General features: G+C 41.0%; 44 protein-coding genes, 1 tRNA gene, 1 other RNA gene and 1 pseudogene (1 of these 47 running past the window's edge). 25 read left to right on the top strand and 22 right to left on the bottom strand.

Annotated features, from left to right (window positions below):
* Nucleotides 1-139 carry the final stretch of a hypothetical protein gene (locus AOM43_RS09920; protein WP_059360073.1) on the top strand. 449 nt of this gene lie to the left of the window's left edge, so only the last 139 of its 588 coding nucleotides appear in the window; the start codon falls outside the window, past its left edge; its stop codon occupies nucleotides 137-139.
* 2 nt (nucleotides 140-141) lie between these two features.
* Here AOM43_RS09920 and AOM43_RS09915 read toward each other — a convergent pair whose 3' ends face one another.
* Nucleotides 142-867, bottom strand: coding sequence for a hypothetical protein (locus tag AOM43_RS09915; protein WP_059360070.1), 726 nt, complete (start codon nucleotides 865-867; stop codon nucleotides 142-144).
* 241 nt (nucleotides 868-1,108) lie between these two features.
* On the opposite strand from AOM43_RS09915, the gene AOM43_RS09910 reads away from it, so the two are divergent.
* The gene (locus AOM43_RS09910; RefSeq protein WP_059360068.1) at nucleotides 1,109-1,894 is read left to right on the top strand and encodes a uridine kinase family protein; all 786 of its coding nucleotides are present in this window, start codon (nucleotides 1,109-1,111) and stop codon (nucleotides 1,892-1,894) included.
* On the top strand, nucleotides 1,863-2,324 hold the full coding sequence (locus AOM43_RS09905) for a hypothetical protein (protein ID WP_059360066.1): 462 nt from the start codon (nucleotides 1,863-1,865) through the stop codon (nucleotides 2,322-2,324). The genes AOM43_RS09910 and AOM43_RS09905 overlap by 32 nt, the downstream gene beginning before the upstream one ends.
* Before the next feature lie 4 nt (nucleotides 2,325-2,328).
* Here AOM43_RS09905 and AOM43_RS09900 read toward each other — a convergent pair whose 3' ends face one another.
* The 8 genes from AOM43_RS09900 to AOM43_RS09865 form a co-directional block, all read right to left on the bottom strand.
* Entirely contained in the window at nucleotides 2,329-2,697 is a 369-nt protein-coding gene (locus AOM43_RS09900) for a hypothetical protein (RefSeq protein ID WP_226987485.1), read from the bottom strand.
* Between the two features lie 349 nt (nucleotides 2,698-3,046).
* A complete protein-coding gene (locus AOM43_RS09895; RefSeq protein ID WP_059360064.1) occupies nucleotides 3,047-4,555 on the bottom strand; it encodes a bifunctional ADP-dependent NAD(P)H-hydrate dehydratase/NAD(P)H-hydrate epimerase in 1,509 nt (502 codons plus the stop codon).
* A 40-nt stretch (nucleotides 4,556-4,595) separates the two neighbouring features.
* Nucleotides 4,596-5,594: an NAD(P)H-dependent glycerol-3-phosphate dehydrogenase gene (locus tag AOM43_RS09890; RefSeq protein WP_006341208.1), complete on the bottom strand. Its 999-nt coding sequence runs from the start codon at nucleotides 5,592-5,594 to the stop codon at nucleotides 4,596-4,598.
* A 56-nt stretch (nucleotides 5,595-5,650) separates the two neighbouring features.
* A complete protein-coding gene (locus AOM43_RS09885; RefSeq protein ID WP_059360062.1) occupies nucleotides 5,651-7,123 on the bottom strand; it encodes a glycine hydroxymethyltransferase in 1,473 nt (490 codons plus the stop codon).
* A gap of 127 nt (nucleotides 7,124-7,250) precedes the next feature.
* Nucleotides 7,251-7,625: a CBM20 domain-containing protein gene (locus tag AOM43_RS09880; RefSeq protein WP_059360060.1), complete on the bottom strand. Its 375-nt coding sequence runs from the start codon at nucleotides 7,623-7,625 to the stop codon at nucleotides 7,251-7,253.
* A gap of 435 nt (nucleotides 7,626-8,060) precedes the next feature.
* A complete protein-coding gene (locus tag AOM43_RS09875) occupies nucleotides 8,061-8,588 on the bottom strand; it encodes a hypothetical protein (protein WP_226987484.1) in 528 nt (175 codons plus the stop codon).
* Between the two features lie 135 nt (nucleotides 8,589-8,723).
* Nucleotides 8,724-9,254 (bottom strand): hypothetical protein, encoded by a 531-nt coding sequence (locus AOM43_RS09870; protein ID WP_059360057.1) that lies wholly within the window; start codon nucleotides 9,252-9,254, stop codon nucleotides 8,724-8,726.
* Nucleotides 9,255-9,268: 14 nt separating this feature from the next.
* Nucleotides 9,269-10,519, bottom strand: coding sequence for a hypothetical protein (locus AOM43_RS09865; RefSeq protein WP_059360055.1), 1,251 nt, complete (start codon nucleotides 10,517-10,519; stop codon nucleotides 9,269-9,271).
* A gap of 1,183 nt (nucleotides 10,520-11,702) precedes the next feature.
* On the opposite strand from AOM43_RS09865, the gene cdsZ reads away from it, so the two are divergent.
* Both cdsZ and rnpB read left to right on the top strand, forming a co-directional pair.
* Nucleotides 11,703-12,470 (top strand): zinc ribbon domain regulatory protein CdsZ, encoded by a 768-nt coding sequence (cdsZ, locus tag AOM43_RS09855; RefSeq protein WP_006341914.1) that lies wholly within the window; start codon nucleotides 11,703-11,705, stop codon nucleotides 12,468-12,470.
* An 8-nt stretch (nucleotides 12,471-12,478) separates the two neighbouring features.
* Nucleotides 12,479-12,840: RNase P RNA component class A (gene rnpB, locus AOM43_RS09850), an RNA gene on the top strand.
* On the opposite strand, the gene proC is transcribed toward rnpB, so the two are convergent.
* From proC to tkt, 7 genes are all read right to left on the bottom strand, one after another.
* A complete protein-coding gene (gene proC / locus AOM43_RS09845; protein WP_006341915.1) occupies nucleotides 12,833-13,639 on the bottom strand; it encodes a pyrroline-5-carboxylate reductase in 807 nt (268 codons plus the stop codon). The genes rnpB and proC overlap by 8 nt on opposite strands.
* A gap of 1 nt (nucleotide 13,640) precedes the next feature.
* Nucleotides 13,641-14,915 carry a glutamate-5-semialdehyde dehydrogenase gene (locus AOM43_RS09840; RefSeq protein ID WP_006341916.1) on the bottom strand — a complete coding sequence of 425 codons (1,275 nt, stop codon included), beginning with the start codon at nucleotides 14,913-14,915 and terminating at the stop codon, nucleotides 13,641-13,643.
* Nucleotides 14,916-14,933: 18 nt separating this feature from the next.
* A complete protein-coding gene (gene proB, locus AOM43_RS09835) occupies nucleotides 14,934-16,043 on the bottom strand; it encodes a glutamate 5-kinase (RefSeq protein WP_006341917.1) in 1,110 nt (369 codons plus the stop codon).
* 13 nt (nucleotides 16,044-16,056) lie between these two features.
* The gene (locus AOM43_RS14035; protein ID WP_275452240.1) at nucleotides 16,057-20,337 is read right to left on the bottom strand and encodes a hypothetical protein; all 4,281 of its coding nucleotides are present in this window, start codon (nucleotides 20,335-20,337) and stop codon (nucleotides 16,057-16,059) included.
* A 283-nt stretch (nucleotides 20,338-20,620) separates the two neighbouring features.
* The gene (gene hemG / locus AOM43_RS09825) at nucleotides 20,621-22,018 is read right to left on the bottom strand and encodes a protoporphyrinogen oxidase (RefSeq protein WP_006341412.1); all 1,398 of its coding nucleotides are present in this window, start codon (nucleotides 22,016-22,018) and stop codon (nucleotides 20,621-20,623) included.
* Entirely contained in the window at nucleotides 22,008-23,027 is a 1,020-nt protein-coding gene (hemE, locus tag AOM43_RS09820) for a uroporphyrinogen decarboxylase (RefSeq protein WP_006341411.1), read from the bottom strand. Before hemE ends, hemG begins: the two co-directional genes overlap by 11 nt.
* A 13-nt stretch (nucleotides 23,028-23,040) precedes the next feature.
* Nucleotides 23,041-25,044 (bottom strand): transketolase, encoded by a 2,004-nt coding sequence (gene tkt / locus AOM43_RS09815; RefSeq protein WP_059360050.1) that lies wholly within the window; start codon nucleotides 25,042-25,044, stop codon nucleotides 23,041-23,043.
* 209 nt (nucleotides 25,045-25,253) lie between these two features.
* Between tkt and AOM43_RS09810 the strand changes: the two genes are divergently transcribed.
* Nucleotides 25,254-26,126 (top strand): hypothetical protein, encoded by an 873-nt coding sequence (locus AOM43_RS09810; protein ID WP_059360048.1) that lies wholly within the window; start codon nucleotides 25,254-25,256, stop codon nucleotides 26,124-26,126.
* On the opposite strand, the gene AOM43_RS09805 is transcribed toward AOM43_RS09810, so the two are convergent.
* Genes AOM43_RS09805 through AOM43_RS09790 form a run of 4 tightly spaced genes read right to left on the bottom strand, consistent with a single transcriptional unit; the run spans nucleotide 26,116 to nucleotide 30,644 of the window.
* Nucleotides 26,116-27,237: a glycosyltransferase family protein gene (locus tag AOM43_RS09805; RefSeq protein ID WP_006341407.1), complete on the bottom strand. Its 1,122-nt coding sequence runs from the start codon at nucleotides 27,235-27,237 to the stop codon at nucleotides 26,116-26,118. The genes AOM43_RS09810 and AOM43_RS09805 overlap by 11 nt on opposite strands.
* A 16-nt stretch (nucleotides 27,238-27,253) precedes the next feature.
* The gene (locus AOM43_RS09800; RefSeq protein ID WP_059360046.1) at nucleotides 27,254-28,852 is read right to left on the bottom strand and encodes a hypothetical protein; all 1,599 of its coding nucleotides are present in this window, start codon (nucleotides 28,850-28,852) and stop codon (nucleotides 27,254-27,256) included.
* Complete coding sequence (locus AOM43_RS09795; protein ID WP_006341405.1) at nucleotides 28,849-29,511, bottom strand: polysaccharide deacetylase family protein; 663 nt, start codon at nucleotides 29,509-29,511, stop codon at nucleotides 28,849-28,851. Before AOM43_RS09795 ends, AOM43_RS09800 begins: the two co-directional genes overlap by 4 nt.
* Nucleotides 29,508-30,644 (bottom strand): glycosyltransferase family protein, encoded by a 1,137-nt coding sequence (locus AOM43_RS09790; RefSeq protein ID WP_006341404.1) that lies wholly within the window; start codon nucleotides 30,642-30,644, stop codon nucleotides 29,508-29,510. The genes AOM43_RS09795 and AOM43_RS09790 overlap by 4 nt, the downstream gene beginning before the upstream one ends.
* Nucleotides 30,645-30,862: 218 nt before the next feature.
* Here AOM43_RS09790 and AOM43_RS09785 point away from each other — a divergent pair, with 218 nt between their 5' ends.
* From AOM43_RS09785 to AOM43_RS09750, 8 genes are all read left to right on the top strand, one after another.
* On the top strand, nucleotides 30,863-31,621 hold the full coding sequence (locus tag AOM43_RS09785; RefSeq protein WP_006341402.1) for a VIT1/CCC1 transporter family protein: 759 nt from the start codon (nucleotides 30,863-30,865) through the stop codon (nucleotides 31,619-31,621).
* A 7-nt stretch (nucleotides 31,622-31,628) separates the two neighbouring features.
* Complete coding sequence (locus AOM43_RS09780; RefSeq protein ID WP_006341401.1) at nucleotides 31,629-33,641, top strand: heavy metal translocating P-type ATPase; 2,013 nt, start codon at nucleotides 31,629-31,631, stop codon at nucleotides 33,639-33,641.
* A 72-nt stretch (nucleotides 33,642-33,713) separates the two neighbouring features.
* The gene (locus tag AOM43_RS09775; protein WP_006341400.1) at nucleotides 33,714-34,079 is read left to right on the top strand and encodes a hypothetical protein; all 366 of its coding nucleotides are present in this window, start codon (nucleotides 33,714-33,716) and stop codon (nucleotides 34,077-34,079) included.
* A gap of 169 nt (nucleotides 34,080-34,248) precedes the next feature.
* Nucleotides 34,249-37,368, top strand: a complete 3,120-nt coding sequence (locus AOM43_RS09770; protein WP_006341399.1) for an NAD-glutamate dehydrogenase domain-containing protein — start codon at nucleotides 34,249-34,251, stop codon at nucleotides 37,366-37,368.
* 79 nt (nucleotides 37,369-37,447) lie between these two features.
* Nucleotides 37,448-38,593: a heat-inducible transcriptional repressor HrcA gene (gene hrcA / locus AOM43_RS09765; protein ID WP_013924468.1), complete on the top strand. Its 1,146-nt coding sequence runs from the start codon at nucleotides 37,448-37,450 to the stop codon at nucleotides 38,591-38,593.
* Between the two features lie 88 nt (nucleotides 38,594-38,681).
* On the top strand, nucleotides 38,682-39,281 hold the full coding sequence (gene grpE, locus AOM43_RS09760; RefSeq protein ID WP_408633521.1) for a nucleotide exchange factor GrpE: 600 nt from the start codon (nucleotides 38,682-38,684) through the stop codon (nucleotides 39,279-39,281).
* A gap of 27 nt (nucleotides 39,282-39,308) precedes the next feature.
* Nucleotides 39,309-41,288, top strand: coding sequence for a molecular chaperone DnaK (gene dnaK, locus AOM43_RS09755; protein ID WP_006341396.1), 1,980 nt, complete (start codon nucleotides 39,309-39,311; stop codon nucleotides 41,286-41,288).
* Between the two features lie 472 nt (nucleotides 41,289-41,760).
* Nucleotides 41,761-42,393: a carbonic anhydrase gene (locus AOM43_RS09750; protein WP_006341395.1), complete on the top strand. Its 633-nt coding sequence runs from the start codon at nucleotides 41,761-41,763 to the stop codon at nucleotides 42,391-42,393.
* 51 nt (nucleotides 42,394-42,444) lie between these two features.
* Here the strand turns inward: AOM43_RS09750 and AOM43_RS09745 are convergent, their stop codons facing one another.
* Both AOM43_RS09745 and gap read right to left on the bottom strand, forming a co-directional pair.
* Nucleotides 42,445-43,599, bottom strand: coding sequence for a hypothetical protein (locus tag AOM43_RS09745; RefSeq protein WP_006341394.1), 1,155 nt, complete (start codon nucleotides 43,597-43,599; stop codon nucleotides 42,445-42,447).
* Between the two features lie 134 nt (nucleotides 43,600-43,733).
* Nucleotides 43,734-44,759 (bottom strand): type I glyceraldehyde-3-phosphate dehydrogenase, encoded by a 1,026-nt coding sequence (gap, locus tag AOM43_RS09740; protein WP_013924470.1) that lies wholly within the window; start codon nucleotides 44,757-44,759, stop codon nucleotides 43,734-43,736.
* A 322-nt stretch (nucleotides 44,760-45,081) separates the two neighbouring features.
* Between gap and AOM43_RS09735 the strand changes: the two genes are divergently transcribed.
* The 11 genes and pseudogenes from AOM43_RS09735 to AOM43_RS13110 form a co-directional block, all read left to right on the top strand.
* Nucleotides 45,082-48,051, top strand: a complete 2,970-nt coding sequence (locus tag AOM43_RS09735) for an insulinase family protein (RefSeq protein WP_059360044.1) — start codon at nucleotides 45,082-45,084, stop codon at nucleotides 48,049-48,051.
* Between the two features lie 112 nt (nucleotides 48,052-48,163).
* Nucleotides 48,164-48,246, top strand: a tRNA-Leu gene (locus tag AOM43_RS09730).
* A 107-nt stretch (nucleotides 48,247-48,353) separates the two neighbouring features.
* Nucleotides 48,354-49,439 carry a tyrosine-type recombinase/integrase gene (locus AOM43_RS09725; RefSeq protein ID WP_059360042.1) on the top strand — a complete coding sequence of 362 codons (1,086 nt, stop codon included), beginning with the start codon at nucleotides 48,354-48,356 and terminating at the stop codon, nucleotides 49,437-49,439.
* Complete coding sequence (locus tag AOM43_RS09720; RefSeq protein ID WP_059360040.1) at nucleotides 49,432-49,998, top strand: toprim domain-containing protein; 567 nt, start codon at nucleotides 49,432-49,434, stop codon at nucleotides 49,996-49,998. The genes AOM43_RS09725 and AOM43_RS09720 overlap by 8 nt, the downstream gene beginning before the upstream one ends.
* A gap of 16 nt (nucleotides 49,999-50,014) precedes the next feature.
* The gene (locus AOM43_RS09715; RefSeq protein ID WP_059360038.1) at nucleotides 50,015-50,455 is read left to right on the top strand and encodes a DUF5681 domain-containing protein; all 441 of its coding nucleotides are present in this window, start codon (nucleotides 50,015-50,017) and stop codon (nucleotides 50,453-50,455) included.
* A gap of 400 nt (nucleotides 50,456-50,855) precedes the next feature.
* Complete coding sequence (locus AOM43_RS09710) at nucleotides 50,856-51,884, top strand: methyltransferase (RefSeq protein WP_059360036.1); 1,029 nt, start codon at nucleotides 50,856-50,858, stop codon at nucleotides 51,882-51,884.
* Between the two features lie 278 nt (nucleotides 51,885-52,162).
* Nucleotides 52,163-53,224, top strand: coding sequence for a phosphotransferase (locus AOM43_RS09705; protein WP_059360034.1), 1,062 nt, complete (start codon nucleotides 52,163-52,165; stop codon nucleotides 53,222-53,224).
* A gap of 65 nt (nucleotides 53,225-53,289) precedes the next feature.
* Nucleotides 53,290-53,781 carry a GNAT family N-acetyltransferase gene (locus tag AOM43_RS09700; RefSeq protein ID WP_059360032.1) on the top strand — a complete coding sequence of 164 codons (492 nt, stop codon included), beginning with the start codon at nucleotides 53,290-53,292 and terminating at the stop codon, nucleotides 53,779-53,781.
* A gap of 68 nt (nucleotides 53,782-53,849) precedes the next feature.
* Complete coding sequence (locus AOM43_RS09695) at nucleotides 53,850-54,848, top strand: proline iminopeptidase-family hydrolase (protein WP_079978264.1); 999 nt, start codon at nucleotides 53,850-53,852, stop codon at nucleotides 54,846-54,848.
* Between the two features lie 149 nt (nucleotides 54,849-54,997).
* Nucleotides 54,998-56,404: an RNA-binding domain-containing protein gene (locus tag AOM43_RS09690; protein WP_059360030.1), complete on the top strand. Its 1,407-nt coding sequence runs from the start codon at nucleotides 54,998-55,000 to the stop codon at nucleotides 56,402-56,404.
* Nucleotides 56,405-57,316: 912 nt separating this feature from the next.
* A pseudogene (locus AOM43_RS13110) lies at nucleotides 57,317-57,671 on the top strand (transposase); the annotation flags it as partial.

Raw genomic sequence — 57,671 nt, 5'->3', positions numbered from 1 at the left:
AACGTTGTATAAATTCGGATGTGACTTAATTGAAAATAAATCATTACCTTCCTTGAACTTGATCCCCTGGGTTCTTCCACTTCCTTTTTATCAGTGGTTAAACATGGGAAAAACTCCGAGTCCTATGGACCCGAAGTAGACTTAACGATAAACTGTGGGATGGTACCGTTCACTGAGGCGGTCTCCATATCCATACTCAAGCAGTTTGAGAGTATGAAAAAGAGGATCTTCTCGGTTTGCGATATACACAGGGCTTGACTCTGTGTAAACAATCAGTAAGTAATAGAGATCTTTTCTTTTTGGAGAGTCAAAGTCTAATGGAAGATCGGCTGCAAAAAACACGCCTGAACAAGGTTGTGAAGGAAAGATGCTGACAGAGGATGGGACACTTTCTTCGGCGACCGCGGGCGTTTCGATTGTATGTTTTGTGGGAAGAGCGAGCATAAGTCCTCCCAATGTGCCTTGAATGCAACTGACTTCAGTCAATGTGCGCGTTTGATTTAGAAAATTTCGATAAATCTTGCCTTCTTTCTGAAAAGGGACATGATAGACGGGAAAAAATTGATCAAAACCCAAACGAATGGGTCTTTTTTCGAAAAGTTCCGAAGCAATATGCGCTAATTGGGGTTGTGAAACAGCTTTTCTCAGAATATCTGAGGATCTTGACAAATCTCTACCATTCAAAAAAAGTTTTTCTGAAGAGCATCCACCGACTTTCGCTGCACTCATATTGAGGCGTTGACCAAGTGCGCTTTCCAACTCATTCGCCATGCTGATTGCTTGATTTGATGACAGGAGGTCAGCAAATTCGATGAGATGATTTTTTTGAAAAAAATCACGGTGTTCTTTAGCTGTTGCAAATTTCATAATTTAGCTTAATTTTTAGATAGTTAGATCGAACTATCATCGCTATATTTTTCTTTTTTGGCAACCAAGAAATGCACATCTAAATTTTTTTAAGAAAGTCCTCTAATCGAGACAAGCCTAAGTAAAAAAGTTGAAGAGATATTTAAAAGACTTGCAAGATAACGGCGATCCTCATAAACGTAATGGGAGAGAAATCGATTTCTCGAAAAGGTAAAGGAATGATTGAAAATTCGGAGTTGCTATGCGTAAATGTCAACAGATAACCTTTCTTATAGTTTTATTTTTTTCAAACTTTATTCAAGCACGTGATCATGATTTACGTTCTCTAGATTCGCTGGTTCAGCATTTAGCAGAGATTGCGAACCAACCTAATGGTGCGTCATTGGAACCTATTCCAATTGTGGGAATTGGGGGATGTCCGGGTGTTGGGAAAACGTATTTTACACGTGAACTCGCTGGATTGCTTAGAGAAAAGGGAATACGCCCTTTGATTTTGCCGCTCCATCACTTTAATTTATCCCCAACTGAAAGAAAGGAAATTGGAACAGAGTGGGATGTGCGACATTTTAAAATGGCGGATTTGCATCATGTCTTGTCTATCATCCATAGAGGTGAAAAATGGATTAAAAAACCGACATGTGATCAATTGACAGGAGAGATTGGAGAAGAGATCCTTTCTTTGGATGACGTAGATCTGATTCTTTTTGAAGGGTTGTATGCTTTATGCTCGGAATCGCCAGTCGATTATTTTAAATACTGCGAATTGGGGATATTCTTAGAAGCGCGCGCATCAGATATTTTTGTTTGGAAATGGGAAAGAGAACAAAAGAAAGTACATCCACGTACCCCAGAACAATTTTTAAAGCACATAAATGCTTTATTTGAAGAATATCGCAAGAATATTGAATATTCCAAAAAAAACGCCTCTTTTTTGATTAAAAAAGATAAAACCCATCGCTACCATTTAGAGATCCGAGCTCTGTCAGGAGATAAACATGATTCAAGCCAGTCCTGCATTTGTCAATAGCGAAAGAGTAGAATTAGCAGGATATTTAGTGGAGTATGAATCCGCTCCAAACATTGCTTTAAGGGCTATTTTCGATAGGGCTATCAAGTATCTGGAAATCTATTTAACACGATCGCTTAATCTGTCTTTACGTGAAAATATATGGCATAGTGTTTCGAAAGAGCGGTTAACAACGCTTAATCACATTTTAGCTGAAGCTGTGAATGAAAAAATCTTTTGTCAATTTACAGATAGTGAGATTCATGCAATGCTTATCGAATGCAAGCAAACAGGTGCTGTTTCTTGCATTCGTTTGGCCATGGAAACTAAGCATAAAGAAAATGCAATAATGACAATCTTAGTCGGCAAAGTGAATGCGATGGCCAAAAGTTTGACATGTGATATGGTGGATTGTTTTGAAAAAAGGCTTGCAGTCATCACCCCTCAGTAATGTTTCAACCGTAAAGTCGGTTTAATACCATTTGAAGAAAATTTGGATGATGCAAGAGCTGATTACTCAGCTTTTGGGTTTCGAGATAATCGCGTAAGATTTTAAGAGTCTCAGGGTGCGAAGGATCTGCTCGAAAGCTAGGTAAGGGGATGGCTAGTAATGGATGATAAGGAACAAGTGTTCTTAATGAACCAGATAGCTGCATAGAGATTTCACGGTATTGGTATAAAAGTTCCTCCCAGGAGCTTTTTGGAACGATAATGGATAGTTTTTGGTTGTAGAGAATTTGCTGTTTTTCCTGATCGGTTAATTTTGATGTGGTGTGTGCATCTTGTGCATAAGTCGATAAGGTGAGTTGTATCAGTAAATTCAATTTTATCCTCTGTGAATTTTACTCGCTTTAAAACAAATGGGCTTTCACTAATATGCGGATTATTTTGTTCCCAAAAATCCCATAAAACTTCTAGCTTAGCATTTTTTTTGCAGCAAGCAGGCATATCTATGGAAGGGGATATATAATACCTATCAAAAGAAATGGGCTTATTCCCAAATAATGTATATCCAAAATGATAATCTTGAATGAGTATACGCCAAAACGATTCTTCCTTAGAATTACAGCCGTGATCGGCAAACAAATAGGAGCTATTCATTAACATCCATATGCAGAAGGTTAAAGTTAGCCCTTTTATTTTGTGTTATTCATCGCATTGAAATTGTGCACTTTAAAATTCTTTGAGGCGATAAGCTTCGGGAAAATAAGTAATAATATCTGAGGCTATCATCACGTGTGGGGTATATTCTTCCGCCGCCTGTTCACCAGCAATGCCATGCAAATAAACTCCCAGGCAAGCTGCTTCATGTGGAGGTAATTTTTGAGCGAGAAGGGCGGCGATTAATCCGGTCAGAACATCTCCACTTCCAGCAGTCGCCATGCCCGGCGTTCCGGTTGGGTTAACACAGGTTTGAGTTTCTGGTGAAAAAATAAAGGTGGGTCCACCTTTAAGAAGTAGGGTCACATGGTTTTTCTTTGCATAATTCTCACATGCCTTTAACAACTCAGGAGTACGATTTTCTGATTCAGGAAGTTTGAGTAATCGCAAAAGCTCATGTAGATGAGGAGTTAAAATCGTTGGGCATGAAGGGAGAGGGATATTTTCTTGTGCGATCAATGTGAGGGCATCTGCATCGATGACGCATGGTTTTTCCAGATGGGGGAAAATGTTTTTCAAAAGCTGGATTGTTTCAGCTGTTCTGCCTATTCCCGGGCCGATAAAAGTGGCTGCAGCATAATTCAAGACGTTTAAAATGGTATTTGGATCATCATATTGATAAGGGATTTTGATCAACTCATATGCACTAGCCGCGAGTTCGTTGTGCATGCCATCTGGATAAAGCAAGCGAACGATACCCGCCCCTCCCCTAAGAGCTGCTAGTGAAGCTAGTAATGCCGCTCCCGGCATGCCTGGAGAGCCCGCCAGCCCAACAACTTGCCCCCGCTCATATTTATCGCGATTACGTGTAATTTTGGGGATGAGTGGTGAAATGATATCAGGGGAAAGCATGATCAATTCTTCTGCTGACTTTTCAATATAGGTGCCTGGAAGGCCAAAATCCACATATCGCAGCTTCCCCACATGATTCCAGCCATCCTGCAAAAAGAATCCGGTTTTAGGCAGGCCCAAAAAAATGGTTTCAGTGGCTTGAATGGCTTCTCCAGAGACTTCACCGGTTTCCCCGTTTAAGCCAGAAGGAATGTCGATCGCAATGATGGGAAGTCCGGAAAGATTGGCATGTTTGATGGCAGCTTGGTAGGCAGGATCTTCAATTTTACCATGAAAACCAGTGCCAAAAATTCCATCGACGATCACTCCCGTTTGCAAAAATGGGGGATTTGCCCCGTCAACATGAGCCACTCTGCCGCCTTCCATTAAAAAGCGGTGATAGTTTTGTTTGCAAAGATGGCTGCATTCTTCTAAAGGAGAGAGTTGCAAACCTAGAACTTCATAATCGAGATGCATCAGATGGATACCTGCAACATAAGCATCTCCCGCGTTATTTCCTTTTCCACATAGGAGTGTCACCTGGCGATCTAAGTCATATTTTTCGACAAGTTCATGTACAAAAAGGGCCACTCCACTTCCGGCTTCTTCCATAAAATCAGATTCTGAGGAGCCGTTTCGATAGGCATCTGCTTCGATTTGCATCATTTGTTTAGGCGAAACAACTTTCATGACAATCACCCTTTTTCGTGTAAAACTATTTATTCTGTTTTTACAGGTGTTCTTCTTTAATTGCACGCTCCATTAATGCATTGACGGCAATTTGTGGCTTCATGTCTTTGTAGATAATCTCGTGAATGATTTTTGTGATTGGCATGCTCACATTTAATTTTTCGCTTAATTGCAAAGCAGAAACGCATGTATAGGCCCCTTCAACAACCATTCCAATTTTATCTTGTGCTTCCTTAGGCGTTAAACCTTGTGTCATGAGGTGGCCGAATCTGAAATTTCGGCTAATGAATGAGCTGCATGTTAAAAATAGATCGCCCATGCCAGATAGGCCATTGAGAGTTTCCGCTTTACAGCCTTGAGCCACGGCAAGCTTGCGAATTTCATGTAATCCTCGTGTCATTAATGCCGCCTTGGAGCTATTTCCTAGGCCCAATCCTTCGCAGATTCCGCAAGCGATTGCGATAATGTTTTTTAGGGCGCCTCCAAATGCAACTCCATGAATATCGGCATTTGGGTAGACCCTAAAGGTGGGAGTTGTAAAAATCTGACATACCGTCATCAACAAGTTGGGATCATAGGCTGAGCCAACAACTGATGTGGGAAGATTGCGAATAACTTCCTCTGCAAATCCCGGACCGCTCAAAAAACCAACTTGTGATTTGACCTGAGGGCCTAAGGTTTGAATCGCGACATCGGGCAAAATCAAGCCGCTGCCCTGTTCAATACCCTTCGACGTCATGATCAAGGGGATATTTAAGGGGCCGACTGCTTTTACCTTTTCTAACACAGGACGAAGCCCTGCCGAGGTCACAGATTCAATAAGTAGTTCAGATTGAATTAAAGCGGCTTTAAGGTCTGTTGTAAAATGCAGATTTCCTTTAGCTATATGACCAGGAAGAGAGGGGTGTTCTCTCGTTTGATTCAAGCGATCGGCAAGCGCCTGTTTGGTTGTCCAGCAGGTTAACTCGTAGCCCTTAGCAGCCAAGAGGGAGGCTAAACAAAACCCCCAAGCTCCCATTCCTAAATATCCAATTTTCATGCGTTTACGAAGCCTTTCAATTTTTAAAATTTAATCTCTCTATTTCAGACTTTAATTTAGATCTCGATTTCTGGATAGAGCGGAAATTTTGCCAATATAGCATTTACCCTTTGTTGCGCTTCATCAAGAATTTTTAGATCAATCTCTGCGTTCGCTTTGCTTGGTTGTCCCGTTTTTTCCACAATAGCGGGTTTGGCATTTTTTAGGACTTTTACGATAATATCCGCAATTTCGTTCATTTCATCTGTACCCATACCCAAAGTCGTGACAGCTGGAGTTCCGAGACGAATTCCAGAAGTGTACCACGGGCCATTTTGATCACCTGGGATTGTGTTGCGGTTTACAGTCAGGCCTGCTTTTCGTAAAATAGACTCAGCATGTCGACCTGTTAAACCAAATGAAGAAAGATCGACAATCATTAGGTGATTTTCAGTTCCGCCAGAGACAATGCGGGCACCATCAGATTTTAGTTTTTCAGCGAGCGTGTTTGCATTCTTCACAATTCGCTGAGCATAATCTTGGAAATTTGGGGAATTAGCCTCTTTAAAAGCGATTGCTTTTGCGGCGATTACGTGAGGGAGAGGACCGCCCAAAACTAATGGACATCCTTTATTGATCGTATCGGCAAATTCTGCTTTACACAATACGAATCCTCCTCTTGGGCCTCTTAAGGTTTTGTGAGTGGTCGATGTAACGATGTGCGCGTACGGAACAGGATTATATTCGTCTTGAAAAACTTTTCCAGCGACAAGACCTGAAAAGTGGGCCATGTCTACCATGAAGACAGCTCCTACGGAATCTGCAATTTCACGCATTTTTGCAAAATTGATACGACGAGAATAGGCAGAATAGCCTGCTAACAGAATGTCTGGTTTTTCTTGAAGCGCTTGCTTGGCCAACGTGTGGTAATCCAGTTGTTCTGTTTTTGGATCGACATCATAAAATACAGAGCGCATCATTTTAGAGGAGATGTTATGTCGATAGCCATGCGTTAAATGTCCACCTGAATTTAATGACATGCCCATTAATTTTTGTTGGTTCATTAGTTTGCGCACCTGTTCGTATTCTTCAGGGGTGAGTTCATCAAGTGTTTTTTTGCCTAGTCTTTCAATTTCTTTATTTTGGACTTTTTGAACAAGGATAGACCAAAAAGCAACTAAATTGGCATCTGCTCCAGAATGGGGTTGCACATAAGCGTGTTCGGCTCCAAAAATTTGTTTGAGTTCTTCTTGGGCCATTTCTTCGACTAAGTCCACATTTTCACAGCCTGCATAGAATCGGTGATGGGGGTAGCCTTCAGCGTATTTGTCAGTTAAAAGATTGCCCATAGCTAATTGAACAGTTAGAGAGGAATAGTTTTCTGAGGCAATGAGTTTTAAGTGGGAACGCTGATCGCGCAGTTCTTGCTCAATGGCATGGGCAATAGGGGGGGCAAAAGATTCGATTTGATCTAAAGCTGCAAGATAAGCAATGGCCGCAGGCTGAAGATTTTGGGCATGCTTTTGTAAATATTTTTGTATACGGGGCATAGAATATCCTTCATTTCATGAGCTGATTTGCTAAGATAGATTAATGGATATTCGATTTAATTGCAGCTTCCCAGGAAATAAAATCCGCAAGAAGTTTTTTCTTGCGGATTTGCTTAAGAGACAAGAACTAAGAAAATTTAGGCGTATACTGAACAGATCCTTTGTGCTTGAGATGGTGGTTGGCACCTTCTTCATAAATTTGATCATTAATCAGAACTTTAAATTCGCAAGAATGAAAAGGAATATCCGTTTCCCAAACCCATTCATCTGCTTTGACATTTTTGAGTTTAACACCCCTGTCCCACGATAGGTCAGCCCCTTTTCCTCGGATATAAATGTGATTATTAAATCCCACATCATAATGGATGACAACGCGTGTTTTTTCGGTGTGCTTAGGGTGAGCCGTTTGATGCTTTTGTGACAGTGCTTGGCTGGATTGTGAAGCTTGGCTTGCATCAGATTTTTTTTCTGAATTTGTTGGCTGTTTTTTAGTGACCAGCATAAAAAACTCCTTTAAGTAATATTCCTTTTGACTTTCCTCCGTATTGACATCTTTTTTAAGGATAGTCAATCAATTTCTTTAAGTAAGTAGTTAGGGCTCTTCCCTAAATCACTTAAAATAAAAAAGGAAGGATGAAGTACTGAGTTTATTTTATATTTAATTGACTCAATCGTTAAAAATAAAGGAATAACATGCGTATAGAAGCGAATCCCATTAGATATTCGTCAGGATATTTTTAAAATTGTGATAAAAAATGATACAGAAGAGAGCTTGTACGTGAGAATTTTAAAGGTTGTTTAAGAGTAAAGAGGGAATAAAATGCCCTGTTTTCTGGAAAGGCTTCAACCGAAAGGGGATGTTGTAAGGATTTAGGGGGGGCTCTCTAAAAAGTGCATTTCCTTATGAAATGCCCCATGAATGGTGGGGCTAAATTTTTTAGTTGGAAATTTGTTGGGCCTTGCCCCATTCCCCTAAAGTACCAACTAAAGCCTGAGCATTCGTGATATTTTGTTGATACCATAAAGAATTCCAGGTGATGGCCATCTTTTGGTTATCTAAAAGTTTAACATCGTAATCATCTAAAACTGTCTCAGTATTTTGTGTAATCTGTGTTGCGGTAGACCATGTGCTGGTTGAGGAAGAGTAAGTTGTTCCATAGATTTTTCTGACTCCTGCATCTGTAACAGACCATATTAAAACAGCATTGCCACTGCTGTTCATCGCTAATTTAGGATTTTCGCAGTCGTTTCCTGGGATTTCAAATTCAGTCACAGAAGACCATGAGCCACCATTTGGGAGAACTGTGGTTTGAATGTTGTTGTGAGCTTTATGAATAAACCATAATGCGATTAAATTACCGCTCGAATCGGCGTGTAATTTTACGTTTCTGGGTGTGTTTGCGTATGTGAAGCAAGAAAGAATGCAAAAGTTTAGGATCAGTAGCTTAAAGTAGAATCTGTTCATTTTTTCCTGTGTGTCATTAATTGCCAATAGGTCATTTAAGACAGAAAAGCTCTTGCCACGAGGCAAGAGCTCTGTCATGGGGTATATTCTAAGCGATAATCCCTAGTGGGATCTAAGGCTTATGATTCGATTAGCTTAATTAGAGATCGTGGCTGTTCCCGTCCATGTCCCTAAAGTATTGACAAGAGCTTGTGCTGTAATCAGGCCCGTTGTAGTCCAAAACGAATTCCATACGATGACCGCAGTATCAGTATCTGATAGTTTTACACGGAAATCATCTAAAATTGTTTCAGAATTCGTGCTAATTTGTGTGGGTGTTGACCAAGTAGCCAAAGTCGCATCATAAGCTGAGGCGTATAATTTTTTTAGGCCCGAGTCAAAGGTATACCACACCATTACAGCATTGCCGCTACTATTTATTGCAACCCGTGGGTCTTGAAAGTCCAATCCCGTAACCGCAAAGTCTACAGGAGTTGACCAAGAACCGCCTGCAGGCAAGACTGCTGCCTGGATAATGTCATTTGTTGAGCTTGTTGTCCAGTAAGCGATTGAACTGCCGCCCGTATTTGTGGCTAAGCGAATATCTCTAGGCGAGGCAGCATAAGCAAAATTCGAAGTAAGACAAAAGAAAGCAATAAGAAATCCGAGATAATTTTTTTTCATCATTTTTTCCTTTTTGTTTATTGAATTTCAAAAATGGTCATATACCCCATAGCATAATTAAAAGTGGGATTAAATCCTGCTGTTCCAAGCGTAACAGGATTTAGTCCTACGCAAATAAGATAGACAGTTGTTGTGTTTGCGAGATTCACAAAAACCTGGAGCGGTTGAAAACTCAGGTTTTGGTTTTGGTAAAAATGGCTTCCAGGAAGAATATTCGCAATAGCACTAGCTGCGGACGAAATACTCGTCGTTAATGCGAAATCACTCTGTCCACTTATAGATAAGCCGTATGTGAAAATATAATGTCCAGCAGGAAGTGTAAGGGCATTGTTTACGGGCGTTGTATAAACTGCCCCCGAAGAAGCTGCGGAACCAGATATTGTGATGCCGGAACTTGGTGATGTGTATGCGCCCGAAATAAATTGGGCTGTGCAATCTGAAACAGGAGGGGCGGGTGAAGAACCTAGTCCAAAAATACGATATCCCTGCCCAGTTGATCCTGGAGGGCCGCTTATGTAAAGGCTTGCAGCATAAGAAATGCCGCTTGTTCCAGTGCTCCCTGTCGCTCCAGTTGTGCCTGTCGGGCCGGTTGGTCCAATAGGGCCTGTAGCGCCGGTAGCTCCTGTGTCACCAGTTGCTCCAGTTGCTCCCGTGGCTCCTGTCGCACCAGTTAATCCAGTAGGACCTGTAGCTCCAGTTGTTCCTGTCGGGCCGGTTGGCCCAATTGGACCCGTAGCGCCGGTAGCGCCTGTGTCACCAGTTGCGCCTGTTGCTCCCGTGGCTCCGGTTGTGCCTGTCGGGCCGGTTGGTCCAATAGGACCTGTAGCGCCGGTAGCACCTGTGGCACCGGTAGCGCCAGTTGCTCCCGTAGCTCCGGTTGTGCCTGTCGGGCCGGTCGGTCCAATAGGACCTGTAGCGCCGGTAGCTCCTGTGTCACCAGTTGCTCCCGTGGCTCCTGTCGCACCAGTTAACCCAGTAGGACCTGTGGCTCCGGTTGTGCCTGTCGGGCCGGTTGGTCCAATAGGACCTGTAGCGCCGGTAGCTCCTGCGTCACCAGTTGCTCCCGTGGCTCCTGTCGCACCAGTTAATCCAGTAGGGCCTGTAGCTCCGCTTGCGCCAGTAGGCCCCACAGGTCCAGGAGGGCCTCTTTTAGGGGGCTTACAGCCTGCTTCAAGTTGAAATTGCAAGGGGTCGACTATTTCTGTAAAATCGGCGTAGCTGGCGTTGGAAAGAACGAGAAAGAAGATTAGTAAAGCTGAAATTTTCATTTGTTGTCTCTTTAATTAAAGAGAAAACTAACAATAAAAAGGTTTTGGGTCAAAAAAAATTGTCCTGAAAAAGTAAAATTACCCAATGTATGAGGCTTTATCTACTTAGTCTAAGTGGAAAGTGATTGTTTAAAATAAATTTTATCCTAAGCAAAAAGACCTCAAATCTCAAAATTATTTTCCTTAAAACCAATCCGAGAGCCGAAGCTGCTGTAGAGCAAATTCATAGCAATTTATTGTCTTTGAGGCGATTTTATTCAGAGTCAGAATATTTTTGATTGGCATAATGTTAAGAATGGGCGCCTCGGAAATAATGATGAGTATTGTTTTGTAATGAGATTATTTTATGGGAATTTGGATCTGGCTTGCCGCTTCTTGTGTGAGCATGGGGGGGGAATATGTTTCCCATGGTCGATTTGAATAAGCTCATAAATATAGATTCAACCTGGTGGTATGAGATTTTAGAATTCATTCAGATGCGAGGGAGGCAAAGGGAGTTGTTTCTTGAATATATTATAGGCGAGTTTCCTGTTTCAGTTTGTCGAAATATGCGAAAACGGGTCAGCAAAATATATCAAGGAAAAGATTCTCGAGGATTCAATGTGATAAAAAATATTTTATGCATTGAAAGTGATAGTCGTTATTACGAAAGAAGGGTGTTTTGTAAAAATAATGCTTTGTTTCACTCAAGAGTATGACAGAGTGCCTTTATGCTTATGAACTTCGATTATGAATATGAAGATCCGCCGTTTAGAGAGCTGCGACCAAGTTTTAAATTAAAAATTACGTGTTGTATTTTGACCTATGCCACCTATTTTATATAAATAGTTATTTCCCATTTTAAATTTTCCGAAAAATTGTTGATTGATCCCATCCTGCTGTGAAATTCAGCTTTAAATTTTTGATGCATTCTCAAAAGAATGCGGGTGTTTTAAAAAAAGCGTGAATAAAGGGGATTTTGGGTGATAAAATATTTTTAGCTACCCGAGAACTCCAATTTTTTGTATGTTAAGAATAATTTTTTAGGCTCATAATCCTTACGAGATCATTATATTTTATCCAGAATGTTCAATTAAGAATACTTTAGCTTTTTGATTGAAAATTATAAGGAATTAAGGTATAGTCTCTCTATGGATAAAATCCTGTTTATATGATTCTATTATCTTAAATTTTAGGAATCCTCATGGCACATGCTCTTCATCAGATCTTAGATATCCAAGAACTGGATATGCAAATGATCCAACTTATGCGTTTAAAAAAAGAAAGACAAAATGAGTTGGCAAATCTGCAAGCAATTAAAGCAGATCTTCACAAGAAATCTTCAGTTAAAGAAGGCGAAATTATCGAATTGAAAAAAGCAATTCGCTTGGCTGAAGGAGAAATTTCTCTAATTCAAGATAAAATCAAGAAGTTTGAATCGCAGCAGCATTCAATTAAAAAAGTAGAAGAGTTTAATGCTTTGAGTCATGAAATTTCTCAAGCTGAAAGAGAAAAGCAAACTAAAGAGCAGCGATTAAGCGATTTATATGATAAATTGGCTGCGGAAGAAGAATTGATGAAAAGTTTAGCGGAAAGTCTTTCATCCACAGAAGAAAGTTCTAAAGTTTTAGAAGGTGAAATTCGTGAAGGAATTGACCGAATTAATTCTGAAGGAAAAGAGCTAAAAGCTGAAAGAGATCGCCTCGTTGAAAAAGTTGATCCTGAAATTTTCGGTATTTATGAGAGACTCTTGCGCAACAAACGAGATAGAGTTGTTGTTGCAATCGAAAATCGTTGCTGCAGTGGTTGTCATATTATGTTAACTGCGCAGGATGAAAATCTTGTTCGCAAAGGTGAGAGAATTGTCTTCTGCGAACATTGCTCACGTATTCATTATTGGCCAGAAAGCCAGGCTTTGGAAGGAACAGTTGCGGCACCAAAACAAAGACGCCGTCGTTCAGTAAAAGCTTAACATTTATTCTGAGAAGACAAGCAATCGCTTTTACATGAAAGTGTAGAGGAGGAAAGTCTGGACTTTATAGGAGAGGATGCCAGTGAAAGACTGGGGGCCGCAAGGCTACGGAAAGTGCCACAGAAAACAAACCGCTAACAAGCTATGCTTGTTAGATAGGGTGAAATGCCTGCTTTAGGAGCATGGCCTTATCTAGAGAAATTTAGAAAGTGGTAAACCCCATCCAAAGCAAGACGGAAATAAAGCGATACAGTTCTCCGCTGTGCTTTAGAAAAGTCGCTTGAGGGTTTCGGTGACGGCGCCCCTAGAGGAATGATTGCTCGTCTGCTTTGCAGACCGACAGAATCCGGCTTATCGTCTTCTCAGATCTTTTTTCCTAATTCCTGATTACGCTTATAAGTAGCCAAAAATGTTTCCATCAAAGCAGATCGCAGTCCTTTTTCCTCTAGCTTGAAAAGCCCTGCGATGGTTGTCCCTCCTGGCGATGAAACTTTCCATTTAAGCTGACCTGGATGCATTCCGGTTTCTTTCAAAGTTGTAATAGTCCCAGTAAAAGTTTCGATAAGAATATTTAAACCTTCTTCAGCATTTAAACCCATGGCAATTGATGCCTCCGTTCCGGCTTCCATGATGGCAGCAGCAAAAGCCATTCCAGATCCCGCCAGTGCAGAAAGGGCGTCAATTTTGGCTTCATCTACCCAATGTATCCAGCCTAGCAATCCGAAAAGTTCTTCTATGATTTCTTTTGAAAAAGGTGGATGAAATTGTTGATTTGCCAATCCTATAACACCTTGTCCATAATTTAACGCAATGTTAGGCATGACTCGAAGTAATTGGCCATGGGGGAAATAGCGTCTTAGAGTATCAAGTGTAACTCCTGCTAAAACACTAGCTAGAAGTTGGTTAGATGTTAAAGCTTGAGAAAAAGATTCTGTAGCAGAAGTAAGATTTTGGGGCTTGAAAGCCAGAAGGATCAGGTCGTTATCTTTAATCGCTTCGAGAATTGTTGGACAAGCCGCACAATTCGAAGAAAGATCGGCATTGAGCTTTTGGGCAAGCTTTTCAGCCTTTGCAAAAGTACGGTCGAACAAAAAAAGTTGGTGGGATTTAGCCCATTGAGAGGCCATGCCGCTTCCGATAGTCCCACAGCCGATAATTGCAATTTTCATTTTACGATTTCCTTGTATGATAGTTTCCTCGAGCAATCCATTTATAGCTTGTTAACTCTTTCAATGCCATTGGACCCCGTGCATGAATTTTTTGTGTGCTAATGGCGACTTCGGCTCCCAAGCCAAATTGGGCTCCATCGCTAAAGCGAGTCGATGCATTGACATAAACGCATGCTGAATCTACTTTTTTGATAAATTCTTCGGCATGTTTATCATTTTCTGTCAAAATGCCATCACTATGCCCTTGACTATGCTTTTGAATGTGCTGAATTGCTTCCTCCAGATTCTTTACGACGTGCAGACCCAAGGTCAAGCCTAACCATTCAGTATCCCAATCCTGATCTTGAGCCAAGTGGCAGCATGCTGGGAATGCCAAATTTTTTAAAGCCATCTCAGTTTCTTTGCTAACTGGAAAAACCACGCCTTTTTTACCAAGCCTTTCTAAAACCGCCGGAATAAATTCTTGGGCAATGTCTTGATGAATCAAAAGCGTGTCTAAGGCATTGCATGCACTAGGTTTTTGCAATTTCGCATTACAAATAACCTCTAAGGCTTTAGATTGATCGGCTGAAGAGTCGACAAACAAATGGCAGATACCCATGCCACCGGTAATGACTGGAATCATGCTATTTTCTTTGCAATATTGATGGAGACCTACGCCACCCCGGGGAATAATTAAATCGATATATTCATGTGCATGAAGCAGATCTTTAATATAGTGACGCTCTGTTTTATCAATAAATTGGACAGCATTTAGGGGGATAGCAGCTTCCGCAAGGGAATTCTGTATAACCTCAACAAGCTTTAAGTTAGTTCGTAGAGTTTCCGATCCACCACGCAAAATGACACTATTGCCTGTTTTTATCGTAAGGGAGGCAATGTCAATTGTTACGTTAGGTCTAGCTTCATAAATGACACCAATGACACCGATTGGAGTTCTTTGTTTATATAGATGCAACCCATTTGCTAAAACAGTTGAATCAAAAATCTCCCCAACAGGATCTGGAAGTTTAGCGACTTGCTTGACGTCATGGGCTATTCCTTCTAAACGATCTTTAAGACTTAGACGATCTAAAAATGCATCTTGAAGACCTGCATTGAGAGCTGTATCCAAATCCAATTGGTTTGCTTCCAATATAGTTTTTTGATGTTTAAGCAAGTTATCTGCAAGTGTATTTAAGGCCGCATTTTTTTGTTGTGTTGAGATTGTGGCAAGTTGATAGGCTGCTTCTTTGGAAGCTTTTCCGATTTTTTGGATAAAAGCAGGGTCTTTCATGTTAGCTCGACTCTTTTATTATTTAATCATTGTCATATTATCTCGGTGAACGACTTCCGGTCCATAGCTGAATCCTAGTACTTCTTCAATAGATTGTGAGTGAATTTTTTTTATCGTTTCTATTTCTGAAGAAGAATAATTTGTGATTCCTACAGCTAGAGGGTGTGTTTCTGATTCTATAGATATAATATTGCCTCTTTCAAAATTAGAAATCGCTTTTATAATTCCTGCAGGGAGAAGGCTTGCTCCGGCATCCATTAGATGTTTTGCAGCACCGTGGTCTATCACGATTTTACCCTGAGGTTTTTCTGAAAGCAACCAACGTTTGCGGCTTTCTCGGAGTGTTGTAGTCGCCAAAAATCGAGACCCAACAGATTTTCCTGCCACAATATCTAATAAAATATCCGGATGGTTTGAAGATCCAATTATTGTCGAGGTACCACTTTGTGAGGCTAATTGGGCGGCCTCAATTTTTGTAATCATTCCGCCCGTACCTTGGCCTAAAGCATCGGATGGTTTGCCAGCAAGGCGATAAATGTTTGCGTCAATTTTTTCAATGAGGGGAATTAATTGGGCTGTAGGATTTAGGCGAGGATCTGCTGTGAATAAGCCCCCCTGGTCAGTTAACAAAATCAAGTATTCAGCGGCAATAAGATTGGCCACGAGAGCAGATAAGTTGTCATTATCGCCAACTCTAATTTCTTGTGTTGCGACCGTATCGTTTTCATTAATGATAGGGATAACATGGTGTTTCAGCAAAGAATGAAGAGTATCACGACTATTGAGATATCGTTTGCGATTTGAAACATCATCACGGGTTAATAAAACTTGTCCAACAACAATATCGAATAAAGCAAATAGTTCACTCCAGATGTGCATTAAGTGAACTTGTCCTACGGATGCAAGCATCTGTTTTCGAGGGAGCAGGCGGTCTAATTTGGGGTCTTTCATTATTTCTCTACCGGCAGCCATAGCTCCTGAGGAAACAATGACAATTTGCTTTCCTTGTTCGTGAAGTATCGAAATTTGTCGTACGATATCCAACATTTTTTTACGGCAAAGCTTTTTAGTACCTTGGGTCAAGGTGCTGGTTCCAAGCTTAATGACGATGGGGCGACTATGTTTCATACCATTTTCCTGATTAAATCGAATGCATGGACCATACAAGACCGGGGGGATTAACACCTCCCAAGCTTAAATTAATTGTTAATCCACTTGAAACATAGAATAGTCCGACGACATCATTTTGTGAAAGGTTTACATCTCCTGCTAAGACGACCTGTCCTGTTCCTAAAATCACTCTTAAAGTTAGAAGAAGGAGAATATTGACATCTAATACCGGAATGTTTCCCGTAAGTAAAGTTGTTGTTGTCGGAGAGGTTCTTCTGATAGCGAAAGCAGGGTTTACTCCCGCGCCAATTTGAGCGCTAAGAGCCGCAGTTGCGTTGTAGTTGATTGTGACTTTAATCGCATATCTACCGGTTGAAGGAACTGTAAAATTCCCAGTGGTGGCGTTGAATCCTGTCCCTGTGTAATAGGGGTCAGCTGTCGACCAACCTGCGATTTGTGTCGTGGCGGAAGTTAGGCTAAATGATGAAATGGATGCAGAAAACTGTAAAGAGGTTCCAGATGGTCCAGTAGGACCCGTGGCCCCGGTAGCTCCAGTTGCCCCAGTAGCACCTGTTGGTCCTGTCGGACCTGCGTCTCCGGTTGCCCCGGTGGCTCCGGTCGGACCTGCGTCTCCGGTTGCCCCGGTGGCTCCGGTCGGACCGGCTGGCCCTGTAGGACCTGCGCCTCCGGTAGCACCTGTTGCCCCAGTAGCACCTGTTGGTCCTGTCGGACCTGCGTCTCCGGTTGCTCCGATTGGCCCAGTAGGACCCGTGGCTCCAGTAGCTCCAGTGTTACCGGTAGCGCCTGTTGATCCTGTTGGACCTGCATCTCCAGTTGCGCCAGTGACTCCGGTTGGGCCGATTGGCCCAGTAGGACCCGAGGCTCCAGTATCGCCTGTGTTGCCAGTCGCACCTGTGGGTCCTGTTGGACCTGCGCCTCCGGTAGCACCTGTTGCCCCAGTAGCACCTGTTGGTCCTGTCGGACCTGCGCCTCCAGTAGCACCTGTTGGTCCTGTCGGACCTGCGTCTCCGGTTGCTCCGATTGGCCCAGTAGGACCCGTGGCTCCAGTAGCTCCAGTGTCGCCAGTCGCACCTGTGGGTCCTGTTGGTCCTGCTGGACCTGCATCTCCAGTTGCCCCAGTGGCTCCGGTAGCGCCTGTGTCGCCAGTAGCACCTGTTGGTCCTGTTGGACCTGCATCTCCAGTTGTCCCAGTGGCTCCGATTGGCCCAGTAGGACCCGTAGCTCCGGTAGCTCCAGTGTTACCGGTAGCACCTGTTGCCCCAGTAGCACCTGTCGGACCTGCATCTCCAGTTGTCCCAGTGGCTCCGGTTGGGCCGGCTGGCCCTGTAGGACCTGTGGTTCCGGTAGCACCAGTGTCGCCAGTAGCACCTATGGGTCCTGTTGGACCCGCATCTCCGGTTGCCCCAGTAGCTCCAGTAGCTCCAGTATCGCCTGTGTTGCCAGTAGCACCTGTGGGTCCTGTCGGACCTGCATCTCCAGTTGCCCCAGTGGCTCCGGTTGGGCCGATTGGGCCAGTAGGACCCGTGGTTCCGGTAGCGCCTGTGTTACCAGTCGCACCTGTGGGTCCTGTTGGACCTGCATCTCCAGTTGCTCCAGTTGCACCGGTTGGGCCGATTGGCCCTGTAGGACCCGTAGCTCCGGTAGCTCCAGTGTTACCGGTAGCGCCTGTTGGTCCTGCTGGACCTGCATCTCCAGTTGTCCCAGTGGCTCCGGTTGGGCCGGCTGGCCCTGTAGGACCTGTGGTTCCGGTAGCGCCAGTGTCGCCAGTAGCACCTATGGGTCCTGTTGGACCTGCATCTCCGGTTGCCCCAGTAGCTCCAGTATCGCCTGTGTTGCCAGTAGCACCTGTGGGTCCTGTCGGACCTGCGCCTCCGGTTGCTCCAGTTGCACCGGTTGGTCCTGCTGGACCTGCATCTCCAGTTGCCCCAGTGGCTCCGGTTGGGCCGAGTGGCCCAGTAGGACCCGTGGTTCCGGTAGCGCCTGTGTTACCAGTCGCACCTGTCGAGCCGGTTAATCCAGTGGGACCTGTAGCTCCGGTAGCGCCTGTGTTGCCAGTAGCACCTGTGGGTCCTGTCGGACCTGCATCTCCGGTTGCTCCAGTTGCGCCGGTCGGGCCGATTGGCCCAGTAGGACCCGTGGCTCCAGTAGCTCCAGTATCGCCTGTGTTGCCAGTAGCACCTGTGGGTCCTGTCGGACCTGCATCTCCAGTTGCACCGGTTGGCCCAGTAGGACCCGTAGCTCCGGTAGCTCCAGTGTTACCGGTAGCGCCTGTCGCTCCAGTAACACCAGTGTTACCAGTAGCGCCTGTTGGACCTGCATCTCCGGTTGCTCCAGTTGCGCCGGTCGGACCGATTGGCCCAGTAGGACCTGTAGCTCCCATTAATCCTGGTGCTCCAGGATCTCCTTTCGGTCCTGTGGGACCTGTTGGACCGACAGGACCAGGAGGGCCTCTTTTAGGTTGTTTGCATCCGCTGAATAGATCGACAAAATTTTCGGCTAATTCATGCCCATATTCAATCTTTGTGATTTCATCGATTGCGAAAAGTTGTTCATATGACTTTAAAGAAATCAGATGGTTCGTGATTATAACCGCTAGTTCATTAACAAATGCTTTTTCATTAAGATGGGCTAAATAATTTTTAGTTGTAGAGGAGGGAGTGGAAGGAATATTTTCAGCGGAATGTACATGGGCGTTTTCATCGACTTCGTAATAAAGGCAATTGTAAGGCTTCCCTTGATTGAAAAATTCTTTTTTTAAAAGTAAGTTGGAGCCATTTTTATATTGATTAACAACTTGGTTCCCTTCGGAGTCAAATTCTTTGATTAATAGATTAAGTCCATCATTTGAATATATTTTTGTAAGAATCCGACAGTTTGCATTTTTTGACTTTAGAAGCTGTCCGCGTGGATCGACATCCAAAAACGCCATTTTAGCATCACCATCAATGGAATATTCTCTTTCTTCAACAACATTTCCATTTAAATCGTATTTATAAGATGTGTAGGCGAATACGTTATCTTCCCCATCAGATGAGCTTTTGGCTAGCAATAGGCCTACGTTTTGTTCAGTATTTCCCCAAAATTTCCGATCGATTTGATAGGGTGTATTTTTTGAGTCAAATTTGATAATTGCGAGTAATTGTTCACGTTCATCAAACTCGTAACGGTATCGATTTTTATAATGGTCGTATACATCTGTATATTGATCCTCGTACAGGAAGTAGTGACTTTTGGAATTAGCCTGATTAAAATCTGAATGGTGAATGTTGCTGACTTTTCCTAAATGGTTATATTGAATGTCAACGGAATTCAAATCTTCGGATGTCTCCTTCACAAGTAAACAAAGATGATCTTTGATTTGGTATTCATATGTTTTGTCATTTAGGTTTGTTCCAGTAACTTGTATCAATTCACAAATCTCAGTACCATCAGCAAAATGAAATGAACTAAAAAGATATTCGATTGTTTGCTGATCACTTGTTGTAATCGTAACAAACGGTTGTTGTTGATCGAAAACATATTCAAAATGGAGATCAAAAAGATTTTGTTGTGATGAAGAAAGAATTTCAATGGTTTTGAGGTGTCCATTTACATCATACGAAAAGACTGCTCGATTGCCATTTGGGAAGTTTTGTTGAATTAAATGAAAGTATTCAGGGATGTCTACTTTTTGGGCGAGGCAAGGAAGTAGCTCTTCTCCTAGCATGGGATTAGAAGGTTCTACGCATTTCTCATATATTTTTTTTGTCCCATCTCCAAGGTGCAAAATACATCGATTCTCCTCACAATATAAACGACTATTTCGGTGGTTGTATTTACCACTCATTTCCTGTGTCGATGTATTGACAATTCCCATCCCATCCTGAAGCATGTTAATGGCTAAGGGGCCTTTCCCAGTCCCACTAAAGCTTAGTATTCCGCCAGACGGCATTCCTACAAAAGCATATTTTTGTGCAAAAGTACGCTCTTTTAGAGTTTCTGGGGCGTTGCCTTTGATCAGAAAAAATTGAGAAAAAAGTCGCCAGCATCCGGATCCTTGTCCAGTCACATAGTTTCTTGCATTGTAATGTCTTTCTAAACAAAAATTATCTGCGTATGGAATTTCTAAATCGACTACAGATTCGCAATAGTCCCCGTTCACGACATTCACAGAATTCATGATGCAGGCATCTAGATCTGACTCCGTTGACGAAATAAGGTAAATGGGTAAATTTGTATAAGCGTTAAAATTCAAGGCAATGAATATGCAAATCAAACTTGTATAATGTTTAAATGTAAGAAATAAATGCATGTGACATCCATTTGTCTAATTTAAAATATAGATTGGTGGAATGGTAACACGATTAAATTTTTTTATATAGGTATTTTTTGTTTCTAATCACCCTCTGTTTAAAAGTGAAAAAATGACTCTCACCAGAGGGGGATAAATTGAGCGGATGCAAATCCATCTGTAAAAAATTTACAGTTACTGATTTGACTTATAGCGAATTCTGAAAGACATTTTACGAAGATTCGTTTAATCAAATAAAAGTTTTAAATGTCTTATAAGGAATACGATTCTTATGGAATGCGCATCATGATTTTTTATTTGCATTTTTATGGAAATAATCCGCGACGTCTACAGATTTTTTGATGCAGTCATTCACAGAAACGCCAAAAAAAGAAGATCCTAAAACTTGGAAATGCGGGTGTATGTTGGCCGCGATCTGTTGGATCATTTTCACTTTTTCATGATGTCCAACTAAATACTGAGGAATCGCCTGTGGGATTATTTTAACGGCGCACGTATCAGGTGGTTGAAAAATGTCTAAGTGTTTTTCAACGGCTTTACAGGCAAGAGCAATAAATTGTGAAGCATCTAAGGTTGCAAAATGGTGTGGGCAAAAAAGGGCGCCTCCGATCATGACAGTTAAACGCGTTTGGTTGGGAATCGCATTTTGTGTGGGGAATACAGAAGAATCCCAAACAATACCTAAAATCTTTTCTTTTTCTCTAGAAGGAATCAGAAAACCAAATCCTTGCTGTTTCAAAATAGGTTGATGCCAGCCTAGATTAACGACGGCAATTGGAACGTGTGGGATAGACGTTAGCTGCTCGATGAAGGGGGCGTGATCAGTAAGCTTGACTAAAGCATGAGAGGGGAGTGTGGAGAATAAATAATTGGCTTCTAGTGAGCGCTTATCGTTGAGCTGAATTCGAATGGCATCGTGATCGAAATTCAAAGCTGTAACAGTGTGGTTTAATTTAAGCTCAGCAGTAAGGTGTTTCGAAAGCTCTTTTGGTAGAGTCTCAATCCCTTTTCGAAATGAAAAAAGACTCGTTTTTTGCATTTTACTCTGAAAATCGCTTAAGGAATAACTTTTTTTGGGAGAAAGTAAAAATCCTTTTACTAGCGAGCCGTAGGTTTGCTCCATTTCATGAAAAAGGGGAAAACAGGATCGGATGGAAAGTTTTCGAATATCTCCTGCGTAAATGCCGTTGACAAGCGGATCAATGAGCGTTTCAGCGATTTCGGGTGAAAAGCGACGATTAAAAAAAGAAAAAATGCTTTCGTCAGCTACTTTTGTTTTAGGCCTTAGAAATTCTCTTGCGATCGGCCAAATGGTTTTTTTTGTAAGAGGAGAAGTCAAAAATGAAAAAAAACCATTCGGAAGAGGATGTAAAGTTTGATCCTTCCAAAGGTATCTTTTTTTTGCTTCAACATTTTCGGTAATGATGTCATTTTGCAGCTGCAAACTTTCGATAAGTTTGAGCGTTTCCAATCCTGCTCCAGACGGGCGACAACTTCTAGGGCCATATTCAAATAAAAAACCATCTTGATGGTGTGTATGCATATATCCACCAGATCGATTTTCTTTTTCAAGAATCGAAATGTGGATATTTGTGCCCAGTCTTTGTTTTAGCGACCATGCGAGAGTGAGCCCACTAATGCCCGCTCCGAGTATGACGATATGAGGCTTTTTAACGGTCATTTTGGACACAATCCACTAAAGTATGAACCGCTTCCATGGGAGTATCAGGATGAATTCCGTGACCTAAATTAAAGATATAGCCAGGGTCTTGGTGCATATCTTTGAGCATTTGTGAGACATGTTGCCGGATTGTTGGGTTTGGGGCGTACAAGATGTCAGGGTCCAGATTTCCTTGTAGGGCAATCTTGGAAGGAAGCATTTGTCGCACAGCTTTTAAATCGCTATTCCAGTCCAAACTAATGGCAGCAGGTCGGAGTGAGGCAAGTGAGGGTGCAAATACTGAAGAACCTCGGCAAAAGAGAATAATGGGAATGTTGGTCGAAGCAAGTGCATCTACGATTTTTTTGAGATATCCAAGGGAAAATTCTTGAAATTGAAAATGTCCCAAAACGTGCGCCCAAGAATCGAAAATTTGGAGGGCTTTTACACCCGACTCAATTTGGAGTTTCAGATAATCAACGGTTAAATCAGCCAGACGATTCAAAAGTTGATGAAAACTCGCAGGCTCTCGCAGCATCCATTGTTTTGTTTTCTTTAGGGTTTTGCTTGATCCTCCCTCTATGAGGTAGCTGGCTAGTGTAAAAGGTGCGCCGCAAAAACCTATAAGGGGGACTTTTAGATGCGGAAGCATTGTTTTGATTGCTTCGGAAACGTAGCTCAAGGCCTCGGGAATGTGGACGTTAGGAAGATTTTGAATATCCTCTAAAGTATTAAGAGGACGTTCTATGATAGGGCCTTTCGTTTCTTCAAATCGAAGCCCCACTCTGAGGGCTTCTGGAATAACCAGAATGTCAGAAAATAGAATGGCTGCATCCATACCAAATGTTTGAATTGGCATTAATGTGACTTCAGTCGCCAGCTCGGGTTGGTGGCACATGTCTAAGAAAGAATATTTTTCTCGCATGGCTCGATACTGAGGCATATAGCGACCCGCTTGGCGCATGAGCCAAACGGGAGGGCGAGCCTGATTTTTGCAGTTTAGGGCATCAAGAAAAAACGAATGGCTCATGGAGTCCTTCAATTTAGAGGATTTGTTCTAGGATTGCATTAACAGTAAATCCAAATTCAGTTGCTAGCGCACTAGCAGGAGCCGAAGCACCATAACTTTCCATGCTGATTGCAGTGCCTGATCGGCCAATATATTTATGCCATCCTTGCTCTACCCCTGCTTCGATGCTCACCCTTTGACCAAGATCTCCACCAAAAATGGACTCTTTGTATTCTGGGTTTTGTTTTTCATAAAGTTCCCAACAAGGCATAGAAATGACTCGCACGGATTTACCAATTTTTTCTAGTTCTTTGGACACATCTAGCGCTAGGGAAACTTCAGAACCTGTTGCGATAAGTGTAAAGTTAGGAGGAGAAGAGACCTCTTTCTTGATGATGTACGCACCTCTTGCAACACCTTCCGAATAAGGCACATTTGTGGAATCAAGTGTTGGAAGATTTTGTCTTGATAAAATGAGAGCTGTCGGTCCTTTATAATTGAGCGCTGCAATCCATGCCATACGCACTTCATTGGCATCGGCTGGGCGAATCACATGCAATTGTGGCATTGCGCGTAAAGCCGCCAGATGTTCAATCGGTTGGTGTGTTGGACCATCTTCTCCTAAGAAAATCGAATCGTGTGTGAATTGGTAGATAACCTGTTGTCTCATCAAAGAAGCTAAGCGGATGGCATTTCTCATATAATCGGAGAATGTTAAAAATGTTCCGACAAAAGGAATGATCATTCCCGTTTGCGACATCCCCGTTGCCATTGTTGCCATTCCAAATTCGCGGATTCCAAATTTGATGTTGCGTCCTTTAAAGTTGCCTGGTGTGACAATCGGGAATTGCTGAATCATTGTTAAATCGGATACCGACAAGTCCGCTGAACCACCATAGAGGAAGGGAAGAAGATCTGCCAATTTTTCTAAAACAACTTGGGACGCTTTTCGGCCCGCAACAGGACTCTTGATTTCTATAGCTTTCAGTTGCTCTTCCAGATTAACTGGCAGCTTTTTATGAATCATGATTTCCATTTCTTTTAAAAGCTGAGGATTTGTTTTTGCCCATTCTTCAAATTCTTTTTTCCAATCCTCTTCCACTTGAGCTTGTTGCTTTTGTCTTACTTTAAAGAAATCGTAAACAGCTTGTGGAACAAAAAAAGGCTCTTCAGGAATCCCTAAAGCAATTTTTGACGCTTTAACTTCTTCTACACCAAGAGGTGAGCCGTGGGCCTGAGATGTCCCTGCTTTATGTGGAGAGCCTTTCCCGATGATTGTATGGGCAATAATGAGCGTGGGTTTTGTTTGATTTTCTCTGATGTGCGAAATGGTTGTATGTAGTTCATCTAAATCATTGCCATCAATTTCATACACATCCCATCCATAGGATTTATACCGTTCAAACGTATTTTCGGAGCCAGATTCCTGGAGAGGACCATCCAGTGTGACATGGTTTGCATCATAGATGGCGATTAAATTGTCGAGTTGAAGGTGTCCCGCGAATGCCGAAACTTCTGAAGTCACACCTTCCATGACACAGCCATCACCCATCAAAACAAAAACTTTAGGGTTCAGAATTTTTTGCTTAGGCGTATTAAAGCGGGCTTCCAAAAGTTTTAGACCTAAAGCTTGTCCAACGCCATTTCCTAATCCTTGGCCGAGCGGACCCGTTGTTGTTTCAACACCATCTGTATCGAGAGATTCAGGATGACCTGGAGTTTTAGAGTGAAGTTGTCTAAAATTTTTGATGTCTTCGAGGGTGACTTGGTAGCCAGCTAAGTGCAAGCAGGAATAAAGAAGCATAGATCCATGACCGGCGGAAAGGATAAAGCGGTCACGATTCATCCATTTGGAATCTTTGGGGTTTTGTTGAAGGGTGTGTCCCCATAAATAGGCCCCAATTTCTGCGCAACCCATGGGAAGTCCTGGATGTCCAGAATTGGCTTTTTGAACAGCATCCATCGATAATCCGCGGATCGTGTTCGCGATCTTACTTAGAATTTGTTTAAGATTGGGGTCTAAAATCTTTTTCTCCATGGAGGGCTCCAGCTATTGTTAAATGGGATTAATTCCTACACTGTAGCTGCCTTTCTCAAATCCAGCAAGCATGTTTTTATTTTTGAGAGCCTCAGAAAGGCAAAATCGAGCAGTGATATTTATTTTTAATTGTAAAGTATTTGTATATGGGATTGTTAATTAACAATAATGCTTATTTATTGGTATAATATAATAAAATAGGGGTGTTTATGAAAGTGTCATTTGATCAAAATCGTTGCTATTTCGGTTCTTTTACAGCAGAAGATGATAAGGATCCAAACACAGGAAAAAGTGGGGTTCGTTATTATAAATTTCCGGTTAAATTATGGGGCGCGATTCCTGGGTTTCTAAGGTTGATTGGAGTAGTCACAAAAATAACCGATTCTAACTCAAAAATTGTCTATGTCAACCGTAATAGTTTAGTTAACTGGTTAGATCGACACAAAAAAGAGGCTTCGAATCCACAGGAATTTGCTGGATATCTAAAAAAGAACGCATTTCAAAAAGCCATTGAAATGATCTGCAAAAATGTTCAAAAACCATCGACCAATTCTGTTCCTGTAAAAAATCCTAAAGGGAGAGACTTTGGAGCTTCTTCTGTCACAAAAAATCCTGAAGTCCGAAATGAAGAAAAACGAGGAGAAACTCTGCCTCCGGCTGTTGTCTATGTGCAGGATCCTAGTGATGCTCCATTCTTTAATCGCATAGAAGGATTAGGGAAGATTTTTGAAAAGCTGACTGGTTCTAAAGCTGTTGAGTATAGACCCATTCAAGTAACCCAAGAAAAAAATATCATTTTCCCTTTTGTGATAAATGACCGAATTCAGGATTTTTTAAAGTTTGAAAAATTTATTCAAGATCTCAAACATAATAATTCTCATGCAAAGATCATTTTATTAGTGATCAGCCAATCATCAGAGGTCTTCAAGAAGCTGGAGGATTATGGGCAACATGAGAATGTTTTAGGGCTTTATTCTAGTACGCCGGACATGAGTGGTCTAGGGGGGCCAGGGACTGCACGTCTTCACGATACAGATCAAGTTTTAGCTGACCTAACAGCCGCCGTTACAGCTAAGAAATAAATTTAGCTTTTTTTTGTTTTTCTATAAGGCTTTGAATGCCTCGACGCATATTTTCCGCGCCATTGAGGTTGATGTCGATAGTGGGAAAAGAGGAATTCAAAGCTTTTTCAATAATTCTACGTAACCGATCGGGAGCTAACTCCTCTGGAGAAATCACCTGCAGAATGTTTTTAAGTGCAAACTGTTCTGCACGTATCCGTTGCTTGCTGAATTTTGAAGGATAAGGATAGATAATTCCTGGTGTTTTGGTTTCACACAAATCAATAATCGTGCTCCCTCCTAAGCTGATCGAAAGTGCACATTTCTGTAATTCCTCTGTGAAATTTGAAAGAAAAGGAACAATGCGGATATTGCCTCCAATGATCTGTTGAAATTGCCATAAATCTTTTGCCAAGTTTGGGTGGGCCTGGGGTCCAATGACTAGCAAAAATTCATAATCAGGAAAAAAAATCGAAACTTCTGCGGCTGCTCGCAGGAGTTCTCCCCCAATAGATCCTCCTCCCATCGTCACCATAATGCGTTTTAACCGTTCGCCTGTCGATTGTGGTACTGCGTGACCACTGGAAACGTAGCCTGTGTAAACAAGTTTATTCCCTAGCTTTTGAGCTAGCGAGGATGTTTCATGGAGATTGAGAATTTGCGGATCACAATGAATGAAGACTTTGTCATAATAGCGATCAAGGATGGGATAAATCGATTCGATTTGTTTGGAATCCGTGGGGATATAATCTAAGCATGAGCAAATGATTAGGCAATCTGGGTTGATTTTTTTTACACGCGAGATGATATCTAAAACTTCATTCTTAAAATCGTGTTTTCCCATGGGAAAGGATTGAGAAACAAAGAACTGATAAGGAAGTGTTAAAAATGCCTCCAGATAATCACGTCGTTTTTTTAAGATATATTCGTAGGATTCTACCGCACTAGGGATGTGGGAAATAGCAGGAAGAGGAATTTTATGAAAACGAGGGGATGGAAGGGTTTGATGGATCTCTCGACCACCCTGAAGGAAATCGATATCAAAATTTTGCACAAGGCTTTGGCACAGACGTAACCCTCGTACTAGGTGGCCTATTCCCAAAAGATACTGACACCAAAAAAGTCCTCTCATCGGGTATCCTTATTCATTATGAAATGTGGATCACTTTTAAAAGATTGTCATTCACCACAATAATTTTATTCCCATCGCAATACTCTTCTTTGAAAAAGACAAGCACTTGGGCTACCGGCTCTTGTCCCTTAAATGGAGGCAACTGACCCCAGTAATAAAACTGACCTCCAGGGGCTTTGAGCCATTTGGGGACAATCTGTTTCGTTTTTCCCGCATTAAAATTCAAAAAAAACTGCTTGATATAATCATCGTGAGCCTTCTCTAAAACCGGATGATAGACGTAATATCCGCATTGTTTTCTGATCATTTCAATTTTTCTTGGATCTCCATTTGAGGCAATAATAGCATCCCTTAATTCAAGCGAATTAACCTCTCCAAGGTGCCCATGGAACATCGGATGTGGAATCAAAAAAAATGGCGTATGGCGTCCAAAAAACCGTTCATGCGGATCCATAAAATTATTGTAAAGCCCATAACGTTTACCACTTTTCCCGACAACATACCAGTGTACACGGCCTTCAAAAGGAGAATCCCACCAAGCCAACTTCTGTGCATTCCAAAGGATTTTTTTAGGTAAGAGGAAAATCAAAAGAAGCGCAAAGATAACCGCATTCCACGGTTTAAATAAGGCACTTGAAGCCTCGAAAGGAAGAAAATGGAGAATGTTCATAAAGGCAAAATGGATCAAAATCGACTGCCAAAAAAAGATTCCCGACAAGGCAAACACCAGAAAATGAAAAAGGATTGCTTGGAAACACCATATTTGAGCCAATAGGGAGGAAAAGCCGCAGACAACCCATCCACACTCGAAAAAGAGCGTGCCAAATTGAAAAAGACGATCATAAGGAGCGATTTTTTGAATCCATTGTAATCTAGTTTGAACATTCTGTTGACGCATCCATCCCCAAAGATAAGCTGAAATGGCTAGGTAGTGAATCCGATTATCCATGGCCCAGCTATACCAATGTTTGCCCAACTTCATTTTTGCCACACCCGAATAAAAGTAATGGGCGGCAATCACCCATAAAAAGAGAAACATAGGGACTGCCAAGTGTGGAGGGTAGGGGGTGCGCAAGAAAAATTGAATTCCATTAATTAAGGCTGTTGTCGCGATTAAAGAGGCAAACATTTGCAATATTCGTAGAGCCATAAGCTGGTGATGATACCAGGAGCGGTTATAATGGATGGCGAGAAAGATGAATAGCACAATGAATCCAGGGTAAAAATAGACACCACATAAGGCGCCTATTAAAGCTAAGCGGGATGGGATGCTTGGCTTATCCGTGACAAGATCGCGATCTAACGTCGCTGCTTTCCAGGTGATAATGGCGCAGATGAAAACAATAAAAAATCGCACAATTTCTGTGTCATCAAATGTCTGCCAGTTAAAAAACGGCCAAAATATACCGCTCAATCCAGTTAAAAAAAGGGGGGGAACCCATCGATAAAAAAAAATATCGTCGATTTTGCTTAGGTGTTTTTCGGTCTGCGCTCTAAAAAGATCAGATTCTGAATGTAACTTAGTGAGATCGCCTGAAAAGCACAGAATGCCTCTGTTGACTAAAGGAAATAAAACAAAAGAACAAAGAATGAGGACATAATCAATAGGATTCATGTTTGCAGCTCACTGAAGAAGTATGCCGTTACGTTTTCCTCATTCAATTTTTTTAATAACAGATCGAGAAAAGAAAAATCTAAATCATCCATCATGGCATGATGTAAGAGGATTCCATAGGGATGTAAGGAGCTTTTCCTCACTTCGTCAAGAATGAATGTATGAGGAATATATAACTTGCGTTTACTTGAATGTAAGCTTAATGCGACGTCCAGATTTTGAATGCCTACAGCAGGCGTTGTGTGAGAAGCATCGCTTCGAGACAAAATTTTATATCCGACCTTAATCAAAGTAGGTACGAATTTATCCGGAAGGTTATTCCAAGGAGGGGTAAAAGCAGGAAAATAGAGATTTGGAAATAGCTTTTCCAGGATTTCTTTCCCCTCGCCCATTTCTTTTTCAACATCTTCCAGTGAGCGGGTTTCGTCAAATTCACAACGTTTGCCAATGGGGATACGATTGACGTGCGCATAGCCATGTGTGTGGATTTGAAGAATATCTTGTTGATCTGCAAAAGTTTTTGGAAGATAAAGCTCTTCGCAACTGCGTGGAATAGCAGCGACATTTAACTTTGTTTGATGAGAAGCAAAAAGATTGAGCAGCTTTTGAAAGCGCTCTCGATTCCATCCTAAATCATCATCACGAAAAAAGATTTTCATTTTTTATTTAAAAGCTCAAGTAATAGTTTAGCTGAATTTTCTGCACCATTCCCATTGATTTGAATGTCGGGGAACGGTGTCGCAATTCGATCTCGAATGAGTTTGATTAATCTTTCTGGTTTTAAATCTTCAGCGCTTAACACAGTCACAACTCCTTTTTCTGCAAATTTTTGAGCTCGAAAAGGTTGTTCACGCGTTTTGGGTGATACATAAGGATAGACAAGACCAGGTGTACGTGTCTGACACATATCTGCAAGAGTGCTTCCTCCAAGAGTGATCAATAAAGCGCTGCGACTTAAATGCTCGGTAAAATTCGGTAAAAAATGGGAGATTTGGATGTTGGAGGGATGGAGCATTTTTTGCATCACTTGCAAATCATGATGAATCGTTTTGGGAGAATTAGGGCCTAAGACAAAGTTAAATTCATAATCGGGAAAGAAAATCGTGATTTGCGCAACTGCGTGCAAAAGCTCAGAACATACAGCTCCGCCACCCGCAGATATCAGAATTTTTTTGGATTTTTCTTTCGGGATATGCTCTGGAGGTGGTGTTGCAACGTAGCCTGTGTAAAAGATTTGATTTTGGGACTCTCGTACGACACTTGAGGTTTCTTCTAAGCGGACAAAATTAGGATCTGAGTGGACAAACAGATAGTCATAGAAATTATGTAAAATATCACCTGCTTCTTTACAATTTCCTCCTCCATTATAACAGACGTCGTTGACTGAGCTGATGATTAGACAATGGGGATTAGCTTTTTTGAGAATGTCTATAATTTCCAAAATTTCTTCCGTAAAGGCTAATTTTCCCAAGGGGAAGGAATCTGTAAAGAAAAAGGAGTAAGGTTCCTGGGTTTCTTCTAATAGCGAACGAATTAAACGTCTTCTTGCTTCGAAAGTACTAAAAATATTGCGTTTGGAAGCGAGAACCCCAACAATTGGGTCTTGGTCAATATTTGAAATAGCAGGAAGAATGAATTTATTGAAACGAGGGGAATCGAAGGATAGATAAACATCCCTTCCTCCTTGAAAAAAATCGATATCAAAATGCTTTGTAAGCGCTTGACATATGCGTAAGCCTCGGACAAGATGGCCGATCCCCAAGACATATTGACACCAAAAAAGTCCTTTCACCGTCTATACCCCATCGCTATTTTTTGTCTGTCAATTAAACGTCACATTGCGGGTTCAAAATTTTAAAATCAAATTAAAATTTGTCTTTTTGAGGTTTTGCTGAATAGGCATTTTTTTTGTTTTGATTGACTGAGATTTCCAAGAGGTTTCTATCAATTTATTCAAGAGATTAGGTATAGTCAAAAGATGCGAAAAATGGAAAAAGTAGGAAAATAGCGATGCCAGATAATAAGTCTCCCTCCCACTTTAAAGGAAAAGATGCCATTGACCATGTTGTCGAAGCGCAGGCTGAAGGATTAATGGCTTCTGCTGAAATTCACGGGGTAGAAATGCCAGGTCATTTATCCGCGGGAACAGATGCCGCACGAGAAATGGCGCTAGGGCTTTTACTCCTTGGAATTGTGCTATTTAAAAGCGGATTGTATCTGGGCACAACATGGAAATTACTGCTCATTTTTGCTCTATCCTGGGCGATCTGGAAAGCAGGGCGTAGCGCTTGGCTTGGTTGGTCAAGGCTTGAGCGGTTACACCGGGTGCTTAAGCAAGAGAAATGGGAAATTGAACACAATCGAGCACAAGAGAAAGAAGAGCTTAAAGATTTATACGCCGCGAAAGGATTTGATGGTCAGCTATTAGAGGATGCTGTGGATGTCTTGATGGCCGATGGAGATCGTCTCCTACGTGTGATGGTTGAAGAGGAATTGGGTCTATCCCTAGAAAAAACAGAACATCCTTTGATGCAGGGCGTTGGTGCTCTGGTGGGAGCTCTTCTTGGCGCTACGATTTGTTTGCTGACTGAATGGTTAGTCCCCTATTATGGCCTGATAGTTGGAAGCTTTGTTGTTGGTGGTGTGGCTTCAGCTTACGCGGCTTATCAAATTGGCAATCGTTATATCCCCGCTATCGTATGGAATTTAGGCCTTTTCTGCTTAAGCGCTGGTTTTCTCTACTTTTTAATCCCCTATGTTTTAGGTTGATCGATACATGCATCCTTCTATTCCCGCAGAATCTGCACATTTAAAACGTCCTGTTGTGTTTGATGACTTTTTTGATTTTGATGAACAGGAATCCGCCAGCCCTTTTCTGACTCCAGAATCAAGATCTTGGGCAATTAATCTCACATTAAAAGCCTCCATTTGTGCTGCATTTTTGTTGGCCGCTGCTTTTATTTGTTCCTTTTATGCGCATTTACAGCCTATTTCCCATATTTTGCTTGTATCCGTGTATTTTTTAGCGGGTATTCCAGCCTTAATTGAGTCTTTGGAAGATTTGGTTGATCTGGATATTAATATTGATATCTTAATGACACTGGCGGCTTTCTCCTCTATTTTAATCGGAAGTGGGATGGAAGGGGGCTTGCTTTTGGTTTTGTTTGCTTTGTCGGGATCTATGGAAGATGCGGTGACAACGAAAGCCAAAGGGGCCATGAGTAGTTTATATAAGCTTTCTCCTACACTGGCTTGTGTGGTGACACCAAAAGGAACTTTAATTGAAAGATCTGTCAAAGAAATTCTGGTCGGAACACGCATTCTCGTTAAAGCGGGCCAAATTGTTCCGCTAGATGGCAAGGTCATTGATGGGATTTCATCTGTCAATTTAGTGCATTTAACGGGTGAGAATTTTCCTATTACAAAAAAAGTGGGGGATTCGGTGCCGGCTGGAGCGCGTAATCTGGATGGGTTTTTGACTTTGGAAGTGACTCATACAAGCAACGATTCGACCTTGTCTAAAATCATTCAATTAGTGACCCAAGCGCAAGAAGCTCGACCGAGATTGCAGCGCTGGTTTGATGCGGTCAGTCGTCGCTATGCCATTACTATTATCTTAGTCTCCTTTCTTTTTGCCATCAGTTTGCCCTGGCTGTTAAATCTACCCTTTTTGGGAATGGAAGGCTCCATTTATCGGGCGCTGGCCTTTTTAATCGCGGCTTCACCTTGTGCTCTGATTATTGCCATTCCCATCGCTTATTTAAGTGCAATAAGTGCTTGTGCGCGTCGGGGAATTTTGCTTAAGGGAGGCCTTTCGTTAGATGCTTTAGCTTCATGTGCGGCGATTGCTTTTGACAAAACGGGCACATTGACGACAGGGGATTTAACATTTGAAGCAATGGAGCCCGTCGGGCAGACTACCCATGCTTTTGAAGAGGCCCTTAATGTGGCCTATACCTTGGAAATGAATGCCGTCCACCCAATAGCTAAAGCCATTTTAAAACATGGTCATCAAACGAAGGCTTCTCCCTTGCCAATCAGTGCCTTCAAAAGCGTTCCTGGATATGGATTGGAAGCTTATATTTCAAGCTCTAACGGGGAAATGAAAACTTATTTAGGACGTGCTGAATACATGCTACCTCATTTGCCTGCAGATAAAGTGCAGATGCTCCAAGCCAAAATTGCAGAGCATCAACAAAAAGGAGAGCTTATTGCGGTTCTATTGATCGGGCAAGATGTTTTTCTTTTACGTTTTCGGGACACCCCACGCGATTTGATCAAGGAAACATTGCAAAAGATTAAAGAAGAATGGCATTTGCTTTTAGTGATGTTGACGGGGGATCACCAAGCTAGTGCAAAGCGTGTGGCAGATGATTTAGGTATTTCGGAATATCATGCTGACCTGACGCCCGAAGATAAACTTAGGCACGTCTCTCAATTAGCTCAGTCAAAAGGGCTTGCCATGATTGGAGATGGGGTTAATGATGCTCCTGCGTTAGCGCGTGCAACTGTCGGAATTTGTATGGGGAAAGTGGGAAGTACAAGTGCAATCGATGCCTCGGATATTGTCTTGTTGCAGGATAACATCGAACAGCTGAACTGGTTGATTGGGAAAGCTCATCAAACTCAAAAAATTGTGCGACAAAATTTAACGCTTGCAGGATTAGCCATTGTACTGGCCAGTTTGCCTGCCCTATTAGGATTTATTCCCCTTTGGCTAGCCGTAATTTTGCATGAAGGCGGCACTGTACTTGTTGGGCTTAATGGATTACGTCTTATGCGAGATTGAAATAAAATGGGTTGACATTTTGTCATGCTTAATTTACGTATCCCATACAAAAAACTTTTTGGAGGTTGTACTATGTTTGAGCAGTACACAACATTAGATTGTATAGGAGATGTGGTAAGTATTCTTCCTGTTTCTCAGCAGCTCGTTGGAGGAGTTGGTGTTCCTTTAAACTGTGCAAAATTGTTTTGGCATACTTCGATTTTAATTCGTAAGCACAGTCTACTGTGGATGCAGTCGATTGGTGTTGATGCAGAAAGAATGGCAAAAATTCAGTTGAAGAAAAAAACGTTGAATAAGCAAGCTGTTTCAGCGTTAAATTCTGATTTAGAAAGAATCATCGTGAATATTTTTCGCATTATTCCAATCGTTGGGACATTGACTTCAGCCATGCGCTTAGGTTTTAATACTTTTGTTTTCTTAGTAGATGCAAGAGATTAAGATTCTTGTGAGGATCTAAAAAAACTTTGATCCTTCCTTCATAAATTCCTTCGTCTCTATCTCTGCCATTTAATTTTTAAATATGTGAGATTGATCAAATTACCATGAATAACTATGATCCAAATTAGGATTAATCGTTAAAAAGACTCTCTTTGCTCCAGGAGCTCGCATGGAAAATACAAAGCCTCTTACATTATCTCATGAGCAACTTGCCATCGCTGTGCAAAATGAAAGCCAGAAATTTCAGGGGTATTATCAGTGGCTTGAACGCGCCATGTCCCCTGCTTTTTTTGAAGATATCAGCGAAGAAAATATTATGCTGATCACCCACAGTTTAATGGGGTTCCACGTCCAGGAGTTTTTTTCTACCATCCACTTAAAGCACGCCGCTATTGTGATGTGCTTAGACAGTGCAGATGCTGATTTACGTATTTTGAAAGATTATGCTCTGTACGGAATCAAAAATTATCAAACGTACGTTTCCAAAATTGCATTGCCATTTCCAGGTGTAACCGCTAATTTACGCATCGCCTCGCTTTATTTTACTGAAGCCATTGAGCCAGCGGCTCCAGCTTATCCCCCTAAAGAAAAAGAGGAATTACGCGCGCTTGTGAAAGAGCGTAATCCGCAAGTTTCGGATGAAGAATTTGAGCGCCTTTTATCAGGGATCAATAATCGTTTTCTACGCGCTCTTCCTGTTGATCGTTTGATTCTGGCACTAGACATGTTTTTCAGAGCCAAAACACGCGACAATTGCCAATATGAAGTTCGCTACAATGAAGATTGGCAAGAAAAAGGGTCGGCTTCGATGCAAATCGTTTTGGCATGGCGTAATACTCCAAAATACAATTTCTTATATCGTTTAGCGCGTACCATTCAGCGGCATGGACTTGTCATGAAAAGGGTCAATGCATGCTATATCGATCCCTACAGTAAAAATAGCATTTTGCTCATGGTGCTAAGCCTGCATGGAAGTAACGGAGAGGCTGCTTGGGATGTGGCCGATATCCCTAACTTTTTACGTGAATTTGTGACAGTGAAATACTTCGCGAGTTTTGATGCAATCGACCAGCAATTAATTAGTAGAGGCGTCATCACGGGGGCGATGGGGAATTTTCTTAGAGCCGCCGTCAGCTTTATTCACCAGGGATTGATGAATATCGATGCACACTTGTATACACCTGAAAAAATAGAAGAGGATTTGTGTCGACATCCCGAACTCACGGCACAGATTTGTGAGGCATTTAAATCGAAATTCGATCCAGATACTTGCAATGTAGAAGCGTATTTGAAAATTCGGAAGAAGTTCTTGGAAGATGTCGCGAATTTGGATACGGGACATGAAGAGAATGACTTGCGTCGTAAAAATGTTTTAAGGCAGGGAATGAATTTGGTGCATTATTGCTATAAAACTAATTTCTATCGCGTCAACTATACCGCTTTAAGTTTTCGATTGGATCCCCATTATCTGGATGATATTCCTTTTGATAGACAAAAGAAATTTCCAGAGCTTCCTTTCGCCATTATTTTCATCAAAGGGATGCATTTTTTTGGTTATCATATTCGCTTTAAAGATTTATCGCGCGGTGGATTAAGAACGGTTTTCCCTTCTCAGACAGAACACATGGTAAGTGAAAGAAATAAGGTCTTCGCAGAATGCTACAACTTAGCCTATACTCAACATAAAAAGAATAAAGATATTCCAGAAGGGGGAGCGAAGGGGGTTCTATTTATCAAGCCATTCGATCGTTTAGATTCGGAAACGTTGATCTTGAAAAAAGAATTAGAGGCTTCCTTAACGGATCCGTTGGGGATTGAAGAGAACCTCGAAATGTTTAGAAAAGAGCAATCAGAGGAATTTCTTTATCAGGCTCAGAGATCCTATATTGAAAGTCTGCTAACGATTGTCAATTGTAATCCCGATGGCACATTGCGAGCCAAGTATATTGTTGATTATTGGAAAAGGCCTGAATATATTTATTTAGGGCCGGACGAAAATATGCACGATTCCATGATTCAATGGATTGCCGCTTTTAGCAAGAAATATGGGTATAAACCGGGCGGTGCATTTATCTCAGGTAAGCCTATCGTAGGGATTAACCACAAAGAGTATGGTGTGACATCTTTAGGTGTGAACGTCTACATGGAAGCTTTGCTTCGCTTTGTTGGGATTGATCCCACGAAGGATAAATTTACAGTGAAAATGTCTGGTGGGCCTGATGGCGATGTGGCGGGTAATCAGATTTGCAATTTACATCGTTATTTTCCAAATACAGCTAAGTTGTTAGCCTTAACCGATATTTCTGGGACCATTCATGATCCCTATGGATTGGATCTGTCCATTTTAGTCGAGCTTTTTAAAGAACGAAAGTCCATTCGTTACTACCCACCAGAAAAATTGAATGATGGGGGCTTTTTAGTCGATAAGGAGTCAAAACGAAGTCAAACAGCTTTTACTCAGCAGGTGCTTTGTTGGAAAAAGCAAGATGGTAAGTTGGTGGAAGACTGGATTTCTGGAAGTGATATGAATCATTTGTTAAGGCATAACGTGCATCAGACCAAAACAGACGTTTTTATTCCGTCAGGAGGAAGGCCGCGTACGTTAAATCAATCGAATATCGATGATTTCTTGGATGATACAGGGATTCCGACTTCTCGTTTGATTATTGAAGGAGCGAATCTGTATTTAACACCTCAAGCTCGTCGTTTTTTAGAAGAGAATGGGGTTCTGATAGTCAAAGATAGTTCCGCCAATAAAACAGGTGTGATTTGCTCTTCTTTTGAAATTTTATGTGGTTTGGCTCTCAGTGATGAGGAGTTTATCGCCAACAAAGATCAACTTGTCATGGAGATTTTAGACCGTTTAAAAAAATGTGCATCTAACGAGGCGCAGCTGCTTTTGCGTACATTGGCGGAGCAAGGGGGGTATTTAACGGATATATCTGAGCTAATCTCTAAACGGATCAATCAGTTTACCTATCAATTGTTGGATTTTCTCGATGAAATGGAACTTTCGAAAGATCCACATGATCCCTTAATTCGTCGGTTTTTACGTTATTGCTTGCCAACTCTGCGAGAAAAATTTCAGGAAGACTTGTTGCGTGAAATTCCAGAACACCACAAAAAAGCGATCGTTGCCTGTTCCATTGCATCGGATTTAGTGTATTCGCGCGGCGTTTCTTGGTTTCCTTCGATTGTTGATATCCTTCCTCTTTTGCTCGAGCAAAAGGAGGAACATCTCTATCCTCCGAGAGGAAAAGCCTTGCAAAACAAGGAAATCAGCACTTAAGTACCTAGACTGCTAAATCTGACTTGACCTGTTTTTGCTTTCTTTGTATACTTGGGTATAGAAAACAAGGAGAGCTTTTGTGAAAGTGCCAGTCGCTTCTAAGAAAAGTCATAAGTCTAGTCGAGAAAAGCAAGTTTTGCTGGGATTGGTCGAGTTTTACCTCAATACAGGGAAACCCGTCGGTTCGCATACTTTGCAAGGAGCTGGATTTGATAATATTAGCTCCGCGACTATTCGCAATTACTTTGCAAATCTCGAGCAAGAGGGATATCTTTCTCAGCAGCATGCTTCTAGTGGAAGAATTCCAACGAATAAAGCTTTTAGACTTTATACCGAGGAATATATCGATGCAGCAGTTATTGCGCCCGAAGATGAAAAAGTTTTACAGGCTTTACGGCAAGTTGAGACGCGCGAGATAGCCTCTTATTTGCAGTACGCCGCAGAAACGTTATCTCAATTAAGCAATCAAGCCGTTTTTTTATCGGCTCCTCGTTTTGATCAAGATTACTTAGTGGAATTAAAGCTCGTTTCAATCGATCATTCCCGCTGTTTATGCGTCCTCGTGACAGGATTTGGAATCATTCAAACAGAAATCCTTTACGTGAACAAGAAATTAAATGCTTTTACTGTTAAAAGGCTTGAGCTTTACTTTCATTGGCGTTTGACAGGACTTGATAAGCCCACTTCCTTGACAAAAGAAGAAGAGCTCTTAGGGCAAAAAATGTATAATGAGTTGATGGTTCGCTATATCGTCGGCTACTCCAATTTTACAGATGAAGAAGTCTACCGTACAGGATTTTCTAAACTAGCGACCTATGCAGACTACCAGACACCCACATCCCTTGCAGTAAATTTGGCGTTATTCGAAGATGCTCAAAGCATGCGATTGCTCTTGCGCGATTGCATGAAGCATAATCGCTTAAAAGTTTGGATAGGAGAGGATTTACTTCCGTTTTCTACCGAGACTCCCACATGCAGTGTGCTTGCGATTCCCTATCGCATTAATCAACATAATGTAGGTGCTATCGGGATTTTAGGTCCCGTGCAAATGCCCTATCGAAGATTATTTGGAATTTTAAAAGTTTTTTCAGAATATATTAGCGAAACGCTGACCAGACATGTTTTTAAATTTAAACTTAGTTTTCGTCAGCCTCACCGAGCCACGTCAGAAAAAGAACTTCCGCTTTTTAACCACTCTAGCTTTTTGTTAGAAGATAAGCGGTAAGACTGGCGAGGATGCAGTAATAGCTTAAGAAAAGAGGTTTACCATGGCAAAAGCCGACAATAAAAATCATGAAAAGGATGAACGCGAAATGGATAATGGGAATGCGGAATGTGCGTGCTCGCATGAGTGTCATGCAGACCAAGGCGAAGCAAATGCTTCTCCGCAAAAAGAAGAGGCAGAGCCAAAGGTTATTTCAATTGATGAAAAAGAAATTGAAGCTCTTCGCCGAGATGCCGCAGACAATAAAGATAAATATTTGCGCATACTTGCGGAATCGGACAATCAAAGAAAAAGACTGCAAAAAGAACGGCAAGAACTCATTCAGTATGCTATTCAGAATGTAATCGCAGATTTTTTAAATCCGATTGATCACATGGAGAATGCTTTAAAATTTAAAGATCAGATGTCCCCCGAAGTCAAAGGGTGGGCTCTTGGATTTGAAATGATTTTGAATCAATTTAAAGATGTGTTAGCCAACAATGGAGTCATCCCGATGACTTCCGTCGGCACGCCATTTGACCCACATTTCCATGAAGCGATTGAAATGGTAGAAACAAACGAGTTCGCTCCAGGAACTGTCGTAGAAGAAAATTTGAAAGGTTACAAAATGGGAGATAAAGTCATTCGACCTGCCCGTGTTAAAGTCGCAAAAGCAGTCAATGGCCAAACTTCCGAACAAACCGAATAAAAAGAGCAAGAGATAAAAGGAGATCATATGAATAAAAAGAAAGGAAAAATTATTGGGATTGACCTTGGAACAACCAACTCCTGCGTTGCTGTGATGGAAGGCGGAGTTCCAAAGGTGATTGCTTCGGCGGAAGGAAGCCGCACAACACCCTCAGTCGTTGCTTTTAAAGGAAACGAAAGATTGGTGGGCATCCCTGCAAAACGTCAAGCAGTGACAAATCCAGAAAACACCATTTTCTCATCCAAACGTTTTATTGGACATAAATACAGCGAAGTCGTCAACGAAATCAAAACAGTGCCCTACAAAGTGACCGAAAATGCAAAAGGGGATGCTGTTTTTGAAGTTCAAGGCAAAATTGTAACGCCAGAAGAAATTGCGGCTCAAATTTTGATCAAAATGAAAGAGACCGCAGAGGCTTATCTCGGTGAAAAAGTAACAGAAGCTGTGATTACAGTGCCTGCCTACTTTAATGATTCTCAGCGGCAGTCCACAAAAGATGCGGGACGTATTGCAGGCTTAGATGTTAAGCGTATTATCCCAGAACCAACAGCAGCCGCGCTCGCTTATGGTTTAGATAAAGAGAAAACCGAGAAAAAAATTGCGGTATTCGACCTTGGCGGTGGTACCTTCGATATTTCGATTCTTGAGATTGGGGAAGGTGTTTTTGAAGTTTTAGCGACAAACGGAGACACGCACCTTGGTGGTGATGACTTTGACCATGCGATTTTGAATTGGATGCTTGAAACATTCAAACAAGAAACAGGTATTGATCTACACAATGACAAAATGGCGTTGCAACGCTTGCGTGATGCAGCAGAGAAAGCGAAGATTGAATTATCTGGAACACAGTCCACAGAGATCAATCAGCCATTTATCACGATGGATGCCACAGGCCCTAAACACTTGTCACTGAATTTGACCCGTGCAAAGTTGGAAAGTCTAACAGCAGAACTTATTGACCGTACACGTGAGCCTTGCATCAAAGCGTTAAAGGATTCCGGTCTTTCAAAGGACGATATCGGAGAAGTTATCCTCGTTGGCGGGATGACTCGTATGCCTGCCGTGCAAGAAGTGGTCAAATCCATTTTCGGTAAAGAAGGACACAAAGGGGTAAATCCAGATGAGGTTGTGGCTGTCGGTGCTGCGATTCAGGGTGGAGTTCTAGCGGGTGATGTGAAGGATGTTCTTCTATTGGACGTGACACCTTTGACGCTTGGAATTGAAACGATGGGTGGCGTTATGACACCACTAGTTGAAAGAAACACCACAATTCCAACACAAAAGAAACAAGTCTTCTCAACAGCCGCAGACAATCAGCCTGCAGTGACCATTCGAGTTCTCCAAGGGGAGCGTAAAATGGCGAACGACAACAAAGAAATCGGCAGATTTGATTTGGCTGACATCCCTCCTGCTCCACGTGGAGTTCCTCAAATCGAAGTCGCATTCGACATCGATGCGGATGGAATCTTGCATGTATCAGCGAAGGATAATTCTTCAGGGAAAGAACAAAAAATCCGTATTGAAGCGCAGTCAGGATTGCGTGAAGAAGATATTCAGAACATGTTAAAAGATGCGGAATTACATTCGGAAGAAGATAAAAAGCGTAAAGAGGAAGTGGAAATTCGCAATGAAGCAGATTCTCAAGCTTTCCGTGCTTCTAAGGCTCTTGATGAATACAAAGACAAGCTTCCAGCAGAGATTGTAAGCGAAGTCCAAGGTAAAATTGATGCTGTAAAGAAAGCTCTTGAAGGCACTGATTCAGCTCGTATCAAATCAGCTAAAGAAGATCTTGAAAAGAGTATGCAACACATCGGGGAAGCGATGGCAAAAGCTGGTGCAGCTGGAGGTGCTCATGCATCCGCAGCAGCTCATGAAGGCCAAGCTCATCAGCAATCTTCTTCTTTTGAAGGTGGACAGTCACATGGCGGCCATCACCACGAGCATTCAAAAGATGATGATCAAATAGAGGAAGCCGAAGTTGAAATTATCGATGATAAAGATAAATAACTCGCGCAAGACACAGTGATTGTCTTATCGAAGACCTTCCTATCGTTAGCTAAGCTTACGAAGGAAGGTCTTTTTGCTGTGCATACTTTTCCAACCCATTCCACTAAAATTTGAGATTCTTGCTTATCAAATATTTTGGTACAGCGAGTGCTTAGATCCAAACATTTTTGGCTATTAGATGTTCGGTCTCGGTTTCCTTTATTTGATAGGGAATAAAGAGCCTTGGAATGATATTTTCCATGGAAGAAGTGCAATTCCTTAAATAAGAGTAGATCCCCAGAAAAGAATCGTTCAATTGTATTTTGCTTGCCTCTGCTGCTAGAGAAAGCTTAAAAGAATCTAAGTAAAGAATTTCACATAGTAGAGAGCAAAAAGGTGAGCTTTTAATATTTCGATGCAGGAACAGGTTGAAAATTTTGTTTACAACGCATAGTTTGAAAATAAGATTTTAACATATGTAAAAGGAGCTCCTATGAATCTGAATGCGATTTATTCTTTCTTGGCCTTTATGCTGATGCTCTCAGCAATTGGTTGTGCGTTAACGCCTGATGAAGCTATTCAACGTTTGATGGAAGGCAATCAGCGCTATGTAAAGGACCAACTTTTACATCCCGACAGAAATTTAATTAGACGAGAAGCTATTGGTTCTAGACAAGAACCCTTTGCAGTCATTTTAGGGTGTGCAGATTCTCGCGTTTCACCTGAAATCATTTTTGACCAAGGAATTGGGGATCTTTTTATTGTGAGAGTGGCAGGAAATGTTGCGGGCCCTGTTGAAGTCGATAGTATCGATTTTTCTGCGGAGTATCTACATTCCTCAGTCATTCTAGTTTTGGGACATGAAAGTTGCGGAGCTGTAAATGCTGTTTTAAATAAGCAAACCCAAGATATCGAAGCTGTTGCTGCACTGATCGAGCCGGCTATTCAATCTGTTCGGGGTAAAGAAGGAGATTTACTTGCTAATGCAGTGAAAGCAAATGTTAGAGCGATTGTTGCACAATTAAAAGAAACATCTGTAGTTAAAAGGCTTATGAAAGAGAATAAAATCAAGGTCATTGGGGGATATTACGAGCTAGTGAGTGGGAAAGTGGTTTTACTAGATTAATTAACTGAGAAAGCCCCTTCTCGTCAGGGTGAGAGGGGGCTGATTTTAAAGTTAAGCTTGGCTATCGTTAGACGCTGAAGAATTAAAATGATGATTGTTTTCAGAATGTTCTTCTGCATGCTCATCTTCTTGTTCTTCTTCTACAGCTTCTGGGAGAGATTCAGGCTCACAACTTTCAGTGGTTTCTTCATGATTAACCTCTTCAGGTTCATGAGAAGCTTCTTCAGGGATTTTTTCTTCTTCCGGAGTTTCTTCTTCTGGCGTTTCTATTTCGATTTCTTCTTCGTAAAGCCCCAATTCTTCGACCATACCTTCTTCCAGAGGAGGGAAAGCGATTTCCAGTTGCTCCAAATCCCGAAAGGGATCTTTATCAAATTCGTTCTCCTCTTCTCGAAAGGCTTGTGAATCTGAATCTTGAGAGGTCAAAGGTAGCTCTAGAGGAATTTTTTCCTCTCCTTCAGAACTTTCACCTTCTTGCTCTTCTTTAAGATCTTTCTTAGGTGTAAAGAAAACATTTTTAAACAATTCATTTTCTTTATAAAGGGCAATTGTCTCTGAGATAAGTGTTGGAGGGGGAGCCAACAAGGATGAAAAGAGAGATGTTGTAGGAGATCCTGCAGGTTGTACAGGAAGGCCTTCTATTTCTTCACCTAAATCTAAAGGCGCAATGAGATCAATTTTCTTTTCTTCTTTTTTGATCTCGCCTTCGGCACCTTCTTCTTTTTCATCGAAAGTTTGTTCTTCTTTTCCTTCTTCCCTTCCTCGCTTACGTCTATAATGACGTCTACGATCCCGTTTTTTATCTAAACGTGTTTCGCCTTTAGCGGCGACAGAAGGTTCTTCTGTTTTTGATTCGGCGCTTTCATCAGAAGTTGATTCGATCATTTTTTCAGCAGCAGGCTCTTTATAAGACTTAGGAGCTTGTTCCTTGCCTCCGCCAATTTTAATTGAACGATCCAATCCGACACTTTTCAAGACCATGCGAGTCTCTCTAACTTCAAGAATTTCGTAATCAGTGACAGGGACTAAAAAAGCCTTAGGTCGCTCAAGAGACCGAAAGAAAAATGAGTTTCCAAAGGATACGACTTCTACTGCATCAACAAAATATTCTTCCTGCCCAACACTTTTACTGCTGCGGACGACTATTTTGCACCCTTCTCGAGGGGTAATAACAGTTTCTATAATAGGTTCTCGTGTAAAATCCACGTATGCATTCCATCCATTTTAAGGTTTGTATGATTCAGAATAACGAGAGAATGATCAATGAGTAAACGAACACTCAGCATTCTGAATATTATTTTTTTAATGTTCTAGAGCTTTATATTTGCACCAACATTCATTTATCGTTGTGCAGCTAAATGCTCTCGAGATGCCATGTAAACTACAAGATCGACAATTCGGGATGCATATCCCATCTCATTGTCATACCATGCAATAATTTTATAAAAAGAGTCGTTCAAGGCAATACCAGCATCTTTATCAAAAATAGCTGAATAAGAGCTGCTGATGAAATCGCTTGAAACAACTTGTTCGTCGCAGTAAGCAAGAATTCCTTTCATTTCATTTTCAGAGGCCAATTTCATGGCTTTGCAAATGTCTTCATAAGAAGTAGGTTTACTTAAGCGAACGGTTAAATCTACTACAGAAACATCGGCTGTGGGGACTCTTAAAGCCATCCCCGTTAATTTCCCTTTAATTTCAGGGAGACATAAAGCAACAGCTTTAGCGGCTCCTGTAGAGGCTGGGATGATATTCTGACTTGCTCCGCGTCCTCCGCGCCAATCTTTTTTAGAAGGTCCGTCCACGGTTGGTTGACTAGAAGTCACTGAGTGGACAGTGGTCATTAAACCTTCTTCAATACCGAAATTATCTAATAAAACCTTTGTAATCGGGGCCAAACAGTTAGTTGTACAAGAGGCGTTTGAGATAATTCGATGAAGTTCTGGGTTATAGTTTTGATGGTTTACGCCCATCACAAAAGTGGGAATATCTCCTTTTGCGGGTGCTGAAATGATGACTCGAGAAGCCCCAGCTGTCAAATGTTTTTGCGCAAGCTCTGGAGTCGTGAAGAGACCAGTACATTCAAGCACATAATCAATTTTTAAATCTTTCCATGGCAGTTTTTCAGGGTCTTTTTCTGAAAGTACAATTGTTTTTTTCCCGTTAGCAACGATATGATTTCCTTCCGCATAAATATCTCCATCAAATCTGCCATGCGTAGAGTCAAATTTTAAAAGATAAGCAAGATTATCAGCGGGAACAACATCATTTATTGCGACAATGTTGATGTCGTTAAGTTTCGAGGCAATTCTGAATGCTAGTCTTCCAATTCGTCCAAATCCATTAATCGCAATATTTACAGACATGACTTTCCTCCGGTTTCAAAAATTAATACTTTCGATTTGTCCTAGCTTGGATGAGAGAAAAACACTGAGTCAAATAGAAAGTTTTGCGTTAACTCGAACTGATGATAACTCAAGCTTTAAAGAGCCATTACCTATGTAAAATAATAAAGCACCAAGGTGCATAATGTAAAGGGAAAGATCACCCCACTTTCCCTCACTCTTGCAGATTTTTATACGGTTAGTTGGTAAAAAAAGAAACAATCTTCTAGCATTGCTATTTTCTTTATATTCAAGGCTATTTATTAGCTTTTATTAGGCAAACCTATCATCAATAAAGGTTTTTATGTCATCTCCTATTTCGTTTGATACCGTTGGACAAAAATATTTGGATTTCGTCGTAACAAAGGTCATTCCCATCAAAGAAATTAATTGCGATTTGGTGGAGTTAGTTCACACACCAACAGGCGCAGAAGTTTTGCATTTAGCGAACGATGACCCTGAAAATATGTTTTGCTTATCTTTTCGAACAATTCCCAAGACTTCTAATGGGGTTGCGCACATTTTAGAGCATCTCGTGCTTTGTGGATCCAAGAAATTTCCGCTAAAAGACCCCTTTTTTAGCATGACACACCGCAGTTTAAATACATTTATGAATGCTTTTACGGGCGCTGATTTCACCTGTTATCCTGCTGCAAGTCAATTGTCTAAAGATTTTTATAATTTATTAGATGTTTATTTGGACGCCGTTTTTAAACCCAACTTGGCCTATCTTAGCTTTTTACAAGAAGGGCATCGACTGGACTTTACAGATCCATCAAATCTCGATTCCCCGTTAGAATTTAAAGGTGTGGTATTCAACGAAATGAAGGGGGCTCTATCTTCGGCAACAGCCCGTTTATCCGAGGCCATGTCGAGTGTGCTTTTTCCCACTCTGACCTATGGAATTAATTCAGGCGGAGATCCAAAAGAGATCCCTCAATTGACACATGAAGATCTTCGTCATTTTCATGAAGAGTTCTATCACCCTAGTCGTTGCTTATTCTTTTTTTATGGAAACATGCCTTTAGCTGGTCATTTAGATTTTATTACAAAAAATGCGTTGGTAAATAGTCGTAAAAAAGATCCTCTGTCCCTTTTGCCAAGGGAGAAACGATTTACGGCACCAAAAAAAGTGGAGATGAGCTATCCCATCGGTCAAGATGAGTCTGAAGAGAAAAAAACAATATTTGGTCTAGGGTGGCTAACAACACATATTCTAGAGCAGAAAGAATTGTTGGCCTTAACCATCTTAGATATTATTTTGATGGATACAGATGCCGCCTTGCTTAAATTGCCACTTTTAAAATCAGGTTTATGTACACAAGTGACATCCTCCTTGGATGGAGAAATTAGCGAAGTTCCTTATATTTTGGTATTCAAGGGATGTGAAAAAGGAAACGTTGAGCAACTCGAAGAAATCGTTTTAAAAGTTTTGAAAGAAATTAAAGAGGCTGGAATCCCTTGGAATTTGATTGAAAGTGCGATCCATCAGCTTGAATTTCATCGAACAGAGATAACCGGAAATCATGCCCCTTATGGCCTATCTCTTTATTTTAGAAGTGCTTTGATGAAGCAGCACGGAGCATCAGCAGAAGATGGATTATTGATTCACTCATTATTTAATACGCTTCGCGAAGAATTGGAAAAAAATCCAAATCTATTACAAGATGTCATGGAAAAACATTTGATTGGCAATCAGCATCGGGCAACAGTGATCATGACGCCAGATAAAGGTTTGGCGGCGGCTGAATTAGAAAATGAAAAGGCTGTTTTAAAGCAGATTCAAGAAAAATTAACTCCTGAAGAAAAACAAACAATTGCCAAACAAGCCAAAGATCTAGCAGCTTATCAAGAGAAAGAAGAAGATGTGGATATTCTCCCATCCGTTTCTTTATCGGATGTGCCAAAAAAATCGCAGGTATTTCCTTTGACAAAAGAGAAAGTCGGTATATTGGACGTTTTTTCACATCCCTGCTTTACCAACCAAATTGTTTATGCAGAACTCGTTTTCCCTCTGCCAAAAATTGCCCAAGAAGATCTCTATCTTCTTCGTTTACTCACTCTTTTGATGCCTCAAATGGGATGTGGAGGGCGGTCTTATGTGGAAAACCTTGAGTATATTCAAGCCCATACAGGTGGAATTGACACGATTCTCAATTTTACCCATAAAGTTGATCATGCAGAAGCTTTTACACCAAGTTTTCTGATTCGAGGAAAGTCGCTTTCACGTAAAACAGATAAACTATTTCCTCTCTTAAAAGAGATGGTGACTTCTATTGATTTAACAGACAAAGAGCGAATTAAAGAATTGTTAGCCAAGCATTACACTGGCTTGGAAATGAGCATCAATCAGAATGCTTTAAAGTATGCCATTAATCTTTCTGCAAGCGGTTTGGATATTGGTTCAAGCATTGCTAACTCACTCTACGGCTTGGAATATTTCTGGAAAATCAAAGAATTGGCTTCTAATTTTGATACAAAGGTCGATTGGCTTATTGAAAAACTGCAAACCTTGCAAAATCAAATCACAGGTTTGAAAGGGGCTCATCTTATTTTAGCATCTGATCAAGAAAAGTATGCAGATTTAAAAGCAAAGGGATTTTATGGGTTAGATCAACTTCCTGAGAAGTCTTTTACGTCTTGGGATCACTCATCTTATCAGTTAATTAAAGCTGGTTCACAAGGGCGCACGATTTCATCGCCAGTTGCTTTCACGAGTATGATGTTTAAGACATTGAATTACACGCATCCTGATATGCCCGCTTTAGCAGTTGTGGCACCGCTTTTTGACAATTTGATTTTGCATCCCAAATTGCGTGAGCAAGGGGGGGCGTACGGAGGAGGAGCTTCCTGTAATTCCTTAACAGGCAAATTTTATTTCTTTGCTTACCGCGATCCTAATATTGCAAGCTCTCTCAATGCCTTTGATGAAGCCGTACAAAGTATCTTGAGTGGAGATTTTGAAGATTCCGATTTGGAAGAAGCGAAGTTTGAAATTGTGCAGGGCATGGATTCTCCCGTTGCTCCTGGAAGTCGAGCCAGTGTTTCTTATGATTGGATGATTCAAGGAAAAACTCCCGAGATTAGACAATCTTTTAGAGATCGCTTACTGGCTTTGACCAAAGAAGATGTGCAGAATGCTGTGCAAACGCATATTCTTCCTAAAATGTCTACAGCTACTACAGTCGTATTTGCTTCAAAAGAGCTGTTTGAGCAAGAAAACCAAGTTCTCGCTAAAAATGGAAGAACTGTTTTACCGGTTGAATCTGTGTAATGAATGGGGGCAATCACAGGTCAAATCCTGTCATTGCCCTAAATTTTTTGGGAAAAGCGAATTTTATTTGACGATTAATAGGCAAAAAAAGTACCTTATTGTTTCTTCATCTGCTCGGATGGTGAAATGGTAGACACTAGGGACTTAAAATCCCTTGGGAGCAATCCCGTGCTGGTTCGAGTCCAGTTCCGAGCAATCTTATAACTCAATGAGTTATGCAAATGCTGCATAACCTCCTAACGATTGGTGCAAAACGCTGTGGCTCTACAGGGCCACTGCGAAAATCAATAGGAGGATTTAGCATGGCATATATTGAAGAAAGAATATTACCAGCCGAAGCTGGTAAAAAACCGAAAAAAGTCTATCGGGCCCGCATCCGTTTCAAAGGAAAGCCTGAAGTTTCCGACACCTTCAATTCGAAATCTAAGGCGATTGCCTGGGCTAAGAAAATGGAGGACAGCATTCGCGAAGGTCGCCTACTTCCAAGAAAGGAAGATTTAGAGCGGACTTTTGGTAATCTGATCGAACGCTACATCGAAAATGAACTTCCTAAAAAGCCTAAAAGCCTTGCCAAGCAAAAGATGCAGCTTTTGTGGTGGAAGTCTCATTTAGGTTCTTATTTTCTCAATCACATCACTCCAGCTTTGATTATCGAAGTGCGAGACAAGCTGTTTCATGGACTTTCCCGTAGAGGTAAGCCTAGAAGCACGTCTACAGCTAATCGTTATTTAGCTGCCTTAACCCATGTCTATACGATCGCCGTGAAGGAATGGGGATGGTGCAGTGAAAACATCGCTCTTAAGATTAGGCGCTCAAAAGAAGGTAAGGCACGCGATAGATTTCTTGAGAAAGAGGAAATTTCTCGTTTGCTTTCCGCTTGCAAGAAAAGTAAAAGCCCTTATCTTTACCCAATAGTTCTCATTGCATTAACAACCTGTGCAAGAAAAGGTGAAATTTTATCGTTGAAATGGAGAGATATCCAATTTGATAGGAGAAAGATGACATTTAGAGATACTAAAAATGGAGAAACGAGATCTGTTGCTTTGAGCGATGTCGTCATCGATTGCTTGCGAAAAGAACAATCTAAGCGAATTGTGACGAGCGAGTATGTTTTTCCCTCTTTGGATGGAACTAAGCCGGCCGATTTTATGACTTCATGGAAAAAAGTAATCAAGGGTATCGGCCTTAATATCTGCTTCCATACGCTTCGTCATACAGGTGCTTCACATTTAGCTATGAATGGAGCGACGCCATTAGAGATCGCGCCTATCTTGGGCCATAAAACATTGGCCATGGTTAAGCGTTATAGCCATCTATCCACTTCCTCCACTGCGCAAGCATTGAATAAAATGAACCAGTATATTCTTGAGGAGGAAAACGATGAATAAACCTCGAAAAAACAAAAAAAATGACGCCTCGCATCTGCTAAATAATAGCCTAGCTTTTGAAGGTTTTATGGAACTTCCGGCTGGCATTGTGATTCCTTACCATAGTATCGCCCAAGGGATGCTGAAGGTGAAAATACGCCGAGTTAACTGGCATGCTGATGATGAGTTGCCGAAATATGTAGAGGTGTCTGGCAGCAGCAAGCAACTTTCTTGTTTTGGCTCCATTCAAGAATCTATAGCAACTATCCTTGTAGAGTCCGAGTTTGATGCCATTTTGCTGCATCAAGAAGCTTATGACTTTTGCGCTAGCCTCGCTTTGGGTGGCGTATCCAAGAAACCCGATTTGGAAACTCATCTCCATCTACTCAAAAGTTCTCTCATTCTGTTCGCTTTGGACTTCGATGAGTCAGGCAAGAACGCCTTTAGCTACTGGAGATCGACTTATGCAAACCTTAGGGCTTGGCCTGCACCTTTGGTTAAAAGCCCTGGCGATGCCTATCTGAAAGGTGTAGACTTGAGGAGGTGGGTTTTAGAGGGACTAGAATTTTACAAAAAGTAAATGCTGTGGATGGAAAATGCCTGATAATACAGACAAAAAACAGAAAATTCGATACCAAAAGGGGCAATCAGGCAATCCAAAAGGAAGACCGAAAGGATCTAGAAATAGAGCAAGCTTGATGGCCGAACACCTATTTATTGCTGACGTCGAATCTATTTGCAAAGCAGTGATTGAAAAGGCAAAAGCTGGTGACATGTACGCCGCTAAAATTATTTTGGATAGACTATTACCACCCAAGAAAGATGGGTCCGTCAACATTCAGCTGCCTGAGATCGCAACTTCTCACGATGTTTTGAAAGCTATACAATGCGTTACTCAAGCTATTGCTAATGGAAATATCACTCCCTCTGAAGGAGAAGTTTTGGCCAGAATTCTGAATATCCATGCGACTGCTATTGAGCTGTATGAATTTGAACATACCCTTAACGAACTTGAACAGAAGAGATCTAAAATTTGAAGCGAATAAATAAAAATAGACTGGCCAAGCTCAAAAAATCTGTTTCAAATGCTAAAAGCAGGCCAAGGTTAATTATAATGAAAAGTCCACATGATCCTTTTCCTGAGAATCTTGGTAATGGGCCTATTTTAATGGTCCCTGATAACGGACACCGTTTTCCCTATAAACCAGATAAAGAGGAAGAGGATTGATTGCTTAGCAAGGAATACTTCATGAAAGGATTTAATTATTCCCTGTATTTGTGCTTCGCAATGCGTAGTGTTTCTCTGAACAAAAGAGCTTGCTTTTAACCTGAAACTCTCCATAAAATTTAAGCTTAAAACCAGAGTCGGAGTGCAAGCCATATTTTCTATTTGTGCAAGGTTTTTTGAACCCTTAAATCCGTATGGATGTACTTAAAATGAATCAAACTATGAAAAATAATATAGTCGACAATAAAAATAAGCTCACCGAAATGTCATATGCTTACGTACTTTCAAGAGCAATTCATGTTGCTGCTACTTTAGGCATAGCAGATCATTTGGTACAAGGTCCAAAAAGCGCTAATGAGCTGGCCATATCAGTTAATGTTGAACCACAGCCTCTTTATCGGTTGTTACGCACACTTGCAAGTCATGGCATATTTTTAGAAGAACAAGATAACTCATTTGCCTTAACGCCCCTTGCTCAGTTATTGGTTACATCAAATCCAGACTCTGTAAGATTGCTTTTGATGAAAGAAGATGAATCACGATGGAATGCTTACGGAGACTTACTTTATAGCATAAAGACAGGAAAGCCAGCATTTAATCATCACTACGGTGTAGGTTATTTTGATTATATCGCCAAAAACCAACAGTTATCGCAATCTTTTGATTTGGGTATGGCAAATCTATCCGCTAAAGAAGATGCTCTTATCGCAAATAGCTTTGATTTTTCTACTTGCCACTCAATCGTAGATCTTGGAGGTGGCAGTGGTGGTTTATTAGCTGAAATTTTAAAGAAAAACCCGTCATCACAGGGTGTTGTGTATGAACTTGCTCATTTGAAGGATCGAGTAGAAACTTTTCTTCAAAATCAAGGTCTTTCGTCACGTGGAAAATTTGCAAGTGGAAGTTTTTTCCAATCAGTTCCCGAAAACTCAGATTTATATATGCTTAAGAGAATTTTGCATGATTGGGACGACCCTTCATGTATAAGAATTTTAAAAAATTGCTCAAAAGCAATGAGATCTACGAGTCGACTGCTCATTATTGATGCTGTAATGCCTGAAGGTAATATTCCTCATGAAAGTAAAGATTTTGACCTCTTTATGCTCGCGTTATTTGGTGGCCAAGAACGTACTCAAAATGAATGGGAGAGGTTGTTGGATGCTTCTAATTTAAAACTAACAAATATTTGGCCTACCCCATCTTCACTTGCCATTATTGAGGTGCAATGCATAATTTAATCGTTGAATTTTAAAGACATGATCTCTTTTCTCTTTCTGTATTGAGTCATGAAAAGTTTGGCATTTCCTCATTCAAATGCTAATATTTTGATATCATGAAAGCTAATTGTCTACTATATTTTCTCTCGATAAGTTAGGTGGCGTTATGCGCCGTTATCATTATGGTCGATTCGGAGATTCTAAAATTCCTTGGCACAGTAAAAAACTTAGAAAAATGAATCTCAACACGGCCCTATTTTTAAAATTGAAACTCAACAGCTAATGAAATAGTAGCTTTCATGAAACTTTTAAATAGAATATGGCCTTTTGTTGCAATTTTAACGGTGGAGCATGTCCCGTCGATCGCATCAGAGGAGATCTATGATGGAATGTCACCATGGTTGATGTGTCAGGTGAAAACCGCCATACATGATTACTTTGATGTGCATGAACGAAGGAACATCCAAATAAAGCCACTGAAAGGAGGCTACTCTGCTACAAGCTTACTTTTGGATGTCGCAGGAAAAAATTATGTTTTACGTGTGATCAAAGAATCTGAACCTCCTCTTAGAGTCAAAACAGAGCTCTATCCAATGCAGCATGCCGCAGCATCTGGGATTGCCCCTGCAATCTACTGGATAGGGGCAGACGGGCATGCTATTCTAATGGACTATATTGCCGGAGGAACGCTCAATATTGAGACAAGTAAAAAACACGACGTGATAGTAAGAGTGGCAGAAGCCATGCGTAAAGTACATACTCTACCAAAAAATCCATTTATGGCACTTTCCTTCGAAGAACGTATGGAAAAATTCTATCAGGAACATTTACAAGAATCAAACAACCGTAACATCTTTGAATCTGCCATGACTATTATTCGAGAAGGATCCACTAAGCTACAAAGTCTTGGATCCTGTTTAACGAATACTCATGGAGACTTAAGTCCACGCAATATTTTAGCTTCAGATCAAAGAGTTTACTTTATCGACTGGAGCGAAGGCATGTATACCGATCCATTTCAGGATCTGGCATATTATTCTATCCTCATGGATTATAATTCTAATGAGAATGCCTTGTTGTTGCAAAGCTATTTGCAAAAAGACCCTACAGCAGAAGAAATGACAAGATTTCTAATTGCAAAAAAAATGAACTTTGCACGTTTGGCGCTGGGGACTCAAAATATTGGAAACATGCTCAGCTCAGAGAAAGAGAATAAGATCTTACCACCTCTTCCTCTCAAAGAGTGGTCATACTATATTAGCGCTTTTGCTAATAATGATAGCGTTCTGCCAGCAGAATTTTTTTGGGAATTTGCTCAGGTGGCTTTAAAATTAGCTGATTCAATTGAAATTTGCCATTAAAGTGATTCTACCCGAATGATTTTTTATCTCTTAATTAAAAATTAAATTTAAAAACTAGAATTTCGATGACATTACAAAAAATTATTATTAGAAAATATAAACCTGAAGACGCTCAGGCTTTAGCAGATATTTATTACAACACCATCCATCAAATTAATATTCAACATTACACAGAAGAACAGGTTAAAGTCTGGGCTCCTGAGACTACTCTGGAGTCGAGTAGATGGGCAAAGAAATTTGAAAGGACCAACCCATTTGTTGCAATTATTGATAACATAATAGTAGGTTTTGCTGAATTTATACCAGACGGACATATCGATTGTTTTTATTGCCATCACAATTGGATTGGAAAAGGGGTTGGGGCCGCACTAATGGGAGCCATTCTTGAACAAGCGCGTGCGCTTAATATTGCTCGTATTTTTGTAGAAGCGAGTATCACTGCGAAACCGTTTTTTGAAAAACATGGCTTCAATACTGTCTCCAAGCAAACAGTGGTTCTTGCTGGAATAGAGCTCACAAATTATGTAATGGAGCGCCGCTTGAATGTGTCTGTTTAGAAATTGAGCGAAATATCTGGATTTGAAATTAATTGTTAAAACTAAATAAATTATAAGAAATTTTGACTATGTTCAACCTTTTAAAAATATCATTGTCAATATTCATAACGCTATTTTTTGGATCTTTTGCATTTGCAGAAGAAACTGAAGAAGATTTAAAGGCGGCTAAATTAAATGGAGCAGAGTTTGTTCATTTAGATAACGGCTTTAAGGTTTGGACAAAACGTGTAGGAAATGATCGGGTTAAAATACTTACACTGCACGGAGGACCTGGTCACACACATGAATACCTTGAGTGTATGGAGAATTATTTTTCTAAAGATCAATTTCAGATAATTTTTTATGATCAGTTAGGTTCATACCATTCCGATCAACCAAACGACCCATCTCTTTGGACAATTGACCGCTTTTGTGAGGAGGTAGAACAAATTAGAAAAGCATTAAATCTCAATGATTTTTATCTTTACGGACATTCTTGGGGAGGTCTATTAGCCATTGAATATTCCTTAAAGTATCAAAGTCATTTAAAAGGAGTTATCCTTGCTGGGATTACTGGGAGCGCAGATTCTTATGTCACACATTATAATCATTTAATTTCAAATCTACCTTCGTCAATAAAAAACAGCTTAAAATTATATGAAGAAGCTGGTGATACTCAAAATCCAGCCTATGAGAAGCTTTTATTTGATGAAGTTTATTCTAAATATCTATGTCGGTTAAAACCATGGCCAGATTCCCTTTTAAGATCATTTCGTCATTTAAATACTCAAGTTTATAATGTAATTCAGGGTCCAAACGAATATATAATTACGGGTAATTCTAAAGACTGGAGTCGATGGGCTGATCTCCCAAAAATTACCATTCCTACCCTCCTTATATGTGGACGATATGATGCAATGGACCCGAATGATTTAGAAAAAATGGGATCGTTGATTCCAAATTCTAGAACAAAAGTATGTGAAAATGGAAGTCACTGTGCCTTTTATGACGACTCAGATGTTTATTTTGAAACAATTCATAATTTCTTAAAGGACGTTGAGGGATGTAAAAGAAAATTAGGGGATTAGGAGGAAGTGGTGGCAAGGGAGATGCAGAATTTTCGCTTACGTCCTAACACGTGCTGATATTTTTGATGGATGAAACCTAGAGCCTCTGGTATGCTTCCCATAAAAAACTACGAATACCATATTGTTAGCTCGGCTACAAAAGAAATTTTATGGATCTAAACGACCTGAAAACAGTCATTTTACGAGGCGAAGATAGTCGTCACCAATTCAAAGAAGATATTCGCAATGGGGATTCTTTAGCTGCAGAGATGGTGGCATTTTCGAATTCGCGTGGTGGTTACATTTTCATTGGTGTATCGAATAAAGGGGATTTAGTTGGCCTTTCTAGCATGGATGTAGATAGGATCAATCAACTTATCAGCAATAGTGCGAGTCAGCATGTAAAAAGTCCGATTACGATTCATACGGAAAATATTTCTGTAAGAGCCGATCGAGTGGTGATTGTGTTGACGGTTCCCGAAGGGATCGATAAACCTTATTTTGATAACCAAGGTGTCATTTGGTTAAAAAGCGGAGCAGACAAAAGAAGGATTCATTCTAAAGAGGAGCTAAGACGTCTTTTTCAGGAAGTAGATCTCATACATGCTGACGAAGTTCCAACACGAGCGGGGGTCGAGGTTATAAATTCAAAGCACCTTCAGGATTTTCTTAGAGATGTTTTTCATGAAGTCTTACCTGATTCAAGTACGGAAAGGCTTAGACTTCTCGAAAATATGAACCTATCCACCAATAACCAGCTAAATCTTGCCGGTCTTCTTTTGTTTGGTGATAAACCACAGCTCTATAAACCAGAATTTGTAGTTAAAGCCGTCACGTTTGCTGGTACAAATATAGGCGATAGTTATTTAGATAGTGAAGATTTTGAGGGAGCGCTTCCAGCTATTTTCCAAGGAGCGTTGTCGTTCATCATGCGAAATTTACATAAAATTCAAAAACAGAGGGGAGTTAACACAATTGGGGCACCAGAAATTCCTCAAGTTGTATTTGAAGAACTTTTAGTCAATGCCTTGATTCACCGCGATTATTTCGTCAGTGCACCTATAAGGCTGTTTATTTTTGAGGATCGAATCGAGATCATTAATCCAGGCAATTTACCCGACCATCTCACTATCGAAAAAATTCGCGCGGGAAATTCTATTCAACGCAACCCCATTTTAGCTTCTTTTGCTGCTAAAGGGTTGCTTCCGTATCGAGGCCTTGGAACTGGAGTAAGGCGTGCGCTGCAAGATTGGCCGCAAATTCAATTTACTGATGATCGAGATGGGTGTCTTTTCACCTCTATAGTAACAAGAATAAAGGTGCATGACTTGAAAAATAAAGATGCATTAAAGGTGCAAGTTGAATTTGAAAATGCACCTATAAATGCACCTTTATCCGATTTGCAGGAGCAAATTTTGGACATTATTCGCGAGGATTCAAAAGTGTCTTATGAATTTCTTATGATGAAGCTTGGCAAGGATCGGACTACAATTATGCGAAATATTCAAAAATTGAAGGAAATGGGAATGGTTCGACGATCTGGATCAAAAAAGACCGGCTCTTGGGAAATTTTGTAATTGTTTTTCTGCCTTCGTTAATAAAGATGTTGTAATAACGCAAATTCTGCACGATAACATCATGCATGTTATCGTGCAGAATTTGTGTTTTCAAAATCTCAAATCAACCTCTCTATACTTGATATTTTTTGGGCTCTCCTGGGTCAGGAGATTCGCGACTTCTCATAACAAATGGAACAATTGCGCATATTTTTCTGGAAGGCAACCCTCTTTCATGCTATATTGTAGGCATCAAAGTTAGGCTGTGTTACGCAGCGTTATGAAGGCTATGGAGACTTAAAATCCCTTGGGAGCAATCCCGTGCTGGTTCGAGTCCAGTTCCGAGCATCTTTTATTCCCAGTACTTTAGATCTAAGAGTTTACGCAATCAATTGCGTAAACTCTTGCAATACGCAATTTTTACGCACTCCGCCAGATAAGACCAGCATAATTCTGTCTTTTCATTCGACATTTTCCATCCCCCTTTTTTTCTGTGACCACTGTGACATATGTAACGTAAATTGCTTATTTTCTTTTTCGCAAAAAGGTAATTTTTTATTCCAAGTGCGTAAAAAGTGCGTAATATCGAATTTCTATACAAAAATCATCATTAAAAGATACACAAGGACATGTTTGCACAGGGGATATGATATCCCTTGTTGCTATTTATGCTCTATTATTCTAAAATTTTCTACTAATAGCAGGTTATTATGGGCACAATAAGGGAAGTTACACGAAAAGACGGAAGCACTTCATTTCACGCAGAAGTGAGGCTTAGAGGGTATCCATCTCAAAGATCATCTTTCAGAACAAAGTCGTTAGCCAAGAAATGGATTCAAGATGTCGAAAGCGGAATCCGCGATGGACGTCATTTTAAAACGGTAGAGTCGAGATATGATCAAAAGTTGTGTATGAGGTGAAAAAAAGAGAGCTGAATATCTGGAACTTTACAAACAATCGAAAGAATTTACCCATCAATCTCCTGCAGTAAGAAATGGTTACTTACCAGAAAAAAACATTCAAACCGGTCTTGGCCCAATTGCAATTCGCCTGCCTAGAATAAGACATAGAGACAATGGCAAGTTCACAAGTGCGATTTTGCCACCTTATTTGAGAAGGACACAAAGTATAGATGCGGTTATTCCTGCTTTGTATCTTAAAGGAATATCCACCCTAGATTTTCCGAAAGCTCTGGAGGCAATTTTGGGAGAAAATGCTAAAGGACTATCACCCACAAATATCGTTAGATTGAAAGATTCATGGACAACAGAATATCAAAATTGGCTCA

It is taken from the genome of Parachlamydia acanthamoebae, from assembly GCF_000875975.1.
In the GTDB taxonomy this organism is placed as follows: Bacteria; Chlamydiota; Chlamydiia; order Chlamydiales; family Parachlamydiaceae; genus Parachlamydia; species Parachlamydia acanthamoebae.
Note: the sequence above shows the minus strand (reverse complement) of the source record. Positions and strands in the feature narration are given on the sequence as shown.

What these genes read in the sequence shown, in the direction of transcription:
- AOM43_RS09915 (WP_059360070.1), bottom strand. Translation starts at nt 867, where the DNA reads ATGAAATTTGCAACAGCTAAAGAACACCGTGATTTTTTTCAAAAAAAT.
- AOM43_RS09910 (WP_059360068.1), top strand. Translation starts at nt 1,109, where the DNA reads ATGCGTAAATGTCAACAGATAACCTTTCTTATAGTTTTATTTTTTTCA.
- AOM43_RS09905 (WP_059360066.1), top strand. Translation starts at nt 1,863, where the DNA reads ATGATTCAAGCCAGTCCTGCATTTGTCAATAGCGAAAGAGTAGAATTA.
- AOM43_RS09895 (WP_059360064.1), bottom strand. Translation starts at nt 4,555, where the DNA reads ATGAAAGTTGTTTCGCCTAAACAAATGATGCAAATCGAAGCAGATGCC.
- AOM43_RS09890 (WP_006341208.1), bottom strand. Translation starts at nt 5,594, where the DNA reads ATGAAAATTGGATATTTAGGAATGGGAGCTTGGGGGTTTTGTTTAGCC.
- AOM43_RS09885 (WP_059360062.1), bottom strand. Translation starts at nt 7,123, where the DNA reads ATGCCCCGTATACAAAAATATTTACAAAAGCATGCCCAAAATCTTCAG.
- AOM43_RS09880 (WP_059360060.1), bottom strand. Translation starts at nt 7,625, where the DNA reads ATGCTGGTCACTAAAAAACAGCCAACAAATTCAGAAAAAAAATCTGAT.
- AOM43_RS09875 (WP_226987484.1), bottom strand. Translation starts at nt 8,588, where the DNA reads ATGAACAGATTCTACTTTAAGCTACTGATCCTAAACTTTTGCATTCTT.
- AOM43_RS09870 (WP_059360057.1), bottom strand. Translation starts at nt 9,254, where the DNA reads ATGATGAAAAAAAATTATCTCGGATTTCTTATTGCTTTCTTTTGTCTT.
- AOM43_RS09865 (WP_059360055.1), bottom strand. Translation starts at nt 10,519, where the DNA reads ATGAAAATTTCAGCTTTACTAATCTTCTTTCTCGTTCTTTCCAACGCC.
- cdsZ (WP_006341914.1), top strand. Translation starts at nt 11,703, where the DNA reads ATGGCACATGCTCTTCATCAGATCTTAGATATCCAAGAACTGGATATG.
- proC (WP_006341915.1), bottom strand. Translation starts at nt 13,639, where the DNA reads ATGAAAATTGCAATTATCGGCTGTGGGACTATCGGAAGCGGCATGGCC.
- AOM43_RS09840 (WP_006341916.1), bottom strand. Translation starts at nt 14,915, where the DNA reads ATGAAAGACCCTGCTTTTATCCAAAAAATCGGAAAAGCTTCCAAAGAA.
- proB (WP_006341917.1), bottom strand. Translation starts at nt 16,043, where the DNA reads ATGAAACATAGTCGCCCCATCGTCATTAAGCTTGGAACCAGCACCTTG.
- AOM43_RS14035 (WP_275452240.1), bottom strand. Translation starts at nt 20,337, where the DNA reads ATGCATTTATTTCTTACATTTAAACATTATACAAGTTTGATTTGCATA.
- hemG (WP_006341412.1), bottom strand. Translation starts at nt 22,018, where the DNA reads ATGACCGTTAAAAAGCCTCATATCGTCATACTCGGAGCGGGCATTAGT.
- hemE (WP_006341411.1), bottom strand. Translation starts at nt 23,027, where the DNA reads ATGAGCCATTCGTTTTTTCTTGATGCCCTAAACTGCAAAAATCAGGCT.
- tkt (WP_059360050.1), bottom strand. Translation starts at nt 25,044, where the DNA reads ATGGAGAAAAAGATTTTAGACCCCAATCTTAAACAAATTCTAAGTAAG.
- AOM43_RS09810 (WP_059360048.1), top strand. Translation starts at nt 25,254, where the DNA reads ATGAAAGTGTCATTTGATCAAAATCGTTGCTATTTCGGTTCTTTTACA.
- AOM43_RS09805 (WP_006341407.1), bottom strand. Translation starts at nt 27,237, where the DNA reads ATGAGAGGACTTTTTTGGTGTCAGTATCTTTTGGGAATAGGCCACCTA.
- AOM43_RS09800 (WP_059360046.1), bottom strand. Translation starts at nt 28,852, where the DNA reads ATGAATCCTATTGATTATGTCCTCATTCTTTGTTCTTTTGTTTTATTT.
- AOM43_RS09795 (WP_006341405.1), bottom strand. Translation starts at nt 29,511, where the DNA reads ATGAAAATCTTTTTTCGTGATGATGATTTAGGATGGAATCGAGAGCGC.
- AOM43_RS09785 (WP_006341402.1), top strand. Translation starts at nt 30,863, where the DNA reads ATGCCAGATAATAAGTCTCCCTCCCACTTTAAAGGAAAAGATGCCATT.
- AOM43_RS09780 (WP_006341401.1), top strand. Translation starts at nt 31,629, where the DNA reads ATGCATCCTTCTATTCCCGCAGAATCTGCACATTTAAAACGTCCTGTT.
- AOM43_RS09775 (WP_006341400.1), top strand. Translation starts at nt 33,714, where the DNA reads ATGTTTGAGCAGTACACAACATTAGATTGTATAGGAGATGTGGTAAGT.
- AOM43_RS09770 (WP_006341399.1), top strand. Translation starts at nt 34,249, where the DNA reads ATGGAAAATACAAAGCCTCTTACATTATCTCATGAGCAACTTGCCATC.
- grpE (WP_408633521.1), top strand. Translation starts at nt 38,682, where the DNA reads ATGGATAATGGGAATGCGGAATGTGCGTGCTCGCATGAGTGTCATGCA.
- dnaK (WP_006341396.1), top strand. Translation starts at nt 39,309, where the DNA reads ATGAATAAAAAGAAAGGAAAAATTATTGGGATTGACCTTGGAACAACC.
- AOM43_RS09750 (WP_006341395.1), top strand. Translation starts at nt 41,761, where the DNA reads ATGAATCTGAATGCGATTTATTCTTTCTTGGCCTTTATGCTGATGCTC.
- gap (WP_013924470.1), bottom strand. Translation starts at nt 44,759, where the DNA reads ATGTCTGTAAATATTGCGATTAATGGATTTGGACGAATTGGAAGACTA.
- AOM43_RS09735 (WP_059360044.1), top strand. Translation starts at nt 45,082, where the DNA reads ATGTCATCTCCTATTTCGTTTGATACCGTTGGACAAAAATATTTGGAT.
- AOM43_RS09725 (WP_059360042.1), top strand. Translation starts at nt 48,354, where the DNA reads ATGGCATATATTGAAGAAAGAATATTACCAGCCGAAGCTGGTAAAAAA.
- AOM43_RS09720 (WP_059360040.1), top strand. Translation starts at nt 49,432, where the DNA reads ATGAATAAACCTCGAAAAAACAAAAAAAATGACGCCTCGCATCTGCTA.
- AOM43_RS09715 (WP_059360038.1), top strand. Translation starts at nt 50,015, where the DNA reads ATGCCTGATAATACAGACAAAAAACAGAAAATTCGATACCAAAAGGGG.
- AOM43_RS09710 (WP_059360036.1), top strand. Translation starts at nt 50,856, where the DNA reads ATGAATCAAACTATGAAAAATAATATAGTCGACAATAAAAATAAGCTC.
- AOM43_RS09705 (WP_059360034.1), top strand. Translation starts at nt 52,163, where the DNA reads ATGAAACTTTTAAATAGAATATGGCCTTTTGTTGCAATTTTAACGGTG.
- AOM43_RS09700 (WP_059360032.1), top strand. Translation starts at nt 53,290, where the DNA reads ATGACATTACAAAAAATTATTATTAGAAAATATAAACCTGAAGACGCT.
- AOM43_RS09695 (WP_079978264.1), top strand. Translation starts at nt 53,850, where the DNA reads ATGTTCAACCTTTTAAAAATATCATTGTCAATATTCATAACGCTATTT.
- AOM43_RS09690 (WP_059360030.1), top strand. Translation starts at nt 54,998, where the DNA reads ATGGATCTAAACGACCTGAAAACAGTCATTTTACGAGGCGAAGATAGT.